The 55113-nt window shown below is 72.3% G+C and carries 55 protein-coding genes and 1 riboswitch (1 of these 56 only partly in view); of the genes, 26 read left to right on the top strand and 29 right to left on the bottom strand.

What is annotated here, in order from left to right:
- Both ACH01S_RS37115 and ACH01S_RS37120 read right to left on the bottom strand, forming a co-directional pair.
- On the bottom strand, positions 1-225 hold a 225-nt coding region (locus ACH01S_RS37115), incomplete at its 3' end, for a hypothetical protein (protein ID WP_218010529.1).
- Between the two features lie 11 nt (positions 226-236).
- Positions 237-983: an SDR family oxidoreductase gene (locus tag ACH01S_RS37120; RefSeq protein WP_067903556.1), complete on the bottom strand. Its 747-nt coding sequence runs from the start codon at positions 981-983 to the stop codon at positions 237-239.
- 276 nt (positions 984-1259) lie between these two features.
- Here ACH01S_RS37120 and ACH01S_RS37125 point away from each other — a divergent pair, with 276 nt between their 5' ends.
- Positions 1260-1763, top strand: a complete 504-nt coding sequence (locus ACH01S_RS37125; protein WP_067903559.1) for a DUF1269 domain-containing protein — start codon at positions 1260-1262, stop codon at positions 1761-1763.
- A gap of 1 nt (position 1764) precedes the next feature.
- On the opposite strand, the gene ACH01S_RS37130 is transcribed toward ACH01S_RS37125, so the two are convergent.
- The 3 genes from ACH01S_RS37130 to ACH01S_RS37140 are packed head-to-tail and all read right to left on the bottom strand — an operon-like array spanning position 1765 to position 6040.
- The gene (locus ACH01S_RS37130; RefSeq protein WP_067903562.1) at positions 1765-2769 is read right to left on the bottom strand and encodes an LLM class flavin-dependent oxidoreductase; all 1005 of its coding nucleotides are present in this window, start codon (positions 2767-2769) and stop codon (positions 1765-1767) included.
- Between the two features lie 9 nt (positions 2770-2778).
- Positions 2779-3729 (bottom strand): PDR/VanB family oxidoreductase, encoded by a 951-nt coding sequence (locus ACH01S_RS37135; RefSeq protein ID WP_067903565.1) that lies wholly within the window; start codon positions 3727-3729, stop codon positions 2779-2781.
- A 10-nt stretch (positions 3730-3739) separates the two neighbouring features.
- Positions 3740-6040: a CaiB/BaiF CoA-transferase family protein gene (locus ACH01S_RS37140; protein ID WP_218010530.1), complete on the bottom strand. Its 2301-nt coding sequence runs from the start codon at positions 6038-6040 to the stop codon at positions 3740-3742.
- Between the two features lie 137 nt (positions 6041-6177).
- Between ACH01S_RS37140 and ACH01S_RS37145 the strand changes: the two genes are divergently transcribed.
- Positions 6178-6714 carry an FAS1-like dehydratase domain-containing protein gene (locus ACH01S_RS37145; protein WP_067903568.1) on the top strand — a complete coding sequence of 179 codons (537 nt, stop codon included), beginning with the start codon at positions 6178-6180 and terminating at the stop codon, positions 6712-6714.
- Positions 6704-7111, top strand: a complete 408-nt coding sequence (locus ACH01S_RS37150) for a hotdog family protein (protein WP_067903571.1) — start codon at positions 6704-6706, stop codon at positions 7109-7111. The genes ACH01S_RS37145 and ACH01S_RS37150 overlap by 11 nt, the downstream gene beginning before the upstream one ends.
- Positions 7112-7127: 16 nt before the next feature.
- Here the strand turns inward: ACH01S_RS37150 and ACH01S_RS37155 are convergent, their stop codons facing one another.
- The 5 genes from ACH01S_RS37155 to ACH01S_RS37175 form a co-directional block, all read right to left on the bottom strand.
- Positions 7128-7937, bottom strand: a complete 810-nt coding sequence (locus tag ACH01S_RS37155; RefSeq protein ID WP_067903574.1) for an IclR family transcriptional regulator — start codon at positions 7935-7937, stop codon at positions 7128-7130.
- A gap of 66 nt (positions 7938-8003) precedes the next feature.
- A complete protein-coding gene (locus tag ACH01S_RS37160; protein WP_067903577.1) occupies positions 8004-8879 on the bottom strand; it encodes an alpha/beta fold hydrolase in 876 nt (291 codons plus the stop codon).
- A complete protein-coding gene (locus tag ACH01S_RS37165; protein ID WP_067903583.1) occupies positions 8876-9841 on the bottom strand; it encodes a DODA-type extradiol aromatic ring-opening family dioxygenase in 966 nt (321 codons plus the stop codon). Before ACH01S_RS37165 ends, ACH01S_RS37160 begins: the two co-directional genes overlap by 4 nt.
- On the bottom strand, positions 9838-11169 hold the full coding sequence (locus tag ACH01S_RS37170; protein WP_067903588.1) for a M20 family metallopeptidase: 1332 nt from the start codon (positions 11167-11169) through the stop codon (positions 9838-9840). The genes ACH01S_RS37165 and ACH01S_RS37170 overlap by 4 nt, the downstream gene beginning before the upstream one ends.
- A gap of 147 nt (positions 11170-11316) precedes the next feature.
- The gene (locus ACH01S_RS37175) at positions 11317-12519 is read right to left on the bottom strand and encodes an aromatic ring-hydroxylating dioxygenase subunit alpha (RefSeq protein ID WP_067903595.1); all 1203 of its coding nucleotides are present in this window, start codon (positions 12517-12519) and stop codon (positions 11317-11319) included.
- A gap of 213 nt (positions 12520-12732) precedes the next feature.
- Here ACH01S_RS37175 and ACH01S_RS37180 point away from each other — a divergent pair, with 213 nt between their 5' ends.
- The gene (locus tag ACH01S_RS37180) at positions 12733-13692 is read left to right on the top strand and encodes a quinone oxidoreductase family protein (RefSeq protein WP_067903712.1); all 960 of its coding nucleotides are present in this window, start codon (positions 12733-12735) and stop codon (positions 13690-13692) included.
- 2 nt (positions 13693-13694) lie between these two features.
- On the opposite strand, the gene ACH01S_RS37185 is transcribed toward ACH01S_RS37180, so the two are convergent.
- Entirely contained in the window at positions 13695-14099 is a 405-nt protein-coding gene (locus tag ACH01S_RS37185; protein ID WP_067903600.1) for a hotdog family protein, read from the bottom strand.
- Positions 14096-14593: an FAS1-like dehydratase domain-containing protein gene (locus tag ACH01S_RS37190; RefSeq protein ID WP_218010532.1), complete on the bottom strand. Its 498-nt coding sequence runs from the start codon at positions 14591-14593 to the stop codon at positions 14096-14098. Before ACH01S_RS37190 ends, ACH01S_RS37185 begins: the two co-directional genes overlap by 4 nt.
- Positions 14594-14720: 127 nt before the next feature.
- Between ACH01S_RS37190 and ACH01S_RS37195 the strand changes: the two genes are divergently transcribed.
- Positions 14721-15581, top strand: a complete 861-nt coding sequence (locus ACH01S_RS37195) for an alpha/beta fold hydrolase (protein ID WP_067903605.1) — start codon at positions 14721-14723, stop codon at positions 15579-15581.
- A gap of 62 nt (positions 15582-15643) precedes the next feature.
- Here ACH01S_RS37195 and ACH01S_RS37200 read toward each other — a convergent pair whose 3' ends face one another.
- On the bottom strand, positions 15644-17047 hold the full coding sequence (locus ACH01S_RS37200) for an amidase (RefSeq protein WP_067903609.1): 1404 nt from the start codon (positions 17045-17047) through the stop codon (positions 15644-15646).
- 243 nt (positions 17048-17290) lie between these two features.
- On the opposite strand from ACH01S_RS37200, the gene ACH01S_RS37205 reads away from it, so the two are divergent.
- The 9 genes from ACH01S_RS37205 to ACH01S_RS37245 are packed head-to-tail and all read left to right on the top strand — an operon-like array spanning position 17291 to position 28472.
- Complete coding sequence (locus tag ACH01S_RS37205) at positions 17291-18319, top strand: ABC transporter permease (protein ID WP_083981572.1); 1029 nt, start codon at positions 17291-17293, stop codon at positions 18317-18319.
- On the top strand, positions 18316-19191 hold the full coding sequence (locus tag ACH01S_RS37210) for an ABC transporter permease (protein WP_067903613.1): 876 nt from the start codon (positions 18316-18318) through the stop codon (positions 19189-19191). Before ACH01S_RS37205 ends, ACH01S_RS37210 begins: the two co-directional genes overlap by 4 nt.
- Before the next feature lie 44 nt (positions 19192-19235).
- Positions 19236-20789, top strand: coding sequence for an ABC transporter substrate-binding protein (locus ACH01S_RS37215; protein ID WP_067903616.1), 1554 nt, complete (start codon positions 19236-19238; stop codon positions 20787-20789).
- A 16-nt stretch (positions 20790-20805) separates the two neighbouring features.
- Complete coding sequence (locus ACH01S_RS37220; protein ID WP_083981574.1) at positions 20806-22695, top strand: dipeptide ABC transporter ATP-binding protein; 1890 nt, start codon at positions 20806-20808, stop codon at positions 22693-22695.
- The gene (locus tag ACH01S_RS37225; RefSeq protein WP_067903622.1) at positions 22692-24119 is read left to right on the top strand and encodes an amidase; all 1428 of its coding nucleotides are present in this window, start codon (positions 22692-22694) and stop codon (positions 24117-24119) included. The genes ACH01S_RS37220 and ACH01S_RS37225 overlap by 4 nt, the downstream gene beginning before the upstream one ends.
- 26 nt (positions 24120-24145) lie before the next feature.
- Entirely contained in the window at positions 24146-24934 is a 789-nt protein-coding gene (locus ACH01S_RS37230) for an alpha/beta fold hydrolase (protein ID WP_067903624.1), read from the top strand.
- Complete coding sequence (locus ACH01S_RS37235; RefSeq protein WP_148344220.1) at positions 24931-26151, top strand: MFS transporter; 1221 nt, start codon at positions 24931-24933, stop codon at positions 26149-26151. Before ACH01S_RS37230 ends, ACH01S_RS37235 begins: the two co-directional genes overlap by 4 nt.
- Positions 26148-27578, top strand: coding sequence for an amidase (locus tag ACH01S_RS37240; protein WP_169809421.1), 1431 nt, complete (start codon positions 26148-26150; stop codon positions 27576-27578). Before ACH01S_RS37235 ends, ACH01S_RS37240 begins: the two co-directional genes overlap by 4 nt.
- 18 nt (positions 27579-27596) lie before the next feature.
- Complete coding sequence (locus tag ACH01S_RS37245; RefSeq protein ID WP_246236537.1) at positions 27597-28472, top strand: alpha/beta hydrolase; 876 nt, start codon at positions 27597-27599, stop codon at positions 28470-28472.
- Here the strand turns inward: ACH01S_RS37245 and ACH01S_RS37250 are convergent.
- Positions 28469-29044, bottom strand: coding sequence for a PadR family transcriptional regulator (locus ACH01S_RS37250; RefSeq protein ID WP_067903633.1), 576 nt, complete (start codon positions 29042-29044; stop codon positions 28469-28471). The genes ACH01S_RS37245 and ACH01S_RS37250 overlap by 4 nt on opposite strands.
- 121 nt (positions 29045-29165) lie before the next feature.
- On the opposite strand from ACH01S_RS37250, the gene ACH01S_RS37255 reads away from it, so the two are divergent.
- On the top strand, positions 29166-30026 hold the full coding sequence (locus ACH01S_RS37255) for an SDR family oxidoreductase (protein ID WP_067903636.1): 861 nt from the start codon (positions 29166-29168) through the stop codon (positions 30024-30026).
- Between the two features lie 15 nt (positions 30027-30041).
- Here the strand turns inward: ACH01S_RS37255 and ACH01S_RS37260 are convergent, their stop codons facing one another.
- The 5 genes from ACH01S_RS37260 to ACH01S_RS37280 all read right to left on the bottom strand — a co-directional run bounded on the left by ACH01S_RS37260 (position 30042) and on the right by ACH01S_RS37280 (position 34665).
- Complete coding sequence (locus ACH01S_RS37260; protein WP_083981576.1) at positions 30042-31082, bottom strand: NlpC/P60 family protein; 1041 nt, start codon at positions 31080-31082, stop codon at positions 30042-30044.
- Positions 31083-31088: 6 nt separating this feature from the next.
- A riboswitch (cyclic di-AMP (ydaO/yuaA leader) is annotated at positions 31089-31238 on the bottom strand.
- A 92-nt stretch (positions 31239-31330) separates the two neighbouring features.
- Positions 31331-32266 carry a M56 family metallopeptidase gene (locus tag ACH01S_RS37265; RefSeq protein ID WP_067903638.1) on the bottom strand — a complete coding sequence of 312 codons (936 nt, stop codon included), beginning with the start codon at positions 32264-32266 and terminating at the stop codon, positions 31331-31333.
- Positions 32267-32270: 4 nt separating this feature from the next.
- Positions 32271-32651 (bottom strand): BlaI/MecI/CopY family transcriptional regulator, encoded by a 381-nt coding sequence (locus ACH01S_RS37270; RefSeq protein ID WP_083981577.1) that lies wholly within the window; start codon positions 32649-32651, stop codon positions 32271-32273.
- A 60-nt stretch (positions 32652-32711) separates the two neighbouring features.
- Positions 32712-33224, bottom strand: a complete 513-nt coding sequence (locus ACH01S_RS37275) for a DUF4396 domain-containing protein (RefSeq protein WP_067903644.1) — start codon at positions 33222-33224, stop codon at positions 32712-32714.
- A 40-nt stretch (positions 33225-33264) separates the two neighbouring features.
- A complete protein-coding gene (locus tag ACH01S_RS37280; protein ID WP_067903646.1) occupies positions 33265-34665 on the bottom strand; it encodes an MFS transporter in 1401 nt (466 codons plus the stop codon).
- 91 nt (positions 34666-34756) lie between these two features.
- On the opposite strand from ACH01S_RS37280, the gene ACH01S_RS37285 reads away from it, so the two are divergent.
- The 6 genes from ACH01S_RS37285 to ACH01S_RS37310 all read left to right on the top strand — a co-directional run bounded on the left by ACH01S_RS37285 (position 34757) and on the right by ACH01S_RS37310 (position 40250).
- The gene (locus tag ACH01S_RS37285) at positions 34757-35335 is read left to right on the top strand and encodes a TetR/AcrR family transcriptional regulator (protein WP_067903728.1); all 579 of its coding nucleotides are present in this window, start codon (positions 34757-34759) and stop codon (positions 35333-35335) included.
- 106 nt (positions 35336-35441) lie between these two features.
- A complete protein-coding gene (locus tag ACH01S_RS45570) occupies positions 35442-36488 on the top strand; it encodes a LuxR C-terminal-related transcriptional regulator (protein ID WP_067903649.1) in 1047 nt (348 codons plus the stop codon).
- Positions 36489-36564: 76 nt separating this feature from the next.
- Positions 36565-36963, top strand: coding sequence for a YybH family protein (locus ACH01S_RS37295; RefSeq protein ID WP_067903652.1), 399 nt, complete (start codon positions 36565-36567; stop codon positions 36961-36963).
- Complete coding sequence (locus tag ACH01S_RS37300) at positions 36960-38456, top strand: aldehyde dehydrogenase family protein (RefSeq protein ID WP_148344222.1); 1497 nt, start codon at positions 36960-36962, stop codon at positions 38454-38456. Before ACH01S_RS37295 ends, ACH01S_RS37300 begins: the two co-directional genes overlap by 4 nt.
- An 80-nt stretch (positions 38457-38536) precedes the next feature.
- Positions 38537-39745, top strand: coding sequence for an acyl-CoA dehydrogenase family protein (locus ACH01S_RS37305; RefSeq protein WP_067903655.1), 1209 nt, complete (start codon positions 38537-38539; stop codon positions 39743-39745).
- Positions 39746-39761: 16 nt separating this feature from the next.
- On the top strand, positions 39762-40250 hold the full coding sequence (locus ACH01S_RS37310) for a flavin reductase family protein (protein ID WP_067903658.1): 489 nt from the start codon (positions 39762-39764) through the stop codon (positions 40248-40250).
- 58 nt (positions 40251-40308) lie between these two features.
- Here the strand turns inward: ACH01S_RS37310 and ACH01S_RS37315 are convergent, their stop codons facing one another.
- The 5 genes from ACH01S_RS37315 to ACH01S_RS37335 form a co-directional block, all read right to left on the bottom strand.
- A complete protein-coding gene (locus ACH01S_RS37315) occupies positions 40309-40944 on the bottom strand; it encodes a hypothetical protein (protein ID WP_148344223.1) in 636 nt (211 codons plus the stop codon).
- Positions 40945-40955: 11 nt separating this feature from the next.
- Positions 40956-41090 (bottom strand): hypothetical protein, encoded by a 135-nt coding sequence (locus ACH01S_RS46380; protein WP_255220379.1) that lies wholly within the window; start codon positions 41088-41090, stop codon positions 40956-40958.
- Positions 41091-41470: 380 nt separating this feature from the next.
- Positions 41471-42337 carry a hypothetical protein gene (locus ACH01S_RS37325; RefSeq protein ID WP_067903668.1) on the bottom strand — a complete coding sequence of 289 codons (867 nt, stop codon included), beginning with the start codon at positions 42335-42337 and terminating at the stop codon, positions 41471-41473.
- A 134-nt stretch (positions 42338-42471) separates the two neighbouring features.
- A complete protein-coding gene (locus ACH01S_RS37330; RefSeq protein ID WP_083981579.1) occupies positions 42472-43380 on the bottom strand; it encodes a DUF5753 domain-containing protein in 909 nt (302 codons plus the stop codon).
- Positions 43381-43792: 412 nt separating this feature from the next.
- Positions 43793-44620 carry an SAM-dependent methyltransferase gene (locus ACH01S_RS37335; RefSeq protein ID WP_067903737.1) on the bottom strand — a complete coding sequence of 276 codons (828 nt, stop codon included), beginning with the start codon at positions 44618-44620 and terminating at the stop codon, positions 43793-43795.
- Between the two features lie 576 nt (positions 44621-45196).
- Between ACH01S_RS37335 and ACH01S_RS37340 the strand changes: the two genes are divergently transcribed.
- Positions 45197-46138: a helix-turn-helix domain-containing protein gene (locus ACH01S_RS37340; RefSeq protein WP_083981580.1), complete on the top strand. Its 942-nt coding sequence runs from the start codon at positions 45197-45199 to the stop codon at positions 46136-46138.
- 55 nt (positions 46139-46193) lie between these two features.
- Here ACH01S_RS37340 and sepF read toward each other — a convergent pair whose 3' ends face one another.
- Together sepF and ACH01S_RS37350 are read right to left on the bottom strand one after the other, a co-directional pair.
- Positions 46194-46457 (bottom strand): cell division protein SepF, encoded by a 264-nt coding sequence (sepF, locus tag ACH01S_RS37345; protein WP_067903671.1) that lies wholly within the window; start codon positions 46455-46457, stop codon positions 46194-46196.
- Positions 46458-46511: 54 nt separating this feature from the next.
- The gene (locus tag ACH01S_RS37350) at positions 46512-47051 is read right to left on the bottom strand and encodes a hypothetical protein (RefSeq protein ID WP_067903674.1); all 540 of its coding nucleotides are present in this window, start codon (positions 47049-47051) and stop codon (positions 46512-46514) included.
- Positions 47052-47158: 107 nt separating this feature from the next.
- On the opposite strand from ACH01S_RS37350, the gene ACH01S_RS37355 reads away from it, so the two are divergent.
- From ACH01S_RS37355 to ACH01S_RS37365, 3 genes are all read left to right on the top strand, one after another.
- Entirely contained in the window at positions 47159-49564 is a 2406-nt protein-coding gene (locus tag ACH01S_RS37355) for a TIR domain-containing protein (RefSeq protein WP_067903677.1), read from the top strand.
- A gap of 189 nt (positions 49565-49753) precedes the next feature.
- Positions 49754-50464 carry an MIP/aquaporin family protein gene (locus tag ACH01S_RS37360; RefSeq protein ID WP_218010533.1) on the top strand — a complete coding sequence of 237 codons (711 nt, stop codon included), beginning with the start codon at positions 49754-49756 and terminating at the stop codon, positions 50462-50464.
- Positions 50465-50497: 33 nt separating this feature from the next.
- Positions 50498-51052, top strand: a complete 555-nt coding sequence (locus ACH01S_RS37365; protein ID WP_067903683.1) for a ferritin-like domain-containing protein — start codon at positions 50498-50500, stop codon at positions 51050-51052.
- A gap of 18 nt (positions 51053-51070) precedes the next feature.
- On the opposite strand, the gene ACH01S_RS37370 is transcribed toward ACH01S_RS37365, so the two are convergent.
- Positions 51071-53098, bottom strand: coding sequence for a hypothetical protein (locus tag ACH01S_RS37370; RefSeq protein ID WP_067903686.1), 2028 nt, complete (start codon positions 53096-53098; stop codon positions 51071-51073).
- Positions 53095-53949, bottom strand: coding sequence for an AfsR/SARP family transcriptional regulator (locus tag ACH01S_RS37375; protein ID WP_067903689.1), 855 nt, complete (start codon positions 53947-53949; stop codon positions 53095-53097). Before ACH01S_RS37375 ends, ACH01S_RS37370 begins: the two co-directional genes overlap by 4 nt.
- Positions 53950-54118: 169 nt before the next feature.
- Here ACH01S_RS37375 and ACH01S_RS37380 point away from each other — a divergent pair, with 169 nt between their 5' ends.
- Positions 54119-54331 (top strand): DUF397 domain-containing protein, encoded by a 213-nt coding sequence (locus ACH01S_RS37380; RefSeq protein ID WP_067903692.1) that lies wholly within the window; start codon positions 54119-54121, stop codon positions 54329-54331.
- A gap of 62 nt (positions 54332-54393) precedes the next feature.
- Here the strand turns inward: ACH01S_RS37380 and ACH01S_RS37385 are convergent, their stop codons facing one another.
- Positions 54394-55113, bottom strand: the 3' portion of a protein-coding gene (locus tag ACH01S_RS37385; protein WP_067903695.1) for a helix-turn-helix domain-containing protein. 171 nt of this gene lie beyond the right edge of the window; the window shows 720 of its 891 coding nt (coding positions 172-891); its start codon lies beyond the right edge, outside the window; it ends in the stop codon at positions 54394-54396.

A 55113-nucleotide genomic window follows, 5' to 3' on the forward strand; every position in this document is an offset into this window, starting at 1 on the left:
CCGCCGCGCCGCCCAGGCGGCCGGGCCGCCCGCGCCCGCGCCGACGTCCAGCAGCCGCGTGCCGGGCGCCAGCTCGCACGCCTCGGCGAGCCAGGCCAGCGCGGTGGGGCTGGCGCTGCCCCGGCACGCGGCCGGGATGGCGTGCTCCGCGCCGAGCTGCGCGACGGCCTCGGCGGTCCACGCGGCCACGTCGCCGAACTCGGCGACCATCGCGGGCGCGGTCATGGCCGTTCGCCCTACTTGTCGGCCGACAGCCAGTCGGCGTACTTGACCTGCCCGAGCGTCGCGCCGTCCACCGGAACGAGGTCGGGCTCGTTCAGCTCGGCGCCGAAGTAGCGCGCGTGCGGGTCGGTCACGACGTGCCGCCGGTCGCCCCAGGCGGTCAGCGCGGAGCGGAAGAAGTCGTCCATCCGGAACCGCTCGGGCCCGCCGATCTCGATGTCCCCGTTCAGCGGCTCGGCCAGCGCGGCGCGCCCGACCGCCTTCGCCACCTCGTCGCCCGCGATCGGCTGGAACGCGACGGGCGGCATCCGCACCGCGTCGCCGTCGGTGGCGCCGTCGGCGATGGCGTGCGCGAACTCGAAGAACTGCGTCGCGTGGACGATCGAGTACGGGATCCCCGACCGCTTGATCAGCTCCTCCTGCGCGTTCTTCGCCGCGAAGTAGCCGATGTCGGGACGCCGTCCCGTGCCCACCACCGACAGCGCCACATGGTGGCCGACCCCGGCCTCCGCCTCCGCGGCGAGCAGGTTGCCGGTCGACGTCCGGAAGAACTCCAGCACCGCCGCGTCCTCGAACGACGGCGAGTTCGACACGTCGATCACGACGGCCGCGCCCGCCACCGCGTCGGCCAGCCCCTCGCCGGTCAGCGTGTTCACCCCGGTGTTCGGCGAGGCGGCGACCGCCTCGTGGCCGCGCTCGCCGAGTCCCGCCACGAGCTTCGACCCGATCAGGCCGGTTCCGCCGATGACCACGATCTTCATAGGGAGCCCTCCGTTTCCGTTGAGGCGTTGGTTGCCCACTCGGTCGCCAGCTAAGACCGGACAGGGGGCCGCGCTGTGACAGGTCCGCCGAAAGTCTTTTGACGTGATTGACCCGGCGTTGGCCGCCGCGGATCGGCGGGCTGCCCGGGCCCGTCCCGCTCGCCCCGTCCAACGGAGACTTGACGAAGTCCGGTGGGAGGCATGACGAAGACGGAGGTAAGTAACGCACGTGCACATTTCCTGCACACACCGGCAAAGCAGTACACAGGGGGAACCATGAGCGATCTGATCGCCGTCGCCTACGACGACCTGCCCGCCGCCGAACGGGCCAGGGACAAGCTCGTCCAGTTGCAGAAGGAGCACGTCATCGAGCTGGCCGACCTCGTCATCGTCGAGCACCGCGAGGGCGGCAAGATCAAGCTCCACCAGGCCCGCAACCTCGTCGCGGGCGGCGCGCTCGGCGGCGCCGCGTGGGGCGGGTTGATCGGGCTCATCTTCTTCATGCCGCTGCTCGGCATGGCGATCGGCGGCGCGGCGGGCGCGGCCATGGGCGCCTCGTCCGACCTCGGCATCGACGACGACTTCATGCGCAACCTGGGCGACCACCTGCCGCCCGGCGGCGCGGCGGTGTTCGTCCTCGCCGACAAGCGCAACCCGGACAAGGTCATCCCGGAGATGGCCCCGCTCGGCGGCCACATCATCCAGACGTCCCTGTCCGACGAGGAGGAGCAGCACCTCCGCGAGGCGGTCAAGACCGCCCGCACCCCCCAGTACGCCTGATTCAGAGAGAGGGCAGGACGTCGCCGCCCACGGCCTCGATGAGGTCGTGCGGCGGGTCGTAGGAGCCGACGTGCTGGAGGAACACGCCCGACGCGCCCGCCGCGAACGTCTCGCGGAGCCGCGCCGCGATCTCGTCGGCGGTGCCGATGAGGCAGAAGGCGTTCGCGAAGGCGAGGGCGTCGTCGTCGGAGATCCAGCGGCCCGCGACCTCGACGGCCTGGTCCCAGTCCTCCGCGTGGACGAGGTCGGGGTAGACCTCGTCCACGCGGGCGGGCACGGAGACGTCGATCCCGGCGAGGGCGAGGAAGGGCGCGCCGCCGTTCTGCGCGATCGACGCGCAGATGGGCTTCAGCTTCCGGGCGGCCGCGGCCGCGTCGTCGGTGACCTCGCAGAACGCCGAGACCGTCAGCGGGACGTCCGCCGTCCGCCCCGCCTCGCGCGCCCCCTCCCCGACCTCCTTCGCGGCGGCGGCGAGGGTGTCGGGGGACACACCGCTGAGCAGCACGACGCCGTCCGCGACCGCACCCGCCAGCCGCAGGTTGCGCGGCCCGCTCGCGGCCACCTGGATCGGGACGGCCGGCGCCGGGTCGCGCAGCCGCGACCGCACCGGCCCGTAGTCCCATTCGCCGCCCGCGAGCAGCGCCCGCACCTGCGCGACGCCCGCCGCGAACTCCGCGCCGGTGCTCGCCCGCATCCCGACCGGCAGGACGGAGCTGTTCCCGACGCCGAGCCCGAGCGTGAAGCGGCCGGGCGCCAGCTCCGCGACCGTCCGCGCCGCCGACGCGACCACCGACGGGTGCCGGGTCGCGACGTTCGTCACGGCGGTGCCGAGCCCGATCCGCTCGGTGCGCAGGGCCGTCACCGACAGGACGGAGAAGACGTCCCGCCACAGCAGTTGCGAGTCGGGGAACCAGACCTCGTCGAAGCCGAGCCGCTCCGCCCGCGCCGCGACGGACGCGAGCCGGTCCGGGCGGTCGCACGCGGGGATCCGGATGCCGACCTTCATACCGTCTCCTTAAAGATCGAGGACGAGCCGTCCCGACAGGCAGCGGGAGACGCACGGCATCATCGTGCGCCCGGCCTCCCGCTCCGCGTCGGTCAGCAGTTCGTCGCGGTGGTCCGGGACCCCGGCGAGGACGGACGTCTCGCACGTCCCGCAGATCCCCTCGCCGCACGCGGTCGGGACGGAGATCCCGGAGCGGTCCAGCGCGTCGACGACCGACTCGTCGGCCGCGACGTCCACGGTCAGCCCGGACCGCGCGCACTCCACCTGGAAGGCGGTGTCGTCGCCGTCCAGGGACGGGTCGCGGGGCGCGGCGGCGAAGCGCTCGACGTGCAGGCTGCCGTCCGGCCACGCCGCGCACCGCGCCTCGACCGCCGCGAGCAGGCCCTCCGGGCCGCAGCAGTACACGGCCGTGCCCGGCTCGGGCGTGCCGAGCAGGGCGTCGAGGTCGGGACGCCCCGCGCCGTCCTCGGGGACGACGGTCACCGCGTCCCCGTACGGGACGAGCTCCGGCAGGAACGCCATCGACGTCCGGCTCCGCCCGCCGTACACGAGCCGCCACGGGACGCCGTCCGCCGACGCCCGCGCCATCATCGGCAGCAGTGGCGTGATGCCGATGCCGCCCGCGATGAACAGGTAGCGCGGCGCGTCGACCAGCGGGAACCGGTTGCGCGGCCCGCGCACCCGCACCACCTGGCCGGGCCGGAGCTCCTCATGGACGTAGGCGGAGCCGCCCCGGCCGTCGGGCTGGTACAGGATGCCGATCCGGTACGTCCCGGTGTCGGCGGGCGTCCCGCACAGCGAGTACTGGCGGATCCACTTCCCGAGGTCGAGCTCCAGGTGCGCGCCGGGCTCCCAGGGCGGCAGCGGCGCGCCGTCCGGCCGGGCCAGGACGACGGACAGGACCCCGTCCGCCTCCCAGGTCATCGACCGGACGAGCAGGTCGTGTTCGTTCTCTTCCATGGTGCGCGTCCTATTCCAGGACGCCGGCTGTGCGCAGGGCGTCCTGTTCGGCGGTGCTCAGGCCGAGCAGGTCCGTCAGCACCCCGGCGGTGTGCTCGCCGAGGCGCGGGGCGGGCGCGGTGACGCCGCCCGAGGCGCGGGCCATCCGGACGGGCAGGCCCTCATGCAGGAAGGTCCCGCCGGCGGGGTGGCCGAGCGAGCGGTAGAAGTCCCACGCGCGGAGGGCCTCGTCGTGTTCGACGAGCGTGCGGCCGTCGCGCACCGCGTACGCGGGGACGCCGTGCCGCTGGAGGGTCTCGGCCACCGACTCGGCGGGGCGCGACCGCGTCCAGGCGGCGAGGCGGCGCTCGATTTCGTCCTCGTGCTCGCGGCGTCCGGGCAGGGTCGCCCACGCGGGATCGCCGGGCAGGCCGGTCGCGGCGAGGAGGCGGGCGAAGTCGCCGTCGTCGCGCGCCGCGACCGCCACCCACGTGTCGTCGCCGAGGCAGGGGAACACGCCGTGCGGGGACATGCGGGGGTGCCGGTTGCCGATCGGCTCGACGTGCTCGCCGAACCCGACGCGGGCGATCGCGTCCCCGAGGTGCGCGGCGGCGGTCTCCAGTTGCGCGAGGTCGACGTGCTGGCCCTCGCCGGTGCGGTCGCGGACGTCCAGCGCGGCGAGCGCGGCGAGGGCGGCGTGGTGCCCGGCGATGATGTCCGCGAGGCCGTAGACGACGCCGACCGGCGGCTCGCCCGGCTCGCCGGTGAGGGCCGTCCAGCCGGACAGGGCGGACACGGCGTCGGCGTAGGACACGTAGTCGCGCCAGGGCCCGGTGTGCCCCATGCCGGACATGCTCACCACCACGATGTCCGGACGCGCCGCGCGCAGCCGCTCGTACCCGAGGCCGAGCCGGTCGAGGACGCCCGCCGCGAAGTTCTCCACGACCAGGTCGCAGTGCGCGGCGAGCCGCAGCGCGAGGTCGCGGCCCTCCTCGGTGCGGAGGTTGAGCGTGACGCTCTTCTTGTTGCGGTTGACGTTGTTGAAGTAGCCGCTGGTGTCCGGGTCGGCGTCGGACGAGCGGGACAGGTGGAAGCCGGTCGAGAACCGGGTCGGGTCGGGCCGGTGCCGCGACTCGATCTTGATGACCTCGGCGCCGTGGTCGGCGAGGGTCTTCGTCGCGTACGGGCCCGCGAGCACCCAGGTGAGGTCGAGGACGCGCACCCCGTCCAGCGCCCCGCGCGCCCCGCGCGTCTTGCGGGACGCCGCGCGCCGCCGCGCCGGGCCCGCGCCCGCCGGACGCGAGCCGGGCTCCGGCACCCGCAGCGGGCTCGGCGGCTCCGCGCCGCGCACCCGGGCGGCGAAGCCCACGTCCACGACCGGGCCTGAGCCGGTGACGAGTTCGGCGAAGAAGCCGCGGTCCTGGAGCTGCGCGTTTCCGGTCAGCTCGTCCGGGCGCAGCACCGCCGCCCACGGGAGCCTGCGCGCCTGGCCCTCGTGGAAGAGCCGGTCGCGGTCCCGGTCCCGGACGATCTTCGCGAGCCGCTGGAAGATCTCCTCCCGGTGCACGACGCGGTAGTCCGGGTCCTGCCAGCGCGCGTCGGCGAGGTCGCCCGCGTCGCCGGTCTCGACGAGCCAGGCGAGCAGCGCGTCGAACATCCGGGGGCTGCCGCCGAGACCGCCCGCGATGACGCCGTCCGCCGTGGCGAACAGCGTGTGCGGGGCGAGCGGGTGCGTGCTGCCGGTGCGCGGCGGGACGCGTCCCGTGTGGATGTAGGTGATCGCGCCGAACTCCAGGCTGGCGGCGACCGCCGCCTGCGCCGACACCACCACCCGCTGCCCGCCGCCCGCGCGGACCGCGAGCAGCGCCGCGATCGCCGCGTTCACGCCCGCGAGCTGGACGGCCTGGTCGCCGTAGGGCCGCAGCGGCGGCCGGTCGGGACGTCCGACCAGCGCGAGCATGCCGCCCGCCGCCGCGACGGTCAGGTCGGTCGCCGCCCAGCCGGACGCCGGACCGGCGTCGCCGTACGGGGTCAGCACGATGTGCACGACGTCCGGACCGGCGGCCCGCACCAGCTCGGCGGCGACGTCGGCGGTGGACGGGTCGCCGAGGGTGCCGTCCAGGATCACCTCGCAGGACGGCGCGAGGGCCGCCGCGTCCGCCGCCGTCGCCGCGGACTTCCCGCCCGCCCGGTGGGCGAACCCGACCGGGTCGGCGCGGCGCTCCGGCACGCCCCCGGCGGGCTCGACGATCGTGACGTCCGCGCCCAGGCCGACGAGCGTGCGCCCGGCGTCCGGGGCGGCGAAGTCGCCGATTTCCAGCACACGGATCACGGGGGGACCTCCTGCGGGTGCTCGGTGGGCGGGTGCTGACGACGGTAAGGACCCGGCGCCCGGCCACCAACCGGCGCGGTCCGGTGAGCAGGACGATCGGGTTACCGCCCCGTCCCCGCCGTGGAAACGTCGGTCCCGTGACGAAGGATGACGAGCGCGCCCGCGACCCGCTCGACGAGGTGTGCGCGCGGGCCGAGCGCCTGGTGGGCGCGGTCGAGCGGGAGCGGCTGGGCGAGGTCACGGTCCGGGACGTCTGCCGGTACGCGGTCGCGGTCGGCGCCGACGACCACGCGGCGGCCGCCCGCGCGGACGAGGCCGCCGGACGCCCGGTCGTCGCGCCGCCGATGTTCCTGACCGGCATCCTGAGCTGGGCGGACGGCCCGCCGGAGGGCGAGCTGCGGCCGGACGGGCTCGCCGCGCGCGAGTCGCCCTGCACGGCGGGCCTCCCGGTGCGGCAGGTGCACGGCGGGCAGGCCGTCCGGCTGCTCGCGCCCGTCACGGCCGGGACGGTCGTGCACGCCGAGCGGCGGCTCACGAGCGCGTCGCGCAAGCACGGCAGGGCCGGGGACTTCGTCGTCCTCGCCCTGCGCACGGACTACACGGACGCCGCCGGGACGCCCCTCGTGGTCATGGACGAATCGGTGATCGTGCTGGGAGACGGCGATGGAGACTGAACCGGGCGCGGCGTGCCCGCCGATCGAGTACACCCCGACGCACCTGGCGCTCTTCCGGTTCAGCGCGGTGACCTGGAACTCGCACCGCATCCACTACGACCAGGCGCACGCCCGCGCCGAGGGGTTCCCCGACGTGGTGGTGCAGTCGACCCTGCACGGCGAGATGTTCGCGCGGACCGCGCTGAACGCCGCCGGGCCCGGCGCCGTCCTGCGCCGGGTCGAGTGGCGCAACCGCGCGACCGCGTTCGCGGGCGTCCCGCTGACGTTCTCCGGACGGGTCACGGCGGTGACGGACGACGGCGACGGGCGCCTCGTCGAGTTCGACCTCGCCGGGACGGCCGCCGACGGGACGGTGTGCGCGACCGGCACCGCTGAGGTGCGCGTCCCGTCGCGGTGACCGTCCCGCCGGCGGCCTAGGAGGCGGACTGGAGCGAGCGGGAGATCCCGTTCGCCGCCGTCCGCAGGCCCCCGGCGAACCGCCCGAGGTTCATCCGGAAGGTCGGCGCCGTGATCGACAGCGCGCCGACCAGCTCGTCCTCCTCGCCGAAGACCGGGACGGCCACGCTCATGTAGCCGAGCCTCGTCTCCTCGACCTCGACCGCGAGGCGTCCGGCGCGGGCCCGCTCGATCTGCTGGCGGAGCCGCCCCGGCTGGGTGACGGTCTTGCGGGTCAGCACCGTCAGCCCGTTGCGGAGCACCTCCTGGAGCAGTTCGGGAGGCGAGAAGGCGAGGATCACCTTTCCCGTGGCCGTGCAGTGCAGCGGCAGCCGTCCCGCGATCCGCGACTGCTTGTTCAGCCCGCGATGGACGACGAGCTTCTCCACATAGAGCACTTCCAGCCCGTCGTGAATCGCGAAATGGACGGTCTCCTGCGTGGCGAGCAGCAGGTCCTCCATATACGGGTGGGCGGCCTCGCGGAGATTGCGCTGCCGCGGCACCCGCTGGCCGATCTCGAACAGCCGCAGGCCGAGCCGGTACCGGTTCCCGGCCCGTTCGAGCACGCCCCATTCGAGCAGTTCCTGGGCGAGCCGGTGCACGCTGGCCTTCGTCACCCCGGACCGCCGGACCAGCTCGGCGAGCGAGAGCGCGTCGTCGTCGGCGGTGAACGCCTCGATGATGAGCCGCGTCTTGCCGATGACGGAGTTCATCGAGTCGACGTCCGCGGGCTGCTCCGCGGCGGCGACGGCTGTCGATCCGGAACGAGCGAACGGAACCACTGCCATGACACAAACCTCGCAGGGGATTCGGCGGCCATGGGAGCCTGGATGATGTAACAAATCACATTCTGCTTACTTTGGCAATGCTCTGACCTGGGCGTCCGCGAGGAAGGCCAAGCTCAGCGGGTTGTACTCGTCGGCCCGCTCGTGCTGCGGCCAGTGCCCGCACCCGTTGAAGACCTCCAGCCGCGCGCCGGGGATCGCGTCGGTGATCGCCTGCGCCTCGGGCACGTCGCCGAACGGGTTCTTGTTGCCCCAGACGACCAGCGTCGGCGCCGTGATCCGGCCCATCCGCTCCGGCAGCAGCAGGTTCCGCTCGCGGACCTCCGTCTCCTGCAGGGCCAGCAGGTTCGGCAGGTTCTTCTGGAAGTCCGGACGGTGGTAGATCGTGTAGCGGACCTCGGTCAGCTCGTCGCCGAGCTCCTCGTCCCAGTCGGCCCACAGGAGGCGCAGCCGGTCGCGGGTCAGCTCCACGTCCTCGCTCAGGGACGCGGCCGTCGTCGTCTTCTTGATGCGCTCCATCACCGGCGGGTTGACCTTGGTGCCGCCCATGCACAGCAGTTGCAGCGACGCGACCCGCTCCGGGTGCTCGCTCGCCGCCCACGCCGACACCCACCCGCCGAGCGACTCGCCGACGAGGTGGGCGCGCTCCGCGCCGACCGCGTCCAGGTAGGCGATCAGGTGCTCGACGTAGCGCGGGATCTCCTGCGGGACGTCCGGCTTCCCGGTGTACCCGTGCCCGAGCATGTCGACAGCGTGGCAGCGGTACTTCTCCGCGTGCGCCGGGAGGTTCCGGACGAACGCCTCCAGGTGCCCGCTGGTGCCGTGCAGGAAGACGACGTGCTCGCCGTCCTCGGGCCCGGCCTGCACCGCCCTCGTCCGGACGCCGCCCGCGTCGACGTAGGTGTGCCGGTAGTCGAGATCCGACAGCGCGGTCCAGATGCTCATCGTTCAGCCTTTCCTTGTTCGCCACTGGGGGCGGGGTCGATGACGGCGACGGCCATTCCGGTGAGCCAGTCGGGGATCGCCTCGTAGGCGAGGCGGCGGCCGGGCGCGTGCCCGAGCGCGGCGGCCATGATCAGCCAGGTGCGCAGTTCCTGCGCGCCGTTCCCGGCCGCCTTTTCGAGTTCCGCTGTCGTCTGGGCGGTGAGGCGGTGCGTCTCGCCCTTCTCGACCAGGTCGAGGAACTGCTCGTCGAATTCCGGGGTGATGGCGCTTTCGGCGGCCCGGACGATCTGCCGCCGCCGCGCGTCGTAGTCGCGCCAGTTGTTGCGGCCGTCGAGCCAGGCGCGGACCATGAACTCCTCGTCGTCGCCGTCCGGGCTCCGCCAGTCGGGCCAGGGCAGCCGGTGCGACAGGCCGCCGGAGCCGACGACGGCGACGCGCCTCCCGCCGGGGAACGCGGTGACGGCCTCCCGGATCGCGTGGCCGAGCGCCTCGCAGCGGGCGAGGGTCGGCAGCGGCGGCGCGAACACGTTCACCACGAGCGGGACGATCTCCACGTCCAGCCCGTCGAGCAGGTACTGGATCGCGTGCGACTGCCCGTGGTCGATCTGCAGCCGGGCGGAGAACGCGACGTCGAAACGGCCGCCGCCGACGAGCGAGTCGGCGATGTGCCGGGCCAGTTCCACGTCCACCGGCTGCGGGCCCTCCGGCGTTCCGGACTCGCCGCTCGCGACGCATTCGCCGACGCCGATCGTGAAGCTCGGAATGAGGTCGAGCCAGAACCCGCGGAAATGGTTCGAGCCGACCAGGACGACGGTGTCCGGACGCGCGGCGGCCAATTCGTCGCGGGCGGCGCGGAGGCCGTCGCGGAAACGCTCCGCCTCGTCCTTGTGGGTCGTCTCCTCCCAATGGGTGTTCATCAGCGTGCTGTGCGACGCTCCGACACCGAGCACGATCTCCGTCACAGTCCCACCTCGGCTCGGGTTCGGGTCAGGGTGTCGACGGCGGTGCGGATCAGATGGCGCGTGAGCCTTTCCATCTCCCGGACGTCGACTGTGTTCATCCCCATCGAGAAGTCGATGTCGAATGGCGCGTCGGTCACCTTGGGCATGCCGATCCGCACGGTCGGGACGCCCCGGCCGCGCAGGATGTTGGCGTCCGTCGCGCCGCTGTTGCCGCGGATGACCTCGTGCGGGCGTCCCGCCATGGCCTCCCACGCGGCGATCGCGCTGCGGCACACCCACATCTCCGGATCGGACGCGGTGCCCGGAATGGCGAGCACCATTTCGAATGTCACCTCCGTTCCGGGAAGGTCTTCTCGGATCCGCTCGATCGCGGCGGCGAATTCCCGCTTGGCCTGCATCGGCGTCGTGCGCGGGCTGAGCCGCAGGTCGACCAGCATCCGGCAGGCGGCGGGCGTGACCGCCGCCATTCGCGGCCAGCCGCCCTCCACGGAGGCGACGACGCCCTGCGGCGCGACCGTCCCCCCGGTGTGCCGCTCGGCGTACTCGGGGAACCAGGCTTCGAGCCGCTTCGCGACCTCGCCCGCGGCGGCGATCGCGTTCCGGTAGGGCAGGCGGTGCCGCGACCCGACGTAGGTGTGGACGCCGTTCACCGTCACCTCGAACCAGGCGAGGCCGACCTCCTCCCAGGACACCGTCCAGCCGGGCTTGGCGATGACCGCGAAGTCGGTCCAGTGGCCCTGTTCGAGCAGGAACGAGCAGCCCGCGCCCTGCCCGGTGTTGCGCCGGACGTCCCCCGGCAGCGCGTTCGTCGGCATCCCCCCGGCGCCGAACGCGACGAGCAGGTCGCCGGTCAGCGGCACCCCCGCGCGGTGGATCGCCTCGGCGGCCATCAGCACGCAGGCCGCGTGGCCCTTCGGGTTGGACGCGCCCAGCCCGGTCACGAGGTCGCCGACGTCGCGCGCCTCGGCGCGCATGTCGGGACGCAGCTCCGGCCCGATCCAAGGGACGTCCTCGTCCGGGTCGCCCGTGGTCAGCGTGTCGATCGGCGCGTACAGCATGAGGTCGGGGCCGGTGCCGTCGCCGGGCAGCCGCCCCCACGCGTTCGCCTGCCGGTCGTCGATCGGCTGCGCCGCCGCCGGGATCCCGGCGGCGGCGAGCGTGTCCGCGATGTGCCGGGCGAGCGGGCCCTCGCGGCCGGTGGGGCTCGGCACGTCCACCAGGCCGCGCACCAGGGCGCGGAGCCGGTCGGCGGTGACGTGCCGCCACGCCGCCGCGACCTGGTCGCGGCGGCGCCCGTCCAGCCCGGCGAGCCCGTCCGGAGCGGTCACGGGTCGATCCGGTGGACCTGGGTGTTGACGGTGCGGGCGAGCCGCCGCCAGCACAGCGGCGCGACCACCGCGAGGGCCGCGCCCGCGAGCAGGGTGAGCAGGGTACGTCGCACGGGTCTCTCCTTGGCTGTCATTTCGCGTTGGATGTCATTTCGCGCCCGCCGCCGCCTTCTTCTTCGAGAACTCCTCCTGCGCGAGGCCGCGCCAGGCGGTGAGCGACACGTCGGGGCGGTAGAGCTTCTCCGGCGGGGCGTCGGTGACGTCGACCATCCAGGCGTCCTGGCCGGTGAACTGGCCGTGGAACAGCCAGCGGATCGCGCCCAGGTACTTGACGTAGAACCCGGCGGCCTTCCACCCCTCGGTGAAGTTGATCATCACGCCGACGTAGCGGTGGTGGTCGGCGTCCACCGGGACGTAGAACTCGTAATGGATGAAGTTCGGGTAGACGATGCGCAGCACGCCCGGCATGGACAGCGACGCGAACCCCGGGAAATCGCATTTCTCTATGACCGGGTCGACCTTCTTCGGCTTGCCGGTGTTGCCGATGTTGAAGGTCTCCTTCGGCGGCTGGAGCTTCCACCACCGCTTGTTCGACCAGCGTCCGACGCCGGGGAAGGTCGCGTCCCAGTGCACCTCCTCCTGGACGCGGTAGATCCACCGCCCGCCAGGGACGATCTTGGTAATGTTCCAGGTGGGCATCGGCTTGAACATCCGCCACAGCGAGGTGCGGTGCAGGTATTTCGCGTGCCCCTCGTCGAAGCCGTTCTCGGCGGCGAACCGCCAGTTCCCGGAACGCTCCTGCATCCGGCCGCCCATGACGAACTGGTTCTCGACCAGTTCCTCGGGAAGCTGCGAGTCGATCGGGTGCGGCTCCTCGTTGGCGAGGGGCACGTACACCCACACCATTCCGAGCCGTTCCTCGACCGGATAGGTCCGCACGGTGACCTTGCCGCAGATGCGCGATTCGGGCCCGTCGGTGATGACCGCGCACAACTGACCGTCGTTCAGCCGGTACGTCCAGCCGTGGTACGGGCAGCTCAGCGTGCCCGGGAACTGCTGGTCGCCGAGCGACAGCGGGACGCCCCGGTGCGGGCAGCGGTCGTGCAGCGCGTACGCCCGGCCGCCGTCCCGGACCAGCGCGATCTTCTCCCCGCAGACCTTGACGGCGAGCGGCTTCCCGGTCACGTGACTGGACCAGGTGACCGGGTACCAGTAGCCGCGGAAGCCCTCGGCGGCGGCGTCGTACTCGGGCCAGGCGGACCAGTCCTGCCGGCCCGGCCGCGCGACCCCGCGCGCCCTGGGGCGGGCGCCGACCCCGTCCTGCGGATCGGGCGAGTCTGAGCCGGTCATGCGCATCGTCCTTCCGGATGTCACGTTGAGCGATGCCGAGATGATTGGCCGCCGGAAACGGCTTGCCTATGGAAACGGACCGCTGAGCAAGACGCCGGGAACCGGGCGGCGCGCATAGGCGGGTGGCGGGGACCGGGCGGGCGGCCCGCCGGTCCGGTAGGCGGACCGCGCGCCATGCGGGCGCGCGGCGGCCGGTCCTACGGTGAGGGCGTGATGACCACGGTGAACGCGTCCAGGGCGCTCGTGCTGACCGAGTTCGGATCGACGCCGCGCGTCGAGACCCGCCGGGTCCCGCCGCCCGGGGACGGGGAGACGCTCGTCCGGATCGGCGCGGCGCAGGTCGGGCACCTCGACCTCAACATCGTGGACGGCCGGTTCGGCATCCTGCCGCCGCTGCCGTTCGTGCCCGGCACCGAGGCGTGCGGGACGGTCGTCGCGTCCGGCGTCCACCCGGTGGGCGCGCTGGTCCGGGTGCGCGGCGCCGGTCTCGGCCTGCGCCGGGACGGCGGCTGGGCCGACCACGCCGTCGTCCCGGACAAGGCGGTCGTCGCCGTCCCGGACGGCGTCGACCCGGCGCTGGCCTGCTGCTTCTTCTCGCCCGCCGCCACGGCCTGGGCCGCGCTGCACGACGTCGCGGCGGTCGAGGCGGGGGAGCGCGTCGTCGTGACCGGCGCGGCGGGGGCGGTCGGGTCGCTGGCCGCGCAGCTCGCGGTGCGGGCCGGGGCCGAGGTGATCGGGGTCGTCGGACGGCCCGGCAAGCTGGCGCACGTCCCGGCCGGGGCGCGGGCCGTCCTCGCCGGCGACCTCGCGGACCGCGACGCGCTCGGCGGCCCCGTCGACGCGCTGGTCGACACCGTCGGCGGGCCGGTGCTCGCGAACGGGCTCGGGCACGTCCGGCCGGGCGGCCGGGCCGCGCTCGTCGGGTACACCGCCGGTCGCGAGTTCACCGTCGACCTGGCCGACTTCCTGCTCGCGAACGTCTCGCTGCTGCCGGTCAACCTGATGGTGCGCGGCGGCGCGCTCGCCGAGGTCGGCGACCGGCTGCTGACGGAGATCGCCGCCGGGGAGCTGAGCCTGCGCGTCGAGCGGTACGGGCTCGACCGGCTCGGCGAGGCCGTCGAGCGGCTGCGCACCGGCGCGGCCATCGGCAAGGTCGCCCTGACGATGTCCTGACCTCAGGGACGCCGGGCGACGACGGCGTGGCCGCGGCAGCACACGGTGCCGTCGCCGCGCCGTTCCTCCAGGTCGAGGACGATCTCGTCCGGGCCGACCTCGCGGACGGTGCCGGTGACGGTCAGCCGGTCCCCGGCGCACGCGGGCGCGCGGTTGCGCCAGCCGACCGCGCGGACCGCCGCCGGGTCGCCGCCCGCGAACTCCGCCGCCGCGCGGTGGAACAGGCAGCCGTGCAACTGGGCCATCACGACCGGCCCGTCGAGCCCCTCGGAGCGGGCGAACTCGGCGTCATAGTGGATCCGGTGCGCGTTCCGCGTCACCGCGCCGAACCGCAGCAGCCGGACCGCGTCGGGCGCGGCCCGCACGGGCGTCACATCCTGCCCCGGGACGGGCGCGTGCTCGCTCATCGGACGATGAACCTTTCCGTGACCTCGGCGAGGACGCCGCGCTCCGGCGTCCCGTACGTCTTCTCGACGGTCAGCAGGACGAAGCCCGCCCCGCGCCCCTTCCGCTCGACGGAGACGAGCGTCCGCCGGACCTCGATGTCGTCGCCCACGCGGACCGCGCCCGTCCAGCGGACGTCCTGGCCCCCGGCCATCAGGGAGACGTCCAGGCCGTCCGTGCCGGGGACCTCGTCGCGGTACATGCCGTCCGGGCGGAACTCGGCGTCGGCCGCGCCGGGCGCGCCGCGCAGCAGGCTGACGACGTACATCGGATGGACGGCGAACTCCGGGTGGTCGGGGTCGACCAGGCGCGGCGAGTCCTCCCCGGCGGCCCGCGCGAACTCGGCGGCGGCGTCGGCGCGCACGACGCCGAGCGACCGGCGCTCCACCCGTCCGACCAGGGCGCGGGCGCGCTTCTCGGCGAGGTCCACGTCCGTGGGGGACGGCTCCGGTTCCACCTGCCACCTCCGTTGGGGTCGTCCGGAAACGCACCCTACGCACGGGCCCGATCGGCGGTAAGGGGCGGGGACCGCTCAGCGGACCGCCGCACTTCCGGCGCCCGCGCCCGCCGGTGATGATCCGGGGATGGACACCAAGCCGGGCCCCGAGGGCCTTTACGCCGAGGCAGACGGCGTGAAATACCACTACACGAGAATGGGTTCGGGCGCCCCGACGATTTTCCTGCACGGCGGCGGTCCGGGCTGCACGGCCTGGACGGACTTCGGCGCCATCGCGCCAATGTTCGCGCGCGACCGGGACTGCTTCCTGGTCGACATCCTCCAGTACGGCCGGTCGGAGAAATGCGTCATCACCGGGCCGATGTGGGACTTCCACGCCGCCAAGACGATCGCGCTCATGGACACCCTGGAAATCGGCCGCGCCGACTTCGTGTGCAATTCCTGGGGCGGCACGATCGCGCTGAACCTGGCCGCGAAGTATCCCGAGCGGGTGCGGTCCCTGGTCGTCACGGGCAGCATGCCGGTGTTCTACGGGCCGCTCGCCCCGCTGCCCGAGGGCGGCCGCCGGGGCCGCAACGCCCGCGACGCCTACTACGGCGGGACGGGCCCGTCCTGGGAGAAGATGCGCGACCTCATCGCGCGGCTGGAATGGTACGACGCCGAGGCCCTCCCCGACGAGACCGTCACGCTCCGGTACGAGCAGAGCCTCGACCCCGAGGAGATGGCGCTCGCCGCGTCCTCGGACAACCCGCGCGGCGACTGGCAGGATCTCACCGAGGAACTCGGCCGCGTCATCGCGCCCGTCCTGTTCGCGTGGGGCATGTACGACGCGTTCCTGACGCCCGACTATCCGCTGATGCTGGCCCGCATGGTGCCGCGCGGACACCTCTACGTCATGGACTACGCCTCGCACCACTTGCAGGAGGAGCGTCCCCACGACTTCTACTCGGTGGTGACCGGCTTCCTGAACCAGCGCCACGACGACTGACGCGGCGACACGCGACGACACGCGGCGGGACGGGCCGGGCCCGTCCCGCCGCGCGCTCGTTCTCAGGAGAGGGCGGGGCGGTCGACGATCTGGAAGCCGCCCGTCTCGCGCTCGATCGCGGCGCAGGCGGCGAGCACCAGGTCCTCCCGCCAGCACTGCGCGATGACCTGCACCCCGATCGGCAGGCCGTCCTCGACCCCGGCCGGGACGGACGCCGACGGCAGCCCGGCGACGCTGTAGGTGTGGGTGTAGTTGAACCCCTCGTACCGGCCGTAGTCGGCGGCGACGCCCCGCGGCGGCTCGCCGTGCCGGGGCGCGGGCCCGGCGGCGACCGGGGCGAGCACGACGTCGTAGCCGTCGATCCACCGCCGCACCCGTGACCGCAGGCCGAACATCCGGTCGAGCAGCGCGAAGTAGTCCCCGGCGGACGTCGAGCTGCCGTGCCGGGGGTTGTCCAGCAGGTCGAGGAACTGCTCGGTGTGGTCGTCCGGGGCGTCCCCGACCAGGGCGCGGACGCCGGCGCCGCCGTCCGCGGCGAGCGCGGCGAAGAACAGCTCGGTCGCCTCGGCGACCGCGGGCGGCTCGACCTGGACGACCGCCGCCCCGGCCTTCTCCAGGATCCCGGCGGCGCGCCGCACGGCCGCGACGGTCGCGTCCGAGGGGTGGGCGAGGCCGTCCTCGACGTACCAGCCGACGCGCAGGCCCGCGACGTCGACCGCCGACCAGTCGCGCAGCGGCACCGGGTGCGCGAACGGGTCCGCGAGGTCCGGCCCGTGGATCACGTCGAGGAGCAGCGCGATGTCCGCCGTGGAGCGTCCCATCGGGCCGATGCAGGTGATGTCGAGGGTCGGGCCCGAGCGCTTGTCGGGCCAGCTCCCCGTCGCGGGGACGCGCCCGACCGTGGGCCGCAGGCCGACGAGCCCGCAGTAGTGGCTCGGCACGCGGACGGAGCCGCCGCCGTCCGTGCCGACGCCGAGCGGGGACGCGTCCGCGCCGAGGACCGCCGCCTCCCCGCCGCTGGACCCGCCCGGCGTCCGCGCGGCGTCGAGCGGATGGCTGGTCCGCCCGTACACCTTGTTGTCGGTCTCGTAGGACGAGCCGAGCTCCGGCATGTTCGTCTTGCCGAGGATCACGCCCCCGGCCCGCTTGATCCGCTGGACGACCACCGCGTCCGCCTGCGGGACGTCCTCGCGGGCGCGCGACCCGGCCCGGCAGGGCAGGCCCGCGACGTCCAGGCAGTCCTTGATCGTGACGGGCAGGCCGAGCAGCGGGCCGCCCTCGCCGCGGCTCCGGCGGTCGTCGGCGTCCCGGGCCGCCGCCCGCACGGCGTCCGCGTCGAGCGCGACCACGGCGTTGACGCGGGGGTTCGCGGCGGCGACGCGGGCGAGGTAGTGCTCGGCCAGCTCGACCGCCGAGATCTCCCCCCGCCCCATGCGGGCCAGCCATTCCGTGGCCGTGGGCTGCATGCGTGAACTCCTTCCGCCGGTTCGGTGCATGGTCGCGCACGCGGGGCGCCCGGCGGGAGGGCGGCGGTCCGCTGTCCGAACCGGCTCCGGCGCCCCCACCAGGACCGGCCCGTGATCAGCGGGTTCGCGGCGGCGGGCCCGGATCGGCCCGCGGTCCGCTCAGCGAGACGTGCGGGTGGCATCCCGGGTGTGACCTGAACAACCTTGCTGCCACTCGCAGGGGGCAGGCGGCAGGAGGTTCGGATGAGCTCAGCGACACAGGCGCCTTCTCCGAAGGTGAGGCCACCGGAGGAGCGCGCCGCGCGTCGCTTCGCGCCGCCCCCGCTCGCGCTCTTCCTCGGGACGCGGCTGCTGCGCGGCGTCCTCGTGATGTTCCTGCTGTCGATCATCGCGTTCGGGCTCGTCCACATGCTGCCGGGCAACTCGGTGGACCTGCTCGCGGGCCCCTACAGCACGCCGGAGACCCGCGCCCAGCTGACCCGCGACCTCGGCCTGGACGGCCCGCTCATCGAGCAGTACACGCACTGGCTCGGGAACGTCCTGCGCGGCGACTTCGGCATCTCCGTCTTCAACGGCCAGCCGGTCCGCACGCTGATCGCCGACCGGCTGCCGAACACGCTCGAACTCGCCATCGCCGCCACGATCGTCTCCATCGCGTGGGGCGTGCCTTTCGGGGCGATCGCGGCGATGAAGCGCGGCCGGTTCTTCGACCGGGTCGCGCGCAGCGCCACCTTCCTCGGGCTGGCGACGCCGGTGTTCGCGTTCGGCGTCGCGCTGGTGCTGTTCGCGTCGATGGTCATGCCGTCCTGGCCGACGCTCGGCTGGGCGCCGTTCACGGCGGACCCGGCGCGCAACGTCCAGGCGCTGATCCTTCCGGCGCTGGCGCTCGGGCTGCCGCTCGGCTCGACGATCTGCCGCTACATGCGGGCGTCGATGCTGGAGGTCTACGAGCAGGACTACATGCGCACCGCGCTCGCGACCGGCGCCACCCGGCTCCAGGCGACCGTCCGGCACGGGCTGCGCAACGCGTCCGGGCCGGTCGTCACCATCGCGGGGCTCCAGCTCGCGGGCATGGTCGGGCAGTCGATCCTGATCGAGAACGTCTTCGCCATCCCCGGCATCGGGCAGCTCACCGTCACCTCGATCCTGCAGAAGGACTACGCCGCCGCGCAGGCGTGCATCCTCCTGCTCGGCGGCGTCTTCGTCGTGATGAACCTCGTGGTCGACCTCTTCTATCCGCTGATCAACCCCAAGGTAGGTGGGCTGCGATGAGTGACATCGTCACGGTGGAGGACGTCCCGGCCTCCACGGGCGGACCCGCGAGGCGGTCGTTGCGGCCCGTGCTGCGCTCGCGCGCCGGGATCATCGCCGGGGTGCTGATCCTGCTGGCCCTGGTCGGCATGTCCTACCTGGTCGGCGTGCTGCGCCCGTACTCGCCGACGGAGGTCGCGGGCGACCCGTTCACCGGGCTGGACGGCACGCACTGGATGGGCACCGACGACCTCGGCCGCGACTACTTCGTGCGGCTGTGCATCGCCGGGCGGACGTCGCTGTCGATCGCGGTGTTCGCCGCCCTGCTCGCCCTGGTCGTCGGGTCCATGATCGGGCTCGCCGCCGGGCTCCAGGGCGGACGGCTCGACGCGCTGCTCATGGCGGCGGTCGACCTGCTGCTGTCGTTCCCCTCGATCCTGCTCGCGCTGGCCGCGATCACGGTCTTCTCGCCCACCCGCAAGACGCTGGTCATCGTCCTCGCGGTGGTGTCGATCCCGCAGTTCGCGCGGGTGGTGCGGGCGCGCTGCCTGGAACTGCGGGAACGCGAATTCATTCTGTCCGCCCGCATTTCCGGGGTGCGCGCCCCGGTCATCGCGGTCAAGCATCTCCTGCCGAATGTCTTCCCGCTGATGATGGTCCAGCTCGCCAATACGGCGGCGATCGTCATCCTGCTGGAATCGTCGCTGAGTTATCTGGGCCTCGGTGTGCAGCCGCCGACTCCGAGCTGGGGTCGGATGATCTTCGAATCGCAGAACTACATGGCCGACTCGCCCTGGCTTCCGCTGGGTCCGGCGGGTGCGCTGCTGCTCTCGTCCATCGGCTGGAGCCTGATCGGCGAGGGGTTCTCCGTCTCCCGCCGCTCGGTCGTCTGACCATTCTCACGGAAAAGGAAGGCATCACTATGGCGGGCAAACGCATGGGAAGAGGCATGCTCGGCGCCCTGGCGCTCACCACCGCGGCGACGCTGGCCGTCGCCGGGTGCAGCGGCTCCGGGTCGTCGTCGTCCGGATCGTCCGGGACGGCGGCGCGCGGCGGCGCCCTGGTCGTCGCCGACGACAGCCAGCCGCTCAGCGGCCTCGACCCGATCATGGCCCAGGCGTTCAACGCCAAGCGCATGGTCGCGCAGTTCTACGAGGGCCTCCTCGCCCTCGACACCGACACGACGACGCTGAAGCCCGCGGTCGCGGAGTCGTGGAAGCAGGTGTCCCCGACCGAGTACGAGTTCACGCTGCGCAAGGGTGTCACGTTCCACGACGGGACGCCGGTGAAGGCGAGCGACGTCGTGTTCAGCCTCAAGCGCATCGTCGACCCGAAGACGCACTCGCCGTACGTCTCGCTCTACAGCTTCAAGGACGTCAAGGCGGTCGGCGACGACAAGGTCGCCATCACGCTCAAGGAGCCGCAGGCGTCGCTGCTGCACCTGCTCGCCCAGCCGTGGAGCGCCGGGATCGTCAGCGAGCAGTGGACGAAGTCCAAGTCGGAGAACGAGCGCAAGACCCAGGAGAACGGCACGGGCCCGTACAAGCTGGCCGCGTACCAGGAGGGCTCGCTCATCAAGACGGTGAAGTTCGCCGGGTACTGGGACAAGCCGAAGCCCGGGTTCGACGCCGTCGACTACCGGCTCATCCCGGACGAGTCCACCCGCGTCCAGGCGCTCCAGTCCGGCTCGGTCGACATGACGCAGGTGAAGCTGCCGAAGAACGTCGAGGCGCTGAAGCGGCGCGGCATCAACGTGGGCCCGACGCACAACGTCGGGTCGTACTGGCTCGGCATGAACGTGGCCCAGGGCCCGCTCGCGAACGAGAAGGTGCGCAGGGCGATCAGCGTCGGCATCGACCGGCAGCAGCTCATCAAGATCGGCTCGCAGGGCGTCGGCGAGCTCGCGGGGATCGTCCCGCCCGCCGACCCGCTGGGCGCGGCCGCCACCGCCGACTTCCCGAACTACACCTACAACCAGGCCGAGGCGAAGAAGCTGCTCGCCGAGTCGGGCGCGAAGGACGTCAAGCTGACCGTCGCGCTCCAGTCGGAGATCCCGGAGATCCTGCCGACGGCGCAGCTCATGAAGCAGCAGCTCTCCCAGATCGGCATCGAGCTGGAGATCAAGCAGCTCCCGTTCTCGCAGCTCGTCGGCAACCTGCTGTCCGGCAAGTGGAACGCGGACATGATCCAGCTCACCGCCGCGCTCAACGCCGACGCGAGCCAGTACCTCGCGCTGTGGTTCGCCAAGGGCATCCCGTCCACGAAGATCAACGACCCGAAGTTGTGGCAGATGATGTCCGACGCCGTCACGAAGGCGAAGGACGACGCCGAGCGCAAGCGGATGTACACGGAGATCAACCGGTACGTCGCGGAGCGCGTGTACATGGTCGTCCCGTACGCGGCCCCGATCGCCTACGACGTGTGGGGGCCGAAGCTCAAGAAGTTCGAGGCGGACCCGTCCGGCACGCGCATCTTCCTGAAGAACTCCTGACCGGCCGAGGAGAGGCATGAAGGGCAGACCTGTGGCGGACCCGGCGGACCCGGCGGCCCCGGGCGGGGCGGGCGGCGACCCGTCCGGCCCGGTCCTCGCCATCCGCAACCTGACCATCGGGTACGGGCCCGGGACGCCGAGCGTCCGGGGCGTGGACCTCAGCGTGCGCGCCGGCGAGATCGTCGGGCTGATCGGGGAGAGCGGCAGCGGCAAGAGCTCGGTCGCGCTCGGCTGCCTCGGGCTGCTGCCGAAGGCCGCCGAGGTGACCGCGGACGAGCTGACGATCTGCGGCACCGACGTCCTCGCGGCGGACGCGCGGACGCTGACGCGGATGCGCGGCGACTCCGTCGCGATGGTCTTCCAGGACGCCATGGGCGCGCTCGACCCGAGCATGCGGATCGGGAACCAGATCGCGGAGGTCGTCACCCGGCACCGCGGGGTCAGGCGGGCGGAGTCGCGGGCCGTCGTCCGGGAGCTGCTGGACAAGGTCGGCGTCCCCGAGCCGGACCGGCGGGCCCGGCAGTATCCGCACCAGCTCTCCGGCGGTCTCCGGCAGCGCGCGGCGGTCGCGCTCGCGCTGGCCGGGGACCCGGCGCTGCTGCTCGCCGACGAGCCGACGACGGCGCTCGACGTCACCGTCCAGGCCGGGATCCTGGAGCTGTTCCGGACGGTCCGCGACGAGTTCGGCGTCGGCATCGTCCTCATCTCGCACGACATCGGGGTGATCGCCCAGACGGCGGACCGGGTCGCGGTCATGCTCGACGGGGAGATCGTCGAGCACGGCGGCGTCGAGGAGGTGCTGCTGGAGCCGAAGACGGAGTACACGCGGATGCTGCTGCGCTCCGTCCCGCACCTGGACCGCCCGCGCGCGGAGACGGAATCGCGCCCGGCCGCCGGGAAGCCGCTCTACGTCGTGGACGACGTGAGCCGCACCTACCGGTCGCGCGGACGCCTCGTCCACGCGGTCCAGGGCGTGTCGCTCGACGTCCGGGAGGGGGAGGTGCTCGGGGTCGTCGGCGAGTCCGGGTCCGGGAAGAGCACGCTGGCGAAGATGCTCGTCCACCTCGAACGGCCGGACTCCGGACGGCTGACGATGAGCGGTCCCGGCCACCGGGCCGAGGGCGGCGGCGGGCGGGCCGGGAGGCTCCGCCGCCGGGTGCAGATGGTCTTCCAGCATCCGGCGGGGTCGCTGAACCCGAGGCTGCGCGTCGGGACGTCCGTGCGGGAGCCGCTCGCGGCGTCCGACACGGGCGCGAAGGCCGCCGCCGAGCGGGTGCGGGAGGTGCTCCGCGAGGTCGGCCTGCCCGAGGACAGCGCCGCCCGGCTGCCGGACGAGTTCTCCGGCGGCCAGAAGCAGCGCATCGCCATCGCCCGCGCCATCGTCGGGGACCCGAGGGTCGTCGTGCTGGACGAGCCGACGTCCGCGCTCGACGTGTCCGTCCAGGCGCAGGTGCTCGACCTGCTCGCCAAGATCCAGCGCGCCGAGAACCTGACATACGTCTTCATCTCGCACGACCTGGCCGTGGTGCGGGCGATCAGTGACCGCGTCGCGGTGATGTACGCGGGACGCCTCGTCGAGCTGGCCGACGCGGCGAGCCTGTTCGAGGCGCCCGCGCACTGGTACACGCGGGAGCTGCTGGCGGCCATGCCGTCGCCGAACCCGCGCGACCGTCCGGAGCGGCCGGAGCGGCGGCCGCGGTCCGGTCAGGCGGAGTCCGGTCAGGCGGAGTCCGGTCAGGCGGAGTCCGGTCAGGCGGAGGTGGCGGCGGCCCCGGCCGGGTGCGCGTTCGCGGCGCGCTGCCCGGCGGCCGAGGCCGACTGCCGGACGCTCCGTCCCGAGCCCGTCGAGGTGGCGCCGGGCCGCGTGGTCGCCTGCCACCACCCCGCCGGGACGGAGGGACGATGACCGGTCTCGTGGACGTCGACGCCGTCGGCCAGGCCGAGCTGGTGCGCCGGGGCGAGGCGACGCCGGAGGAGCTCGTCCAGGCGGCCATCGAGCGGATCGAGGCGACCGACGCGCGGGTCAACGCGGTCGTCCACCGCCGCTACGAGCGGGCGCTCGACGCCGCCCGGGAGACCGTGCCCGGCGCGCCGTTCGCCGGGGTCCCGATGCTGGTCAAGGCACTGAACGACAGCGCGGGCGACCCGGCGGACCTCGGCTCGGCCTGGGTCGCTCGTTTCGGCAGGACGGCGCGCGCGGACTCGACGATCAACCGCAGGCTCGCCGGCGCGGGCTTCATCGTGGTCGGGCAGACGTCCACGCCCGAGTTCGGGCTCGTGTCGGTCAGCGAGAGCAAGGTGCACGGGATCACGCGCAACCCGTGGCGGCTCGACCTGACGTCCGGCGGTTCGTCGGGCGGGGCGTCGGCGGCGGTCGCGGCGGGCATGGTGCCCGCCGCGCAGGGCGGCGACGGCGGCGGCTCGATCCGGATGCCCGCCGCGTTCTGCCACCTCGTCGGGCTGAAGCCGAGCGACGGGCGGATCAGCGCGGGGCCGGGCGTCCCGAGCCGGTGGGGGCACAGCGTCCCGGCGGTGGTGACGCGGACCGTCCGGGACACGGCGGCCATCCTCGACGCGGTCAGCGGCGGCGCGCCCGGCGACACCGGACGGCCTCCGGCGCTGCCGGACGGCGGACTCGCCGGGCTCGTCGGCCGCGATCCCGACCCCCTCCGCGTCGGCGTGCTGGCGCACGCGCCGGAGCACGCGCCGCAGGTCGTGCCGGTGGTGCGCGACGCCGTCCTGGACATGGCGGACCTGCTCGACGGGCTCGGCCACCGCGTCGAGGAGTCCCATCCCGACGCGCTCATGGACCCGCTGTGCCTGCCGATGTTCTTCGACGCGCTGAGCGTGACGGCCGCGCAGGACGTCGCCGCCCTCGCCGCCGAGCTCGGCGCCGAACCCGGCCCGGCCGACCTCGACGCGATCACCTGGTTCTGGGTGAACCGGGGCCGCGAGATCAGCGGCCTCGACCTGGCCGACGCGCTGACCTGGCAGGGACGGCTCCGCGCCCGCATGGCCCGCTGGTGGACGGGCGGCTTCGACCTCCTGCTCAGCCCCGTCTTCGCCACCCCGCCGAAGCCGGTGAGCTGGCCGTGGGTCGAGCCGGACGGGATCCAGGCGTCGGTCGACGTCCTGACCTTCACCGCGCCGTTCAACACGACCGGGCAGCCCGCGGTCTCCGTCCCGGCGACCGTCACGGACGCGGGGGAGCCGATCGGCGTCCAGCTCGTCGCCGCGTACGGGCGGGAGGACCTCCTCGTCTCGGTCGCGGCGCAGATCGAGTCCGCACGTCCGTGGGCGCACCTCCGGCCGCCCGTCTTCGCCGGTTGATCCAGCCGGTCACCCAGGGAGTCCGCATGCAAGTCCGACGCTCGTACGCCGACACCCCGTTCGGCCAGATCCACTTCGCCGAGTGCGGGACCGGTACGCCGGTGCTCTTCCTGCACCAGACGCCGCGCTCCTGGACGGAGTACATCGACGTCCTCCCGCTCGCCGGACGGCACGTCCGGGCCATCGCGATGGACACGCTCGGGTTCGGGCAGTCCGCCCGCACGTCCCAGACGTTCTCCATCGAGCTGTTCGCCGACGGGGTCGCCGCCCTGCTCGACGCACTCTCCCTGGAGCGCGTCGCCGTCGCCGGCCACCACACCGGAGCCGTCATCGCGCTGGAGACGGCCGCGCGGCATCCGGAGCGGGTGGAGGCGCTGGTCCTGTCGGCGATGCCGCTCGTCACGCCGGAGCGGCGGCTGCTCGTGCGGGACCGTCCGCCGATCGACCACGTCGACCCCGACCCGGACGGCGGCCACCTCACCGAGCTGTGGCGCCGCCGCGGAGCCTTCTACGAGAAGGGCGAGGAGGCCCATCTGACCCGCTGCGTCATCGACGCGCTCGGCGTGATCGACCGCGTCGAGGAGGGGCACGTCGCCGTCAACGAGTACCCGATGGAGGAGCGGATCCCCCTGGTCAGCGCCCCCGTTCACCTGATCTGCGGGGCGGGTGACGGCTACTCCATGCCGGACCAGGAGCGGCTCGCGGACCTGCTCGGCGCCGCCTTCCGGCCCATCGACGGGGCCGGGGTGTCGCTCCCCGAGCAGCGGCCGGACGCGTTCGCAGACGAGGTCGTGAAGTTCGTGACCGCGAGGTGAGCCCCGAGGGCGCGGCGCCCATGGGGCGGCGCGAATGGAGGATCGTCGCGGCGTCGGTGTTCTGCACGATCTCCGTCGCGGCGCCGCCGTTCCTGGTCGGCGTGCTCGCCATCCACATCCGGGACGACCTGCCCTTCACGTCCGTGCACCTCGCGGCCGTCGTCGCCGGGTACTTCGCCGTGTCGGCGGCCATGTCGATGGCGGCCGGGCGGATCGTCCACCGGTTCGGCGCCCGCCGCTGCATGCGGACCGCGATGGTCCTCGCCGTGGTGTCGTTCGCCCTGGTGGCGTCCGCGCGGAACTGGGAGACGCTGCTGCTCGCGCAGATCGCCGGGGGCGCGGGCAACTCGATGGTGCAGCCGACCGTCAGCCAGGCGCTCGGCACGGCGATCCCGAGGCGGTTCCGCGGGCTCGCGTTCGGGCTGAACCAGTCGGCGGTGCCGCTCGCCACGCTGATCGTCGCGCTGCTGATCCCGGCCCTGTCGCTGACCCTCGGCTGGCGCTGGTGCGCGGCCGTCCTCGCGGTCGAGACGGCGGTGGCCGCGTTCGGCGTCCCCGCCGTCGGGGCCGCGCGCCGCGCCGGACCGGCCCGGCCGCGCCGCCGCGCCCGGATCGGGGGTGCGCTGCCGCTGATGATGTGCGGGGCGGCGTTCGCGTCGATGGCGGGGACGAACATCCCGGCGTTCCTCACCAGCTCCGCCGCCGACGTGGGGATGACCGCGCGCTGGGCGGCGGCGCTCCAGATGGCGGGCAGCGCCGTCTGCGTCGCGGTCCGCGTCGCCGCCGGATGGTCCGGGAACGGGCGCAGGCCCGACTACCTGCGCCCGGCCGCCGCGATGCTCGTCGGCGGCGGCGTCGGCTACGCGTTCCTCGCGAGCGGCTCGGTCGGCCTGTTCACCGCCGGGGCGCTCCTCGCGTTCGGCCTCGGCTGGGGCTGGTCGGGCCTGTTCCACCTCTCGGTCACGCAGCGCTTCGGCGACGACGTGGCCGGGGCCACCGGATTCGTCCAGGCGGGGGTGTACGTCGGCGCGATGACCGGGCCGCTCGTGTTCGGGGTGGCGTTCGAGCGGCTCGGCGGCGGCGCCGCCTGGACGATCACCTGCGGCATGTCGCTCGCCGCCGCCGCCCTGTTGGTCCTCGCGCAGCTCCGCCTGTCGCGCGCCGCCCCCGCCACCCCGCACCCGTCCGAGAAGGAAGGCAGCACCTCATGGGCATGAGCGAAGAACTCGCAGGCGTGGACGCGATCGGCCAGGCCGCGCTGGTCCGCGCCGGGGAGGTCTCGGCGGCCGAGCTGACCGAGGCCGCGATCGCCCGGATCGAGGCCGTCGACGGACGCCTCAACACCGTCATCCACCGTCGTTTCGACAAGGCCCGCCGGGAGGTCGCGGACGGCCTCCCGGACGGCCCGTTCCACGGCGTCCCCATCCTCCTGAAGGACCTCGGGTGCGAGATGGCGGGGGAGCCGTCCCACTCCGGCAACCGGCTGCTCCGCGACCTCGGCCACCGCGCGACCGAGGACGCGGAGCTGACGAGGTCGATCGGGCGGGCCGGGTTCGCGATCCTCGGGCGGACGAACGTCCCCGAGTTCGGGCTGGTCAACACCACCGAGCCGGTCGCCTACGGCCCGGCCCGCAACCCGTGGGACACCGGCCGGTCGACCGGCGGCTCGTCCGGCGGGTCGGCGGCGGCGGTGGCGGCGGGACTCGTCCCGATCGCGCAGGCCAGCGACGGCGGCGGCTCCATCCGCATGCCCGCGTCCAACTGCGGGCTCTTCGGCCTGAAGCCGAGCCGCGGACGGATCAGCCCGGCCCCCGGCGGCGACAACATGGAGGGCCACACCACCCTCGGGTTCGTGTCGCGGTCGGTGCGCGACACCGCGGCCGCGCTCGACCTCGCCGCCGGTTACCGCGCCGGTGACTCGACGGTCGCGCCGCACCGTCCGGACAGCTACCTCGCGCTCGCCGCCGCCGACCCGGAGCCGCTGCGCGTCGGGCTGATGGACGTCCCGGACGTCAACGGCTTCCCCGTGGACGCCGACGTCAACGCGGTCGTCCGCGAGGCGGCCGGACTGCTCTCCGACCTCGGCCACCGGGTGGAGGTGTCGCACCCCGAGGCGATGACCGACCCCGAGTTCCTCGACCGGTGGCTGCACCTGCTCAGCCCCACCGTCACGGCGATGTTCGAGGACCTGGAGGCGCTCGCGGGACGTCCGCTCGAACGCGGCGACGCCGAGGAGATGGCCTGGTGGTGGCGCGATCGCGGCGCGGAGATCGGCGCGGCCCGGCACATCGCGAACCAGGACTGGCGGGACCGCTTCCGCCGCCGGATGGCCTCCTGGTGGGCGGACGGCGGGTTCGACGTGCTGCTCTCGCCCGTCCTGCCGACGCCCGCGACCCCGCTCGGCTACTTCGACGGCGAGGAGGGGCTGCGCAGGTCGATCCGGATCCTCTGCTTCACGCCGCAGTTCAACATGGTGGGGCAGCCCGCCGCGTCCGTCCCGTTCGGGTTCAGCGGCGACGGCCTGCCGGTGGGCGTCCAGCTCGCCGCCGCCTACGGGCGCGAGGACGTCCTCATCCGCCTGGCGGCCCAGATCGAGCGCGCCCGCCCCTGGGCGCGGCGACGACCCGCGATCTTCGCGGGCTGAGGGGCGTACGTTTCTCCCGTGGAACGTCTGACGGAAACGGCGGACCTGTCCCGCGGGCGGGTCGAATACCGGTGGGAGCGGCGCGGGCCCGAGACCGTGCTGATGATGCACGGCGGGCACATGCGCGCCTCCCTGCCCCTCGGGGAGGACGTGTTCGCCGACGCCGGGTACTCGGTGCTGGCGCCGTCGCGTCCCGGCTACGGCCGCACGCCGCTCACCACCGGCACGTCGGCGCCCGGGTTCGCCGACGTGGTCGCCGACCTGTGCGACCGCCTCGGCATCGGGTCGCTGGCGGCGGTGGTGGGGCAGTCGGCGGGCGGGCCGTCCGCGGTGGCGGTCGCCGCCCGCCATCCGGGGCTGGTGCGGCGGCTCGTCCTGCAGAGCGCGGTCGGCCCGCTGCCGTGGCCCGACCGGCGGACGCGGCTCGGCGGACGCGTCGTGTTCGACCCGCGCGCCGAGCGCGTGACCTGGGCGCTGCTACACCTCCTGATGCGCCGCGCTCCTGGAATTGGGCTGCGCCTGCTGCTGGGCGAACTGAGCGTCCAGCCGATCGGCCCGATCCTGGCCGCGATGGCGGAACCGCACCGGACAATGGCCGCGACCCTTTTCCAGCACATGCGCTCGGGCAGCGGCTTCGCCGCCGACCTGCGCGATTTCGGTGATGCGAGCGCCTATCGCGAGGTGGCGTCCAGCGTCGTCCAGCCCGCCCTGGTGATCGCCGGCCCCGAGGACGGCGCGGTCCCCTTCGCCCACGCCAAGGCCCTGGCGGCGGCCCTCCCCGACGCCCACCTGATAACCAGCGAGGCCCCGACGCATTTCATCTGGTTGAGCCCCGACTACCCCGGCATCGCCCGCGCCATCATCGACTTCCTCGAAGACCGCCGCCTCGCTTAGCCGGTCGGTCCTGTTTCGTCGGGCTGCGCGGTTCCGAAGTCGTCGGCGGTCATCGGGTCGGTCTCCCGCGCCCAGCGCGCCCAGTCGACCAGCGCCTGGTTGACGCGGACGCCCGCCTCCAGCGCGATCCGCATCGCGCGCGCCTGGCGGCCGGTGCCCCATTCGCCGCGGTCCTTGCTCTCGGCGTAGCCGCGCAGCCTTTGGGCCATCTCGTCGTAGAACCGTTCCTCGCGGGCCAGATGCGCCTTGAGGTCGTCCGGGTCCATGAGCCAGAAGAAGTACGAGCGGAACAGGGTCTCCATCCGGAAGGTGTGGTCGACCTCCGCCTCGGACAGCCAGCGCCGCACCTCGGCCAGGCCCGCGTCCGTGAGCCGGTACGCCTTGCGGCCGCGCGGGCCGTGGCTGTCGACCTCGATGAGGCCCGCCGTCTCCAGCCGGGACAGCTCCATGTAGATCTGCGGATGCCGGGCGGGCCACACCAGGCCCAGCGCCTCGGAGAAGCGGCGCGCCAGGTCGTATCCGCTCGCCGGGCCTTCGGCCAGCAGCCCGAGGAGGCCATGGCGCAGCGACATCCGCACACTCCAGCGACGAGACCCGATTCCTGCCCTCCGCACATCTTGACACAGCCGAACACACAGGTAAACGATGACATGTACAAACCAACATGTTCGTTTATTCAGCTGAGGTGATCGCATGTCGAGCACGGGTGCGTCGCGGGCCGTCCTGCTGACCGGGGCCAACGGCGGGATCGGCCACGCCACCGCGCGGGCGCTGGCCGACGAGGGCTTCCAGGTCTTAGCGGGGGTGCGGAGCAGCGTCGGGCGGCTCTCCGAGATCCCCGGGGTGCGGGTCCTCCCGCTGGACGTCACCGATCCCGAGAGCGTCGAGGAGGCCGTCCGCCAGGTGCGGGCGATCGCGGGCGACGGCCTGTACGCGGTGGTCAACAACGCGGGGATCATCGTCCAGGGGCCGTTCGAGCTGGTCCCGGCGGACGAGCTGCGGCGGCAGTTCGAGGTCAACGTGTTCGGCCCGGCGGCCGTCACGCGGGCGTTCCTGCCGATGCTGAGGTCCGGCAAGGGGCGGGTCGTCAACCTGACCGCCGCCACCGCGCGGGTCGCGGGCCCGTTCTTCGGCCCGGTCTCGGCGAGCAAGGCGGCGCTCGCCTCGATGTCGGACGCCCTGCGCCTGGAGCTGGCGCACTGGGGCATCCGCGTCGTGGTGGTCGAACCGGGGCTGACGGACACCGCGATCTTCGCCAAGGCCGCCGCCGCCACCGAGGCGACCGCCGCCGAGCTGCCGCCCGAGCGGGTCGCGATGTACCGGGGGCAGCTCGACGCGGTCAGCGCGTCGATGTCGGCGGCGAAGGCCGCGCCGCCGTCGATCGTCGCGGCGGCCGTCGTCCGCGCGCTGACCGCGGGCAGGCCGAGGCCCCGCTACACCGTCGGACCGGACACACGCCTGCTCGGCCTGCTCGCCCGCCTGCCGCTGCGGACCCGCGACCGGCTGCTGTCGCGGGCCATCGGCCTGCACAAGGTCTCCCCGGCGCGGGGCTGAGCGGACACCGCGCGGTCAGGCCACCCGGACGCCGCCCGCGAACGGCCGGCCGGCGATCGGGGCGATCTTCACGACGTCGCCCGTCTGGGGCGCGTGCACCATGTTGCCGTTGCCGATGTAGAGGCCCATGTGGTGCAGGTCGCTGTAGAAGAACACCAGGTCGCCGGGCTTGAGCTGGCTCTGCGAGACGCGCGTCCCGGCGGTGAACTGGCTGCCGGTGTAGTGGGGGAGGCTGATGCCGACCTGGGCGTAGGCGTAGAGCGTCAGCCCGGAGCAGTCGAAGCCCTTGATGTTGGCGCCCTGCGCGGTGCCGTAGGTCGGGCCGGACGCGCTGCCCCCGCCCCACGAATACGGGACGCCCCGCTGGCTCAGCGCCGCCGCGACCGCGCCCATGGCCTTCGCCGAAGCGCCGCCGGGAGCGACGTTCACGGCCGGGCCCGCGCCCGTGCGCGCCCCGGGCCCGACCCCCAGTTTGGCTTCGACCTTCTTCAACCGCGCTTGCAGGTCCTTGCGCTTCTTCTTGGCTTCCTCGGTGAGCTCGCGGACCTGCTTCGCCCGCGCCTCGGCGGACTTCCGGGCGCGCTCCGCCGCCTGCATCATCTGCAGGAGCTGGGCGATGCGGGCGCCGTCCTGGCGGGCGAAGTAGTTGAGGGTGGCCGACTGGTCGAGCACGGCCTGCGGGTCGCCGGACGAGGCGAACGCGACCGCCGGGTCCGCCGGGCCGTTCTTGTAGCTGTCGGCGGCGAGCTGGACGATCCGGGCCCGCGCCTCGTCCAGCGCCTTCTTCTGCCGCGCCGCGTTGCCCTCGGCGACCCGGGCGGCGCGCTGGGCCTGCTGGAGCCGGACCCGCAGCCCGTTGTACTGCTCGCTGAGCCTCTCGGCGTCGTCGGCGAGCTTCTTCTGCTGGGCGGTCAGCTCCCGGCGGGACGGCGTCGGCTCGGCGACCGCCGCCGGGGGAGCCACGAGGCCCGCCGCGAGGGCGATGGACGCCGTCCATGCCGCGCCCGCGACGATCGCGCGGGCAGGCGTTCCGGAAACGGCAGCGCGACGCTGCATGCGGTGTCGTCCTCTCCAGTGCCGCCTACCGGGTGAGCTGCCGGGTTCGGGCCGGAGTCGCCCTACCGCTCGCGCGAGCGGATTCACCCCAGGTGGAGAATCGGTTCCCCGGTTCCGCGGACCGCACCGGCCCGCGAGATTCGGCGCGGGTCGTCACCGTCCCCGGCGGGGACGCGTCGCGACGACCTCCTACGCAGCGTAGGAGATAACGGCCTCATCTCGCCACCCAACCGGCAGATCCCGGCAATTCAGCAGAGGTGGGCCAGCTCGGCGATCGTCGCGGCGGCGACCGCCAGCGGGGCGGCGACGGCGAGCGCGGCGAAGGCGAAGGCGGCCAGCCGCGCGGTGCGGCGCGGCCCGCCCGTCCCCGCGTTCTCCAGCCGCAGCACCCGCTCCGCCAGCGCCCGGTCGGACGGGCCCGCCGCGCCGAGCGCGCCCGCCACCCCCGGCGCCGCCGCGAGCCTGCGCAGCGCGCCGACGAGCGTCCGCCCGCCGCAGGCCCGCGCCGCCGCGTCGTCGGCGGCCATCTCCAGCAGCGGCGGAAGGGCCCGCTTCGCCCGCCGGACGGTCGGCGGCCAGGGCAGCACGGCGTGCGCCAGGTCGAGCATGAGCAGCAGCGCGTGGTGCCGCTGCCGCAGATGGGCCCGCTCGTGGACGAGGACCGCGTCGAACTCCTCCGGCGTGAGCGCGTCCCGCGTGCCGGTGCTGACCACGATCGCGCGCCGCCGGGCGGGCAGCGAGTAGGCGACGGGGACCGGGTGGTCGAGGACGAGGACGTCCCCGTGCCGCTCGTCCTCGCGCGCGACGAGCCGGAGCATCTCGCGGTGCCGCCGCCGGTGCCGCACCGCGCGCCGCAGCCGGGGCAGCCCGCGCGCGACCCGGAACCCGCACGCCGCCAGCAGGACCAGGCTCGCGGCCGCCGCCGTCGCGATCGCCTCGGCGCCGTGGTGCGGCAGGCAGTCGCGCAGCCGTTCCAGCAGGCCGTGGCCGGGCGCGGGCGGCGACAGCAGCGCCGCCGCGACGACCCCGGCGCAGGCGATGAAGGTGCCGGTCACGGCCGCGACCCAGCAGGCGATGGCGGTCCCCGGGTGCGCGGCGGGCCGTCCCGGCCGGTCGAGCACCGGCCCCGCCGCGCAGCCGAGCAGCACGGCGGTGGCGATCAGCCCGAGCACGAGGTAGAGCACGCCGTCAGTCCCCTTCGGCGCCGGAGGCGCGGCGGCGCAGGGCGTCCAGCAGGTGGCGCGCGTCCTCCGGCGGGACGCTCTCGGCGAACCGGGTGAGGATGCTCCCGTGGTCGGCGGACTCGGTGAGCGCGTCGAGCATCAGCTCGACCGCGTACTCCTCCCGGGCGCGGGTCGGCGAGTAGCGGAACGCCAGACCGTCCCGCGTGCGCCGCAGCAGCCCCTTCTGCGCCAGCCGTTCGGCCACGGTCTGGACGGTGTTGTAGGCGAGCGTCTTGTCGGCGTTCTCGTTCAGCTCCGCCAGCAGTTCGCGGACCCGCAGCGGGCCGGGCGCCTCCCAGAGCACGTCCATGATGGAGCGCTCAAGCGATCCGCCCAGTCCGGCCATGGGAGACACCTCCATTCCGCACACATTGTGCCGGAGAACCCGGCCCCGCCCCAGGAACCCTCAGTGGTGGTACTGGTGGACGACGGCGTGCCCCTTCCCCTTGCCGATCATCCAGCGGTTCACCGGCGTCGTCAGGACGAACGCGACGACGAACGCCACGGCCAGCGCGCCCCAGAACGTCGCGTCCGCGAGACCCGCGTGCATGGCTCCGGGGATCAGCACCATGGTCGCGTTGTCCAGCACCTCCATGATCGCGATCGACACCGTGTCGGCGGCCAGGGCGACCTTGAGCGCCGCCCGCGGCGACAGCCCGGCCTTCAGCACGCCGCGCATGGTCAGCGCGTAGCCGAACACGAACGCCAGGACCACGGCGAGGACGATCGTCGCCGCGTTCGACCAGCCGAACGCCGTCCCGATGACCATGCCGAGCACCTCGCCGATGGCGCATCCGGTGAGGCAGTGCAGCGTCGCCTGCGCGGCCGCCGTCCAGGAGACCCCCGCCCCGGCATGGTGGTGGGCGCCGTGCCCGTGTGTGCCGCTCTGGTGCGCCTCATGCCCGTCTTGGGTGGTCATCCATACTCTCCAGCCGCTTGTCCGACTCCGGAAGTATGCCCTACACGCTGTAGGAGGTCGGACGGCCCGGGGTGAGGACCGCCGCCGCGGCGGCCGTGCCGGCGGCGGCGACCGCGGCGAGGACGAACCCGTCGGTGAAGCCGTCGAGCGTGTCGCCGACGAGACTGGCGGCGGCGACGCTGGAGATGACGGCGGCCCCGATGGACGCCCCGAACTCGTGGAACGTGCTGACGATGCCGGACGCGATGCCCGACTCGTGCGGGGCGACCCGGCCCAGCGCGGTCGCGGACGCGACGACGAACATCGCGCCCGTCCCCGCGCCCGCGACCGCCGTCCCCGCCACGACGGTCGCGGTGTGCATCGACAGGGCGGGGAGCGCCATCCCGGCGGCGGCGACGAGCGGCCCGGCGACGGCGAGCGGGCGCGCGCCGGTCCGGGCGATGGCGCGGCCGGTGAGGTCGGCGCCGAGCATGGTCGCCGCCGCGACCGGCAGGAACAGCAGGCCGGTGCGCAGCGCGCCGTAGCCGCGCGCGTGCTGGAAGTAGAACGTGCCGAGGAAGAACACCGCGATCATCAGCGCGGTGGCGACGAGGATCAGGAAGGTGCCGGTGGCCACCGTCCGCCGGACGAGCAGCGCGAGGTCCATCATCGGCGCGGCGGCGGTCCGCTGCCTGACCACGAAGGCCAGGTAGCCGACCGCGGCGAGCAGCACGAGCAGCCCGGTCGCGGCCGTCAGCCAGCCGTGGTCCCCGGCCCGGATGAACGCGTAGATCAGGCTCCCGGACGAGGCCGTGACCAGCAGCGCGCCGAGCAGGTCGAGCCCGCCGCGCGCCCGGGGCACGTCCCGCCTTGGCAGCATCCGGGCGAGCGCGGCGGCGACGGCGAGGCCGATCGGCACGTTGACGTAGAACACCCACGGCCAGCCGGGACCGGCGGTGAGCGCCCCGCCGAGCAGGACGCCGAGCGCCGCGCCGCCGCCCCCGAGCGCCGACCAGACGCCGAGCGCCTTGTTGCGCTCCTCGCCGTCGAACAGGCTCACCACGAACGACAGCGCGGACGGGGACAGCAGCGCCGCGCCGAGCCCCTGGGCGACCCGTCCGGCGAGCAGCAGGCCGCCCGCGCCCGCGAGCCCGGTCACGAGGGACGCCGCCGTGAAGACCAGCAGCCCGGCGAGGACGACGCGCCGCGCGCCGAACAGGTCGGCGGCGCGCCCGCCGATCAGCATGAGGCCGCCGAAGGTCAGGGTGTAGGCGCTGACCGTCCAGGTCACGGCCTGGCGGCTCAGGCCGAGGTCGGCCTCGATGTGGGGCAGCGCGATGGCGACGACGGTGACGTCCAGGATCAGCATGAGCTGGGCCAGCCCGAGGAGGCCGAGGATGCGCCAGCGCAGCGGATTCCGCGCGTCTTGCCGGGTGGACGGTTCGTGGGCCTGGTGTGTCATCGGGGGCCTCCGCTCCTAACTCGTACTGCGATATACGACTTCAATGTCCGGAGGTTAACACGTATTCCGCAGTACGAGTTAGAGTGTGGGCATGCCCACCGCCTCACCGGGGCGCCGCCGCCGCGCGGACGCCGAGCGCAGCATCGCCCGCATCGTCGGCGCCGCCCGCGAATGCCTCAGCGAGAACTCGAACGCGAGCATCGACGACATCGCCCGGCACGCCGGGGTCGGCCGGATGACGCTCTACGGCCACTTCCCGAACCGCGCCGCCCTGGTGGAGGCCGCCCTGTCGGACGCGCTGCGCGCGGGCGACGAGGTGCTGTCGGCCATCGACCTCACCGGCGACGCGCGGGACGTGCTCAGCCGGGTGCTCGAATCCAGTTGGTCCCTGGTGGCCGAGTCCATGGCGCTGCTGGCGGCGGCCGAGGGCACCTTGCCCGCCGGACGCATCCGCGAGATGCACGCGGCCCCCGCCCAGCGGCTCGAAGAGCTCATCCGCCGGGGCCAGGACGAGGGCGTCTTCCGCACCGACATGCCGATCGCCTGGCTTGTCGGCGTGATCCAGTACGTCCTGCACGGCGCGGCCGAGGAGATCCGCGCCGACCGCCTGACCCGGCAGGACGCGCCGAAGGTCGTCACCGAGACGGTGCGCTCGATCCTGGCCCGCTGACGCTCCCCCGGCGAGGGCGTGGACGATCATGACTTCGCAGGTCGGAGCGACAATCGGTGGCCGTTCCGTCTAGCACGAAGGTGTGTCGGCGGCGCATACTCGCTGGATGGGCGACGACATCGATGTCGGCGACGCGATGGTCGCCGACGAGGAGCGCTTGAGTTCCGGGCTGGCCGTGCTCGTCACCGCCAGGGGGCTGGACGAGCTCCAGGACCGCTACTTCGAGTGGGTCGCGGGCCATGTGCCGTCCTTCGCCTACGGCGTCTACCTGTTCGACCCCCGGACCGGCGAGACGCGCGCGTCGGCGGTGCGCGGGCTCAGCCGGTTCTACGTCCACCGCTACGAGCGCTTCGGCCGGGCGGTCGACCCGGTGCTGCGCGGCGCGGTCGCGGCGCGGCGGGCCTTCGACGACTCGCTGGTCGCGCCCGCCGACCAGTGGCGGCAGGCGCCCATCGTCCGGGAGCTGTTCCGGCACTACGACATGGCGCACGTGATGTGCGCGCCGCTGGTCAGCGGCGGCGAGATCGTCGGGACCGTCAACTTCGCCCGCAACGGCGGCGAGCCCGCCTTCGACCAGGGCGACCGGCGGCGGGCGACGGTCGCCGCGATGATGTTCCAGGCGGCGGTCGCCGCGACCGACCTGGTCACGGCCATCGACGCCGAGCGCGCGGCGTGGTGGGGCGCCCTTGAGGCGAGCGGCCAGGCGATCGTCGTCACCGACCTGGAGCGGGCCGAGCGGCACGCGAACCGGCCCGCGCGGGCCCTGCTCGACGCGGCGGACGACGCGTGGTCCGTCCTCGACGCGGCGATCGACGGCGGCGAGGCGACCCGGCGGCTGACCGTCCGGTCCGCCGGGAGCGGCGCGCCGACCGAGGTCAGCGTGACGTCGGCGCCGCTGCCCGAGCGGCCCTCGGTGATCGTGTCGATCCTGTCGGCGGAGTCGTCCGCGCCGGAGCTGCCGCCCGCGCTGCGCCGCCTGCTCACCGGCCGGGAGGCGGCCATCGCCGAACTCGTCGCCGCCGGGCGGCGCGACCAGGAGATAGCCGCGCGCCTGCACATCAGCCCGAACACCGTTAAACACCATCTAAAGTCGATTTACGCGAAGCTCCATGTGCATTCCCGGGTCGAGCTGGCGGGTTTGTTCCTGCGCTGATCCCCCCTTCGGGTGACCGCGGCCTTCCCATGAACAGGTGATGTGCTGGGAATGGACGATTTATAGCGTCTCGGACATGGGATCACACAACAGTGTCACGGAGCTCAACGATCTGTTCGTCGAGACGATGAATGCCGGTGACCTGGAGGGCGCGCTCTCCTGCTGGGACGAGAACACGGTGTTCCAGACCGGCCCGGGGACGCCCCCGGCGCGCGGCATGGACCAGCTCCGCGCGGCGCTCGCGGAGTTCCTCGAACTCAAGCCGCACCTGTCGATCAAGGAACTGCACCGCGTCGAGGCCGACGACATCGTCCTCGTCGCGCTGCGCTGGGAGCTGACCGGGACGGGCCCGGACGGCACGCCGGTCGAGATGAGCGCGATCGACTCCAACGTCTTCCGCCGCCGCCCGGACGGCACGTGGCGCATCGTGATCGACAACCCGTTCCACTCCGCCCACATCGGGCTCGACTCGTGACCACGGTCGCCACCGGCCGCCTGACGATCGACCGGCCGCTGCCGGCGATCGTCGGCGGTGAGCGGCGGCCGGTCGCCAAGACGCTCCCCGCCGTCGAACCGGCGACCGGCCGGACGTGGGCGCACGTCGCCGACTGCGACGCCGAGGTCGTGGCCGAAGCGGTCGGGGCGGCGGCCGCCGCGTTCGAGACCTGGCGGACGACGTCCCTCGCCGAGCGGCAGGCCGTCCTGTGGTCCATCGCCGACCGGCTCACCGCGACGGCGGCGGAGTGGCCCGCGCTGCTCGCCACCGAGAACGGGCGGGCGATCCGCGAGGCGGAGCTGATCGACGTCCCCACGGCGGCGGAGATCTTCCGCTACTTCGCGGGGATGGCGCGGGGCATCCACGGCGAGACGATCCAGGGCGCGCCCGAGTCGTCGCACGTCTACACCACCCGGCGGCCCCTCGGCGTGATCGCGGCGATCGTGCCGTGGAACTCGCCGCTGATCTCCGTCGCGCACAAGCTGGCCCCGGCGCTCGCGGCGGGCAACACGGTCGTGGTGAAGCCGTCCGAGCTGGCGTCGGTGAGCACCGTCCGCTTCGTCGAGGCGATCGCGGACCTGCTGCCGCCCGGCGTCGTCAACGTGGTCACCGGCCTCGGCGCGAGCGCGGGCGACGCGCTCGTCACCGACCCCCGCGTCGCCAAGATCAGCTTCACCGGCGGGACGGCGTCCGCGCGGACGATCCTCAGCCGGGCGGGCGGCGCGCTGACCCCCGCGCTGATGGAGCTCGGCGGCAAGGGCTCGCTCGTCGTCGGCCCGGACGCCGACCTCGACACGCTCACCGACGACGTCCTCACCGGGATCTTCGCCGCCAACGGCGAGGTGTGCTTCGCCTCGTCCCGCGTCCTCGCGCACGCCGACGTGCACGACGAGCTGCTGGAACGCGTCGCGGCCCGGGCCGAGCGGATCCGCGTCGGCGACCCGCTCGACCCGTCGACGCAGCTCGGACCGCTGATCAGCGTCGCGCACCGGGACCGGGTCGCGGGGGCGGTCGACAAGGCAGTCGCCGAGGGCGTCACCGTCGCCGCCGGACATGTCGTCCCCGAGCTGGGCGGCGACCTCGGCGGCGGCGCGTTCTACCGGCCGACCGTCCTCGCCGACCCGGACGGCCGGACGAGCGCCTCGTGCGACGAGTTCTTCGGCCCCGTCCTCACCGTCGAGCGCTGGACGGACGAGGACGACGCCGTGGCCCGCGCGAACGCCGTCGCCTACGGCCTCGCCAGCGGCGTCTGGACGACCGACCTCGCCCGCGCGCACCGCATCGCGGCGCGCCTGGAGGCGGGCATGGTCTGGGTGAACACCTGGTTCGCCACCCCCCTCGGCCAGCCCCAGGGCGGCGTGAAGGCCAGCGGCTTCGGGCGCGAGGGCGCGGCGGAGACGATCACCGAGTACCAGGCCACGAAGGTCGTCAACGTCAGTCTCGACAACGCGCGCCCCCCGATGTGGGACTGAACATTTCTCATCCGGCCCGTGCGCCGCGACGGAGATGAAGAGCGTTCACCGACCCGCCACCTGAACCCCGTGGAGGAACAATGGATTTCCGGCTGGACGAACAAAGCCTGAGAATGGCGGAGATCGGGAAACGGCTCGCCGCCGAGATCGCGCCGCGCGCCACCGCGGCCGACGAGCGGCGCGCCATTCCCGAGGAGAGTTTCGCCGCGTTGCGCGAAGCGGGGCTGTACGGGGCGGGGCTGTCGACCGACCTCGGCGGGCTCGGCGCGCGGTCCACGGCGTGGCTCGCGACCGTCGAGCAGCTCGCGCAGGGCGACGCCTCGACGGCCCTCGGCTTCAACATGCACTACGTGGCGACCCGCATCGCCGCGGAGCTGCCGTCGTTCGACCCCGAGGTCAAGAAGCACGTCGCCGCGCTGGTGATCGACGACGGCGCGCTGATCTCGGCGCCGCTGTCGGAGCCGTCCTCGTCGAGCCTCCTGCCCGGTACGTTCCTCCCGACGGTGACGGCCGCCCGCGCCGCCGACGGCGGGCTGCGCGTCACCGGGACGAAGATGTTCGCGTCGATCTGGGAGGCGAGCGACTACGCCTTCATGTTCGCCCGTCCCGACTGGAGCGACGACCCGACGTCGGTCGTCGCGTTCCTGCTCCCGGTCGACCAGCCGGGGCAGATCGTCGTCGAGGACGTCTGGGACACGCTCGGGATGCGGGCGACGCGCAGCAACAAGGTCAACATCACCGACGCGCACGTCCCGGCGGAACTCGTCCTCGGGCCGATCGACGACTTCGTCACCAACTGGATCGTCGCGCAGGCGGCGGTGAGCTGGGGCGGCTACACCGGCTGCTACCTCGGCCTCGCCGAGGGGATGGTGGCCTGGCTGACCGAGAACCTCGGCACCCGCACCGCCAAGGGCTACGCCCAGCCGATGGGCTACCACCCGACGATCAGCTCCGCGATCGGACGCGTCGCGACGCACGTCGAGGCGGCCCGGCTGATGATGTACCAGGCCGCGTGGCACGCCGACACGATCGGGCCCGGCCTGCCCACCTGCCACGCCTACCTGAAGGCGAAGCTGATGCTGGCGGACGCGATCGGACGCCTCGTCGAACTCGGCACCGCCGCGGGCGGCCTCAACGCGCTGATGCGGCCGAGGGGCTACGAGCGGATGCTGCGCGACGTGACCACGGCGGCGATCATGCCGCCGAACGCCTACGCCTGCGCCGAGATGGCCGGACTGATCACGATGGGGCTGGACCCGGCGCGGGCCCCCTCGCTCGCCACGGCCTGACGGACAGGTGATCGAAATGCAGGAGGTCACCGAGGACGTCGCGGTGCTCAGGCGGACCTTCGGGTGCTTCCCGTCCGGTGTCACCGCGGTGTGCGCGCTCGTCGACGGGACGCCGACCGGCATGGCGGCGAGCACGTTCACCTCGGTGTCGCTCGCCCCGCCGCTGGTGTCGATCTGCGTCCAGAACACCTCGGAGACCTGGCCGAGGCTGCGGCACGCGCCCCGGCTCGGGCTGAGCGTGCTCGCGGAGAACCACAACGAAGCCTGCCTGCGCCTGTCCCGCAAGGAGGGCGACCGCTTCACCGGGGTCGACTGGGAGGCCCGTCCGGGCGGCGGGGTGTTCGTCCTGGACGCGACCGCCTGGCTGGACTGCCGCCTCCACGACGAGATCCCGGCCGGCGACCACGTGATCGTCCTGCTGGAGGTGCTGAGCCTCGCGGCCAGGCCGGAGACTCCTCCGCTGGTCTTCCACACGAGCCGCTTCCGCCGCCTCGCCCCGGTCTGAGCGCCACCCCCGGCACGGGCTCCGGCAAAGACGCCGGCGCCCGTGCCCGGCGTTTCGGCTACGGGACGTCGTGCGCGTCGAAGGGAATCCAGGTCCATGCCTTGGTGTGCGTCTCCTTGACGTCCACGGGAGTGAGATTGAAGGACTCGCCGCCGATGAGGCGGTATCCCACGGCGGTCTGGTAGACCGCGTCGGAGACGATGAGACCGAATTCGGCGTTTCTCTCCTTCAACTGCCGTTTGAACGCCTCCGCCTCAAGGAGGCGGAAGAGGAGGTTGACGGGCGTTCCGATGACGCCGTGCCGGTCCCGGTGCACGTAGCCGTCGGCCAGGGCCATCCGCAGCCGGAGCGTGTGCCGCTCGTCGAGGACGGTCTTGTTGTGGCTTCTGATTCCGGACCGGGTCTCGGCCAGGAAAAGCGTGAGTAGGCCTTCCAGACCCGCGGACGTGGGAATCATCAGGATCCCGTCACCGCGGTCCTCGGGGCGGGCGGCGCGCCAGGGCACACCGGCGGTGTCGCACGCCTGCCGCGTGATCCGGTAAACGGCGTCGCGCAGGGTGATCTTCGTGGCCTCGTCGTGCTGCGAGAATCCGGGAATGTCATTGGCGGCCAGCAGTTGGTGGCGCGGCTTGGCGCCGGAGAAGTTCGGCTGGCCGATAACGTTCTGCAGGAAGAATCCCATACGGTCGATCAAGATGGACCCACCTATGCTTTCGTGGCGATTTCGCGGAACGGGTCGTCCCAGAACTCGACGAGTTCCTCGGCGCTGAGCTCGTGCATGATCGGCTTGCGGTCGAGGAGGCGGCCCGTCCTGACCATCCAGACGGTCGTCAAAGTCATGGCCAAGGCGGCCTCGTCCGCGCCTTGCGGGCCGGTGCGGCGACCGCGCTCGCCGGCGCGGCGCGCGGTGGACATGGGGGGCGTCAACGGTTGTCTCCAGCGTGGTGTCGCAGGTCAGAGGACCGAAACGATGTGAGGAACTATTCCGTCCCGTGCGGCGTGCGCTCGCCGGTTCGCCACCAAATAGTTATTCGTGAAGCAGAAAAGCCGTTCGGTGACTCCTGGTGAACGCCGGTGAACGGTCGTGAACGAATGTGCAAGCGGGTGCACCGCCGTAAACACGGTCGACTCGCACCGATTCGCCCGGCAATGCGGGCGATCGTCGGCAGAGCCGAGTGGAGGGAAACCTCAGCGCGGGCCGGTCGACGGGGGACCCGGACTCAGTGCGGCTCGTCGCCTTCGACCGCGACGGGACGGTCGCCGATGTCGGTGCGCAGGAGGCAGAGCCGGAAGAAGTGCGTGGCCGCCTCATAGCCGTGCGCCTCCGCCATTTCGGCCAGCGAGTTGGCGCGTGCACGCGCGTGGCGAACGTCGATGCCGTCGTCGGGGCCGGGGAGCAGGCCCGATGCCGCGGGATGGTCGGCGGCGGTCGCGTTGAGGAGGTAGGCCACCGCCTTGGCGCGGTATTCGGGGTAGAGGGCCAGGGCGACGGCGAGCTGGTAGATGGCTTCGGGGTCTCCGAGCGCGGCCCGCTCGGCCAGGACGTCGCCGTATGCGCCATGGGCCCTGAGCACGGCCGATTCGCCCGGCTCCAGGTGGATCGGATCGGCGGTGCGGCGGGACGAGCCGGGAGCGACCAACGCCACCGACGGCAACACCGACAATCGGCCGTCCGGCGCCGACGAATTCGGTTCCGGGTTCGCGGCACGGACATCGTCTTGTTGCTTCGCCTGGCGGAGCCGCTCCTGCCACGCCTCCAGAATCGCCTCCCATCCGAGTGGGGCGCCGGTGGCCGGGTCGGTCCGAATGCTGCCGTTCTCCGCCGCGCAGCGGAGGAAGCAGAGTACGAGCACCGCGAGTGACGCGGCCGATGCCTGGCGGGCGCCGCTGAGCAACTGACTCATGTTCGAGCGGGACAGGCTCGTCGGAAGGGACGAGCGGCCGTGCTTGAGAGGAAAGAGCTCATCGAGCCGCGGAACGATGCGGATGACACTGGAGGAGGTCGGCTCGCCGCACTCGGTGTGTAACTGCCGGAGATCGGCGGCGAGCTCCTCATTTCCCGCTGGGTAGAAGAGTCGGTGGCTCATGGTGGTCCGATCATGGCGTCTGGGGCATGCCGCACGGCGGGCACATCACGCGCTGACACCGACCCGCTCCCGCCAGCCTGGCATGGCGGACACCGCCGTGTCTGTGCCGGATGACACGTTACGACACGACTTGATCACATAGAGTTGATCAGCTCGTCCAGCATCTCGGGCGTTCGGTCGGGAGGCGGCGCCTGCGTCCCGAGAAGGTTCATGGCGTGGCGGTAGTAGTCCCTGTCGCCGGGCCGGAACGGATACACCGCGTTGTCCAACTGCTCCAGGAAAACAAGGTCCCGCAGTTCGCGATCGCGCCAGCGCAGCACCGTGATCGGGCCGCCCAGCGCCGGGTGGCCGCCCAGTTCGAACGGCAGTACCTGGACGGTGATGTTCGGACGCTCGCACAGGCGACGCAGATGCTCCAGTTGCTCTCGCATCGTGGCCGGCCCGCCCACGGGACGGCGTAGCGCCGCCTCGTCGATGATGGTCCAGATACGCGTGGGCTGCTCCGAATAGAGGATGCGCTGGCGCTGCATTCGCAACTGGACGCGCATTTCTGTCTGCTCATCGGTGGTCTCGCCGGGCAACAGTCCGAGTTGCGCGCGGGCGTAGTCGCGTGTCTGCAACAGATCGGGAATCGACTGGACGGCATAGGACCGAATGACCGCGGCCGTTTGCTCGGCCCCCAGGTACGGCAGGAACCAGGCGGGGATCAATTGGCGGAACGGCTGCCACCAGCCGGGCCGACGCGACTGCCGGGCCATCTCCACCAGCGCCACCCGCGCGCCGTGCTCCTCGACTTCATAAAGGTCGCAAAGCGCGACCACGTCGTCGATCCGGGACCCGATCAGGCCCAGTTCCATGCTCGCCAACCGGGCCTCGGAACCGACCACCCGCGCCGCGCTCAGCCTGTTCAGTCCGCATTGCTCGCGGAGTCGGCGCAGCCGGACGCCCAGCAGCAGTCGCGGCATCGTCGGACCCGGGGCGTCATCGGCACTCATCTGCCCGGACAACTGGGCGATGAGCTGGCCTCCCAGCGCCGCCGTCACACCGCCCCCTCTTGGCGCGTTCCAGCAACGCTGTTCCGGGCGACGCGCGGCACCCATTCCGCGGCATCGCGGAAGGATCCGAGATGCCGAGTTCTCATTTCTAGCCGTACCAGTTCACGGCCCATCCCGCCACCCCGGCGGGCGTGCGGAACAGAGATTAGGGGTGACCTGTTTCGCGGCACGGGCAGGAGCATGAATACCATCTGGCATCCTTCACCCGCCGGGATGTTCGCGCCCATCCGGGTTCTGGTCAGACACGCTTCCCCACTCGACAAAGCATGCATGGTGCAGTCAGTTCGCGAGCAAGGACAAGGCGTCCACCGGGCAGCCATGCTCCCAGAGACAGGAGTACAAGGAAAGGACCTGTCGGCGGCCGGTGTGTACCGACTCGCGCCGCGCGCCGCCGCGATCCTCAAGCCGCTGATTGAGGCTTGCGGGCCACTCCGCAGTACTGATCGGACTCCTCGGGTTCACCGAATGGCAACGGTTCGGGACGCCAGCGCGTACACGACACGACGCCGGGATCGACCAGCTCCAGCCCCTCGAACAGGGCCGCGATCTGCGCCGGGCTGCGGTGGATACCCGGCGGCTTTCCGAACTGGTTCCATTGCCGGATCGCCTCCGCCATCCTCTCGCCGGTGGCCTCGATCGTGGGGTGGGCGATGGCGATATAGCTTCCGGGCGCCGTTTCCTCCATCAATCGCCCGACGATTCTGAGAGCCTCCTGGTCGTCGGTGATATGCCATGCCACGCCCAGCATCGTCACCGCCACCGGCTCGGAGAAGTCCAGGGTCTCGCGCGCGCCTCGCAAGATCGTTTCCGGATCGTGCATATCGGCGTCCAGATACGAGGTCGCTCCCTGTGGAGTGCTGGTCAGCAGCGCCCGCGCGTGGGCCAGCACCAACGGGTCGTTGTCGACGTAGACGACCCGCGATTCGGGGGCGATGCGCTGGGCCACCTCGTGGGTGTTGTCGGCGGTCGGCAGCCCCGTCCCGATGTCCAGGAACTGCCGGATCCCCTGCTCCACGAAGAAGCTCACGACCCGCTTCAGGAACGCCCGATCAGCCCGGGCCTGGTCGACGATGTCGGGCAGCACCTCGGCTATCTGGTCGCCCAGCCGCCGATCGACCAGGTAATTCTCTTTCCCGCCCAGCCAGTAGTCCCAGATCCTCGCCGAATGCGACACCGAGGTGTCAATGGCAGGAGTCGACCGCGGATCCGGTGCCCGTGAATCGTCCACCACGAAAGTTCCCTCCGCCCAAGAGAAACCATTGCAACACTATAACGACACGCGCGCCGAATGAACCCCCCGGCGGTGGTCCGATTGGCCATATCCGTGTACCCGACGACTATAGCCTTGTGCGTTAGCGCCGCTCCAGGGAATCGTTTGCCCCTGGACGCCGCCCGGCCCCCCGTGTTCCGCAAGCGTTGACCAAACTCACCTTTATCTGGAGGCACCAATCCATCATCAGACTCATCGGATATGCAGATGCGCGCGAGGGGTCGCGGCGGCATGGCCGTGGGCGCGGCCGTCGCAGGCTCCGACTCGACGGGGGACGGGCGACGGGGGCGGCACGCTGCGCGCTGGACGTTATTGGCGGCGATGCGGCACTTCTTCCTATTTGCAGGCTTCTCCTTTTGCTGGGTGGTGGTGATACCCGGCCTGGCGGGCGACGGCAACGACAGACCTTTATACCCGTGCCTTTGCGGCCGGGCGCAAAGGCGTTGGCGAAGGCGGCCGCCGGGGTATTTCCGCGGCGTGACGCTGCGCATTCATTTTGACCGGGAAGATCTGGAAAGAACCCATATTTCTCCCGTGCCGGATGCGCTCTGGGAGCTCGTCCTGAGCCTGCACTGGCTGGGACGGCGCCGCGGCGCCCCCGCGGCCCCCGCCGACGTCGCGCGGTGGCGCGCCGACACCCTGGCGGCGCTGTCCGGACGGCCGCTGGGGCGAGGCGTCCGCGACCATCTCCTGCCCCTCGCCCCGGCGTCCTCCTACTGGCCCGACTTCCTCACCCCGCACACCGGGACCGAGGGCCTGGAGGCCGGGCTCGACACGGTGCTGTCCACCCCGCGCGCCCGCATCGGCCACGAGCTGGACCGTCTCACCACCCGCAGCGGCGCTCCGAGCTGGGGCGCCGAGCTCGCCGCCGGACGTCCGGACGCGTTGCGCCTGTTACGCGACGACGTGCGCTCCTACCACGCGGCCGTGCTGGCTCCGCGCTGGTCCGGCATCCGCGACGACGTCGCCACCGAGCACACCCGGCTCCTCGGCGCCGCGGGAGCGGAGGGAATCGAGGGCGCGCTGGCGGCCCTGCGGCCGTACGCCGTCTGGCATCCGGCCGACCGCGTCCTGGAGGCCCGCTACCCGATGCCGCTGGACGTCCGTCTCGGCGGCCGGGGCCTGCGGCTGATCCCCTCATGGTTCTGCGCCGCGACGCCCGTCGTCCTCGCGGACCCGTGCCTGCCGCCGGTGATGGTCTTCCCGATGCCCCACCGTCCGCCCCCGCCCGTCGACCCGGACGCGCTGGCCAGGCTCCTCGGCGCCACCCGCGCCAGAATCCTCACGACGATCACGATCGCCACCTCGACCGCCACCATCCAGGCCGAGACCGGGATCTCGGCGTCGCAGCTGTCCCGCCACATCGCCGTGCTCCGCGCCAACAACCTCGTCCTCGAAGCCCGCCACGCCGGACGCACCTTCTACACGCGGACCCCGCTCGCCGACGCGCTCATGGCCTCCCCCGGCTCCCATTGACCGCCGCCGCCCTGGCCAAAGCCATGCTGCCGAGGGAAGGTGCCGGTGAATCGGCTCAATCGGCGACGTGCGCCAGATCGGGGATATGCGCGGCGGCGATCCGGGGCTTGACCGGGGGCTGGAGGAGGAAGACGCGCTGGCTCAGCCGCTCCATCTTGCCGCCCCGCCCGCAGATCAGCCCGGCGCAGAAGTCCACGAACTGTTTGGCCACGTCGTCGGTCAGCGCCGTGAGGTCCATGACGACCGGGACACCCTTGCGGAAGAAATGCCCGACGTGCAGGACCTCGTCGTAGTTCTTCGGCCGCAGCGTTCTGATCACGGCACAAGTCTGCCCTACCGGGCGGCTGACGTCCCTTTTCCGGTGAGGCTGCCGCTAGCGGGGAGCGGTGAGGCTCAGCAACCGGTGCTGTTCGGCTTTCAGCAGCGCGAAGGAGGCCCTCACGTAGTCGAGGTACGCGGTGCCCGGATGAGGAATCAAAGCCTTGTTCGAAGCGTCCTTGGCCGCACCGGTGAGCAGGACTTCGAAAGAGGTCACATGGGAGCAGAAGTCCTGGACGGGCGCCGGGACTTCGGGCTCGATCAGCAGATCCGCGTGGCTGATGATGAGGTCCCGCATTCTGGTGTTGGCGGGCATCAGCGCTCCGTCCCGCCAGAGGGGCCAGTCCTCCCACTGGGCCTGGCCAGGCCGCCGATCCTGTTTCGCGGGCAGACCGGCCGCACGGAGCGATTCCCAGATCCGTTCGTTGACCTCGACCAGGGCGTGCAGCGGGCCGTAGAGGTCGCGCAGTTGGCTGTTCACCCGTGCCAGGCGCGCCTGGCGAAGTTCCTGACGCACCTGCCCGCGCTGGTTGAGCACGTAGATGAGAACGGCCACGAGAACGCTCGCGGCGGCGGTGAAGGCCGCAGTCTCCATCCGTGAACATTAACCTGCCCGCCGGGCGCCGTCCCCGTCCCGGAATTCCTCCACGGCGCGCGGTTCGTGGGCGATCCTGTGCTCGGGCGCCATGGACGGGAGACGACGTGCACGTGCTGGAGTTGAGCAACGAGGACGCGGGGCCGTTCCGCGTGCGGTTACTGCGCCGGGGCGAGCCGTATGGGCTTTTTCATCGGCTCACCTACGACAAAGCCGAAGCGCTGATCGAGTTCTATCCTCCGGCCGTCGACGGGCAGCCGCTCAGCGAGGCGGGGCTCACCGCGGCCGTCCGCGCATCGGGCTTTCTACAGGCGCGGGACGACTGGTTCAAGGTGCCGGGCGGGCCTCGGGTCAGCCCGGAGAACTCCCGCGAACTCGCCGCGTGGTTGGAGGGGGAGCTGAGCGAGCCGTGGACGCCGCCGCCTCCGCCGGACCGGCCGGCGCTGCCCTCGCAGGCACGGTCGCTGGCGGGTGCGGAACTGCATCAGACCGGTGACCGGCGGGTGACGTTCTACGTGGGAGGGCTGCTGGGATATGTGCGGAAGGAAGCGCAATGGCTGGAGGTCAATCGCCTCTCCGATGGGCGGCACGTCATCGACTGCCTGCTCAGGGGCCGCCGCCGAATTCGCCGACTGGTCCTCGAACCCGGCAGCCCCCTGGTGGTCGTCCTCGGCTGGGACCATTCCGACCTGCAGCCGGGGAGACAGCCGGTGGAGTACTCCTTTCCGTGGGGCCAGCAGACCCTGAAGGCCACTCTCACCGGCCCGAAGTACGTCGCCGGTGATCCCCGCTTCGAGCAGGACTTCGAAAGCGCGCTGGAGGCGTATCTGGCGAGCCTTCCGCTTGCCCAGGTCCTGCTGGACCTGCGAGGCGAACAGGCGCCGGCGCCGTCGGAGCAGTTGGTCCTCGACCGCTACGGGATTCGGGACCCTGCCGATTCGTCCGGGCCGAATCCCGCCGCCGTCTTCGTCAGCTACTACCACGGCGGGAATGCCGCTGCCAGGGAGAGGTTCGAACGCGAGCACGGGACCGCCATTCGCAGCTCCTCCATCTATCCGGGAGAGATCGACACCGGGCCGGAGGTACGGCGCGAGATCCGCAAACGGATCGCCGGATGCGATTTCCTCGTGGTGCTCGTCGGGCGCGAGACCTACACCCGGCGCTGGGTCGACTGGGAGATCCACGCCGCCTTGACCCGGACGCGCGGCGCCGCCAAGCCGGTCGTGGGAATACTGCTCCCGGAAATGGCGGACGCGGGCGCGTTTCTCACTCCACGCCTGGAGCCGATGCCGCCGCGCCGACCGGTCGCCGAAGTGCTACGCCGCTCCGACGAACTCTCCCAGGAATTGCTGGCCGAGACGGGCACCACCCTCCCCGCAAGGCTGCTGGACAACCTCCTCACCGGCTATGCCGCGCTCACCGACTGGCCCGCCTCTTCGGAAGTTCTGCTCGATGCCCTGGCCGCTTCGACCGGTCGCACGCGCCCGGTGACCAAACGTCCCCTCTTCGCGCGGAATCTGAGTCCGGCGACGGATGAGGCCCCGCGAAAGGATCCCGAGCCCCCGGACGCGCCCCCGGCCCCGGAGGACGCAGCGGCCGACGACGCGACCCCACGGCGGCCCGGCGACGAGCCCCCCTCGCTGGAACGGCTGCTGGCCCGGTTGGACCGGGTCCGCCACCTCGCCGCGCCGAAGGTGGTCACCGGACCGGACGGCACCTGGCTGGCGACGGCCTCCGAGGGACTCGTCGAACTGTGGGATCAAGCCACTCGCACCCGGCTCCACGTGCTCGACGGCATGTGGGGCGACATCGAGGGCTTGGCGGTGAGCCCCAAGGGCGACTGGATCGCCGCCGTCGATGGGATTCACACGGTCCGGCTGTGGTCCGTCCCCTCTTACGAACTGCTCCTGGAAAGGTGGGCGGGCCAATGGGGAGCGGGTGTCGTGGCGGCCGACCCGGAGGGGCGCCGACTGGTCGTCGGTGGAAGCGACGTACAAATCTGGGATATCCCGAGCGGTGAGCGGCTCCAACTCCTGAAGCCGCCCGGCCGCGGCACGGAAGCGCTCTTCTACGGCCCCGGCGGTCAATGGCTCGGCTGCGTCGGAGGAACTCACGCCACCGTCCGCGTCTGGCCGATGCCCGGCGCGGAATCGAAAGTCGACCTCACCAATCGGGTGAAGAACGCTTGGATCAGCTACCTCGTCGTGGACCCGGCCGGTCGCTGGCTGGCCACGGCGGGCGGAAGCGCGGTGCAGCTCTGGGACGTCCGCACAGGCAAACGCCTGCAGTCGCTCACGCCTCCCGGCGGGGCATTGGAGGAACTGATCGTCGGCCCCGAGGCCGAGTGGCTCGCCTGCGTCGGCCGCGACGGAACGGTCGTCCGCGTGCGGCCCGGCCGACCCGCACGCAGGCCCGAACACATCGATCGACCACCGGGGCAAACGGGTCAATGGAGCAGGGCGGGCACGCGCGGCACCGTCCAGATCTGGGTCCCCACGGCCCCGCCCGCCTGATCCCGCCCCCAGGTCGCCCGCCGGGCTCGAACGAATGCGTGACCATTTTGCCCTTTTCCAACGCGAACCTATTTCGACCAGGCCACGACCTATCCGTGAAGCACTCGTGGCCGTAATGAGCCCGTAAGGGCGGCCCGGCGTCCCGGCCCTCGAATGAGGTGACACGATCGGTGGACCGCGGGAAATGAATTGCCGCGGTTCCGCAATGGCAGGGGGACGGACATGCGCAGTTATGTCACGGAGTTCATCGGAACATTCTTTCTCGTCTTCACCGTCGGCTGCACGGTCCTGGCGAAGGCCCCGCTCGCCCCGCTGGCCATCGGCGCGGTGCTGATGGTGATGGTGTACGCGGGCGGGCACGTGTCCGGGGCGCACTACAACCCGGCGGTGACGCTGGCGGTGCTCTTACGGGGACGGATCAGCCTGGCCGACGCCGTCGCATATTGGGGGACCCAGATCGTCGCGGGTGTGGCCGCCGCGCTGGCCGCCAAATACGTGGTGAATCCGGGGCGGGTCACGGAGTTGTCGCCGTCCGGACGCGCGCTCGGGACGGCGCTCCTGGCCGAGGTCGTGTTCACGTTCGCGCTCGCCTATGTCGTCCTGAACGTGGCGACCAGCAAGGACCACCCGAACAACGGCTTCTATGGGCTCGCGATCGGATTCACCGTGGTGGCCGGCGCGCTCGCGGTCGGGGGCGCCTCAGGAGGCGCGTTCAATCCCGCGGTGGCCCTGGGCGCGGCGACCATGGGCCTGTTCGCCTGGACGAAGATATGGATCTGGCTATTGGCCGATCTGCTCGGAGGCGCCCTGGCCGGCGCGGTGTTCCTGAGCCTCAACCCCGAAGACCGCACGCTCGCGCAGACCTCGGCGGAAACCCCGGCGGAAACGTCGGCGGTCTGACCGGGCCCGTCGCCTCGCGAGGGGAGACCGCTCATGAGCAGCGTCGCGCGCGAACTCGCCGAGCGCGCCGGTGTCGACGTGGACGCCCTCATCCGGGAGTTGACGTCGGCCGCCCGGGCGAAACTGTCCGCGCACTACCGCTACACGGTTCTGAACGCGAGCCTGGCCGCCGTGATGGGCCGGGATCTGCGAGAGGTGCTCACGGACGTACGCGCCGAGCACCATCACCATTTCGACGCCCTGGTGACCAGGATCTACGAACTGGACGGACGCCTACCGGACGATCTCGTCCTGTTCGCGACCGCCGAACCCCCGAACGAACCTTCACTAAGCGACGACCCGCACGCATTGGTGACGGCACTCCTCGAATCCGCCCGGAAAGACGCCCGCCACTACACCCATCTGTGCGAACTCACCCAAGACAAGGACCACCGGACTTACGACATCGTCCAAGCGATCCTCTTCGAGCAAGGCGAGCACGAATCCTGGTTCCGCGAACTCCTCGGTACCGGGTCCCCGGCCCGATTCCAACGCGGCTTCCGCGGCCGATCCCCCTACCTCTCCCGTCTCCCGCCCGACGCCCTTTAGCGCCGCGCGGCACACCGGCTACGCGTCTCGCCCCTTGTCCGGTTCAGCGAACGGCGGGAATCCGCGGCGGCGTCGGCTCTGCGAGACGCGCTCGCCGCCTTCGGCCGCCACCTCCTCAAGCAGGCGAAGGGCGCTGTCGGCGACGGCCCCGTCGAGCGAGAGGTGCATGAGCCAGTCCACGTCGTCCTGCTCGCCGCGGGCCTCGCTGAGGCTCTCGATGTCGATGTGGAAGTTCTCGCCGTTCAGCAGGGCGAGCGTGAAGCTCTTGCCGATCAGCAGCCTGCCGTCGAACGGGAGTACCTCGCGGCGGCCGTCGGCGAAGCCGACGCCGATCTCCTGGATCCCGGCCGACGCGATCGCGTCGTACCGGAACGTCGTGCGCCGCTGGTTGCTCGCGATCCCCGTGGCGAAGTCCAGATGGACGGTGACCTGGCGCACTCCCGCCTCGGTGAGCAGGTACAACCAGACGATGTACGCGGTGTACCGCCAGGGGCCGCGCCGTACGCGGGCGCGGCGGGCGCCCGGCGCGGGCTCGGTCAGCACCGCGTACTCGATCACGTCGACGTTGGCCAGGCGGTACTGCTTGCGGATCATCGTCATCAGGTGGATCTCGTCATAGTGGAGCCACTTCGCCATCTCCACGTCGGTGGGCCGATCGCTGAGGGAATCCGTCCACCGCACGTACTCCTGGCACTCGGCGTTCCACCGGCGTTGGGCGAGGTCGCGTTCGGCGGGAAGGCGGTGCCGCCGGAGGAGGTAGACGTCCAGGCGGCTCCCGGCGGTCAACGCGGCCCCACCGGGCAGCATCAGGAACACGAGCAGCACGGCGGCCTTCATCACCAGGACGGCGGCGCCCAGGAGGACGAGCGTTCCAAGGCCGCCCGCGACGGCGCCGAGGACGGCCCCCACGATGTCCGCGGTGGAGCGGCGCCGCTCCCGGAGGTCGCCCGTCCACCAGCGCTGGAAGGTCTGCTGCGCGTGCCACCGGATCAGCCAGTCGATTCCGCCGGGCCGGATGCGCGGGACGGTGTAGAGGCCGGCCAGTTCCGCGGCGAGGAGGCTCCTGATCCGACGGGTGTGCGCGGTCCAGACGGACCGGTGCCTCCCGGCGGGCCATCCCGTCTCGGTGAAGATCCGGTCGACCGCGCCGTCGATGGAGGCGCGGAACGCGGGGTCCGGCACGGAGCGCGTGTCGAACGGGACGTACCGGGACGGGACGCACCGAGGGCCGCAGTAGCCGAGGAGCGCGCCGCCCGCGATGATCGGGACGAGCAGCACCAGGACGAACGCGGGCTTCTGCGAGAAGACCGTGACCAGGGGGAGGAGGAAGCCGAGGGCGAGCACGGGGAGGCCGATGACGGCGAGGAACGTCTGAACGGACGTCAGCCGCGGCTCCTGCGGCATCTGCGGGCGCGGCCGCTCGGGCACCGGCTCGAAGTACTTCCACACGCGGTCTCGGCGCGCGTCCCGCATCCGGTTGACGCGTACCCGCTCGGCCGCCACGTCCTCGACGGCGTCCTGGGTCGCACCCGTCTCGATCCGGTTGAGGTGGAGCTGGATCTCGACCTGGCGCTCCACCACCAGGCGGCCGAAGTTCTCCTTGGCCTTCTCAAGATCGGCCGGGTCGGTCTCCTCGGCCGTCTCCTGGCGGCGCCGGAGTTCGATGAACTCCCAGATCACCCCGATGGCCGCCGACCACGTGTCGGCGGGGTTGTGGTGGACGTACGCGAACGCGCTGTTGAGGTCGCCGTACTCCTCGTCGTTCAGGTCGGCGATCGTGCGCTGGCTCACGATCGCGAGGATCCAGTAGTACAGGACTTCGTTCGACCTGTTCGCCCCGGAGGTGAACAGGTTCTTGAACCAGACCCGCGCCGGTTGCGCCATTCCCGCCGCGAGGCAGTTGCGGGCCTTTTCCAGCATCTCCGGCGGCGGCGTGGCGCCGTCCGTCACGTAGAGGTGGACGTCGCCGTTGACGATGCCCTGGTTCGCGACGTTGGATTGGTCCTTGGCGGTGCTGTGGAACCCGTACCCGGCCGCGCCGTTCACGACTGCTCCTCTCGTTCGGAGCCGCCCATGTGGATGGGGCCGTTGGCGATGCCCTGGTTGCCGACCCTCGCGTTTCCCGTCGCCGTGTTGTTGAAGACGGGGCCGGACCGCCGCGCCCGCTCTTCGTCCCGCGGAACCTCCTCTCCGGGGCCGCGAAGGACGCGCAGGAGGCGATCGCTGGCACGCACCCCCTTCCGGTCGGCCTCCCGCAGGACGTGCTCAAGGTCGGCCGCGCCCTGCCAGCGGCCGTCCGAACGGAACTGCGCCGCGATCAGCAGGACGCGGAGGTCGTCCTCGGGGCCGCTTCGCTCGTCGATGGTCCCCCGGATGTCGGCGGCGAGATTGGGGTTGCCGCCGGAGCGGAGTTCGGCGAGGAACAGCGCGTTCTGCGCCTCGCGGCGTTCTTCCTGGAGGGTTCGGCGGACCGAGTCGACCCATGTCCCGTGCCGGCCGGGGAGGGGCTCGACGCTGCCGCCCCATTCGCCGAGCGCTTCTTGGAGGAGGGGGACGGCGTCTTCCGTGTCCGCCGTCTCGGCCTGGGCGACCTTCTCGCGGAAGCGGAAGACGTCCAGTTCTTCCCGGCCGACCGTGATGCCGTAGCCGCCGGGCTCGGTTCGGATCACTTCGCGTCGCCGCAGGGTGTCGCGCACCTGGAGGGCCAGGCGGCGGAGCTGGTCCGGAGGGTCGCTGGGCGGGGCGTCTCCCCAAACGCACTCGACGAGCCGGTCGTGCCCGACGCGCCGTCCCTCGGCCAGCAGAAGCGATGCGAGGAACAGTTCACCCTGCGGCTGGAATGCGACCCAGCCGTCACCCGTGTGCGCCCGCACCGGGCCTAACAGTTCGTACTTCACGTCGACCAGCTTTCGTTGCGTGGTGCTCGGATAATTCCGCGGGACGGCATGTTCGCCGCATGCGCGAGGAACATGCGAATAACAGGGATCGTGCCATATGGCGTTCGAGCGCTTTTTGCTTTGATCGGAGGTGAAAGGAAACCCGCCCCGAAAGAAAAGAGGGATTCGAATGAACCGCGTTCCGCTTCCCGAGACCAGGCGCTCCTGCAACCAGGGGGGCTGCGTGGTGGTCGAGGACTTGGGCGAGGTCGTGATCATCCGCGACTCCAAGAACCCCTACCAGCCGGGGCTGGTGTTCGGCGCCGCCGAGTACGCCGAGCACCGCCGCCGCATCATCGACGGCGAGCTTGAGCGCGTGAAGCGCGAGCTCTTCGGCATCTGAGGCCGCCGCTCCGGGGGCGTTCCGGAATCGCCGGGACGCCCCCGGAGCGAACGCGGGCCGACTCATCGGAGCTCTCCCTCGAATGAGCGGGCGAGGTCGTCGAGAAACGCCCTGGCCTCGTCGCCGTAAAGGGCCATGCGTTCCAGCCGCGACCACCGGCGCCGGTAAAGGTCCAGCCCCGCCGGGTCGTTCACGGTCAGATTGGCGTGGACGGTCTCGATCATCGCCAGGCCGTCGCCGTCCCTTTCCGCGTCCATCTCGAAGAGGACGAAGCCGTGCGGGGGGCTGGCGACGGCCTCGGCGTCCAGCGGGATGACGCCGATGGCGACGTTGTCCTGGACGCTGAGCGACACGACGCGGTCGAGCTGGGCCCGCAGCAGGCCCGGCGGACCGGGCCGCCAGCGCAGCGCCGCCTCGGTGATCAGGAAGGCGAAGGCCCGGTCCGGTTCGAACAGGGCCATCTGGCGTTCCAGCCGAGCGGCGAGGACGGTCGGGAGCTCGGCGGGCGTGATCTCGGGTTCGAGCAGCGTGAACACGCGGCGGGCGTACTCGGCCGTCTGGAGCAGGCCGGGCACGACGGACGGCTCGTACACGAGGACGCGCCGCGCGGTCCGTTCCAGCCGGCCGATGCCGTCCTGCAGGTGCGTACGGTCGCGCCGCGCGTCGCCCCACGTGTGCACATCGGTGAACACCGCCTCGGTCAGGGCGACGAGGTGCGCCTTCGCCTCTTCCGTCGCCTTCACCGCCTCCGCCCACGCGAGCACCTTGGGCAGCGGGGGGAT

The organism is Actinomadura chibensis NBRC 106107, from assembly GCF_001552135.1.
GTDB classification, from domain to species: domain Bacteria; phylum Actinomycetota; class Actinomycetes; order Streptosporangiales; family Streptosporangiaceae; genus Spirillospora; species Spirillospora chibensis.

Bases quoted from the DNA above. Each gene is read 5' to 3' on its own strand.
- ACH01S_RS37230 (WP_067903624.1), top strand. From the start codon at position 24,146: ATGCAAGTCCGACGCTCGTACGCCGACACCCCGTTCGGCCAGATCCAC.
- ACH01S_RS45570 (WP_067903649.1), top strand. From the start codon at position 35,442: ATGGGCGACGACATCGATGTCGGCGACGCGATGGTCGCCGACGAGGAG.
- ACH01S_RS37155 (WP_067903574.1), bottom strand. From the start codon at position 7,937: ATGGCAGTGGTTCCGTTCGCTCGTTCCGGATCGACAGCCGTCGCCGCC.
- ACH01S_RS37185 (WP_067903600.1), bottom strand. From the start codon at position 14,099: ATGAGCGAGCACGCGCCCGTCCCGGGGCAGGATGTGACGCCCGTGCGG.
- ACH01S_RS37255 (WP_067903636.1), top strand. From the start codon at position 29,166: ATGTCGAGCACGGGTGCGTCGCGGGCCGTCCTGCTGACCGGGGCCAAC.
- ACH01S_RS37380 (WP_067903692.1), top strand. From the start codon at position 54,119: ATGAACCGCGTTCCGCTTCCCGAGACCAGGCGCTCCTGCAACCAGGGG.
- ACH01S_RS37130 (WP_067903562.1), bottom strand. From the start codon at position 2,769: ATGAAGGTCGGCATCCGGATCCCCGCGTGCGACCGCCCGGACCGGCTC.
- ACH01S_RS37325 (WP_067903668.1), bottom strand. From the start codon at position 42,337: ATGAGCCACCGACTCTTCTACCCAGCGGGAAATGAGGAGCTCGCCGCC.
- ACH01S_RS37175 (WP_067903595.1), bottom strand. From the start codon at position 12,519: ATGACCGGCTCAGACTCGCCCGATCCGCAGGACGGGGTCGGCGCCCGC.
- ACH01S_RS37365 (WP_067903683.1), top strand. From the start codon at position 50,498: ATGAGCAGCGTCGCGCGCGAACTCGCCGAGCGCGCCGGTGTCGACGTG.
- ACH01S_RS37195 (WP_067903605.1), top strand. From the start codon at position 14,721: ATGGACACCAAGCCGGGCCCCGAGGGCCTTTACGCCGAGGCAGACGGC.
- ACH01S_RS37205 (WP_083981572.1), top strand. From the start codon at position 17,291: ATGAGCTCAGCGACACAGGCGCCTTCTCCGAAGGTGAGGCCACCGGAG.
- ACH01S_RS37285 (WP_067903728.1), top strand. From the start codon at position 34,757: ATGCCCACCGCCTCACCGGGGCGCCGCCGCCGCGCGGACGCCGAGCGC.
- ACH01S_RS37215 (WP_067903616.1), top strand. From the start codon at position 19,236: ATGGGAAGAGGCATGCTCGGCGCCCTGGCGCTCACCACCGCGGCGACG.
- ACH01S_RS37240 (WP_169809421.1), top strand. From the start codon at position 26,148: ATGAGCGAAGAACTCGCAGGCGTGGACGCGATCGGCCAGGCCGCGCTG.
- ACH01S_RS37150 (WP_067903571.1), top strand. From the start codon at position 6,704: ATGGAGACTGAACCGGGCGCGGCGTGCCCGCCGATCGAGTACACCCCG.
- ACH01S_RS37310 (WP_067903658.1), top strand. From the start codon at position 39,762: ATGCAGGAGGTCACCGAGGACGTCGCGGTGCTCAGGCGGACCTTCGGG.
- ACH01S_RS37280 (WP_067903646.1), bottom strand. From the start codon at position 34,665: ATGACACACCAGGCCCACGAACCGTCCACCCGGCAAGACGCGCGGAAT.
- ACH01S_RS37295 (WP_067903652.1), top strand. From the start codon at position 36,565: ATGGGATCACACAACAGTGTCACGGAGCTCAACGATCTGTTCGTCGAG.
- ACH01S_RS37305 (WP_067903655.1), top strand. From the start codon at position 38,537: ATGGATTTCCGGCTGGACGAACAAAGCCTGAGAATGGCGGAGATCGGG.
- ACH01S_RS37135 (WP_067903565.1), bottom strand. From the start codon at position 3,729: ATGGAAGAGAACGAACACGACCTGCTCGTCCGGTCGATGACCTGGGAG.
- ACH01S_RS37225 (WP_067903622.1), top strand. From the start codon at position 22,692: ATGACCGGTCTCGTGGACGTCGACGCCGTCGGCCAGGCCGAGCTGGTG.
- ACH01S_RS37160 (WP_067903577.1), bottom strand. From the start codon at position 8,879: ATGAGCATCTGGACCGCGCTGTCGGATCTCGACTACCGGCACACCTAC.
- ACH01S_RS37350 (WP_067903674.1), bottom strand. From the start codon at position 47,051: ATGGAGACTGCGGCCTTCACCGCCGCCGCGAGCGTTCTCGTGGCCGTT.
- ACH01S_RS37125 (WP_067903559.1), top strand. From the start codon at position 1,260: ATGAGCGATCTGATCGCCGTCGCCTACGACGACCTGCCCGCCGCCGAA.
- ACH01S_RS37120 (WP_067903556.1), bottom strand. From the start codon at position 983: ATGAAGATCGTGGTCATCGGCGGAACCGGCCTGATCGGGTCGAAGCTC.
- ACH01S_RS37200 (WP_067903609.1), bottom strand. From the start codon at position 17,047: ATGCAGCCCACGGCCACGGAATGGCTGGCCCGCATGGGGCGGGGGGAG.
- ACH01S_RS37260 (WP_083981576.1), bottom strand. From the start codon at position 31,082: ATGCAGCGTCGCGCTGCCGTTTCCGGAACGCCTGCCCGCGCGATCGTC.
- ACH01S_RS37220 (WP_083981574.1), top strand. From the start codon at position 20,806: ATGAAGGGCAGACCTGTGGCGGACCCGGCGGACCCGGCGGCCCCGGGC.
- ACH01S_RS37210 (WP_067903613.1), top strand. From the start codon at position 18,316: ATGAGTGACATCGTCACGGTGGAGGACGTCCCGGCCTCCACGGGCGGA.
- ACH01S_RS46380 (WP_255220379.1), bottom strand. From the start codon at position 41,090: ATGACTTTGACGACCGTCTGGATGGTCAGGACGGGCCGCCTCCTCGAC.
- ACH01S_RS37250 (WP_067903633.1), bottom strand. From the start codon at position 29,044: ATGTCGCTGCGCCATGGCCTCCTCGGGCTGCTGGCCGAAGGCCCGGCG.
- ACH01S_RS37270 (WP_083981577.1), bottom strand. From the start codon at position 32,651: ATGGCCGGACTGGGCGGATCGCTTGAGCGCTCCATCATGGACGTGCTC.
- ACH01S_RS37180 (WP_067903712.1), top strand. From the start codon at position 12,733: ATGACCACGGTGAACGCGTCCAGGGCGCTCGTGCTGACCGAGTTCGGA.
- ACH01S_RS37275 (WP_067903644.1), bottom strand. From the start codon at position 33,224: ATGACCACCCAAGACGGGCATGAGGCGCACCAGAGCGGCACACACGGG.